Origin of the sequence: Kitasatospora sp. NPDC059327 (assembly GCF_042752535.1) — a bacterium.
Taxonomy (GTDB): domain Bacteria; phylum Actinomycetota; class Actinomycetes; order Streptomycetales; family Streptomycetaceae; genus Kitasatospora.
Genome location: NZ_JBHYYB010000001.1, coordinates 243,594 through 300,750, shown reverse-complemented (window position 1 = coordinate 300,750; position 57,157 = coordinate 243,594). Strand labels below are relative to the sequence as shown.

Genomic DNA, 57,157 nt, shown 5'->3' with positions numbered 1-57,157 from the left:
TTTTTCCTGGTTTGCTGGTTTTCCCCGTGGTCGGGTCTCCTCCCCCCCGTCGCCCCCCTCCGCGGCTACCCGCCCCCCCCCCGGGGGGGGGCCCCCTTCCGCGTTCCCGGGGCCGGCCCGCCGGTCGGCCCCGCGCGCGGCCGCCCGGTCCGGCCGGCCGCTCAGGAGTGGCAGCTGTTGAGCCAGCCGCCGGGCGGCAGGGTGGCGAGCTCCTCGATCCGGGCCCGGTCCCCGGGCCCCTCCGGGAGATAGACGACCACGTAGGTCTCCGGCACCCCCGGCAGCGTCAGGTACGAGGCGTTGAGCCGCAGTACCCCGACCTTCGGGTGCCGGAAGACCCGCAGCGAGGTCTGCGGCGGTGCCACCTCCTGCCGGGCCCAGAGGTCCCGGAAGAGCTCGCTGCGCGCCGACAGCCCCCGCACGTGGTCCTCCCAGACCGGCTCGCCGACGTGCTTGCCGTACGCGGCCCGCAGCACCGCCACCATCCGGGGCAGCGCCTCCGCGCGGTTCAGGAACGGGTTGCAGCACGGCGGCATGAGGAGCGTGCACCAGATGCTGTTGAACCGCCCGCTGGGCGTGACGGTCCGGTTCGTCCCGAACAGCGACTCGTACGACCGGTTGTACATCAGCACGTCGAACCGGGTGTTGGAGACCGCCGCCGGCAGCGGCGCGAGCGCGTCCAGGATGGCCTGGGTCGAGGGGTCGAGGACCGGCGGGTCGGCCTGCGCGCTCGGGCTCGCGGACAGCCCGGCGAGCCGGAACAGGTGCTCGCGCTCGGTGTCGTCCAGCCGCAGCGTCCGGGCCACCGCCGCCAGGACCTGCTCGCTGGCGTTGATCGGCCGCCCCTGCTCCAACCACGTGTACCAGGTGACGCCGACCCCGGAGAGCTGCGCCACCTCCTCCCGCCGCAGCCCCGGTGTGCGCCGGCGCAGCCCCGGCGGCAGGCCGACGTCCTCGGGGGAGACCCGGGCCCGGCAGGCCTTCAGGTAGCCGGCCAGCTCGGTGCGGCGCCGGTCCTGCCGGCGCGGCCCGACGGTGGTGGCGGTGCGGTCGTCCAGGACGGTCATACCCGCCATCGTGCCGCAGGGCGGGCCGTCGAGACAGGTACTGCCGGTACCAGGATCAGCGGGCTCTAACCACCAGTACCGGCCGCGCGGCACGCTCGGTCCATGACGGACCTTCAGATCCGGCCCGGTGCGGCCGGTGGCACCACCCCCGGCCCGGCCGCCCGGCCCGGGCCGCTCCTCGCCCTCCTGCTCTGCGGCCAGTTCATGGCCGTCCTGGACGTCTCCATCGTCAACGTCGCGGTGCCGACCGTCCGCACCGACCTGCACGCCTCCGGCGCGGCCCTCCAACTGGTCATCGCCGGCTACACCGTCGCCTACGCGGTGCTGCTCATCACCGGCGCCCGGCTGGGCGCCCGCCACGGCTACGGCCGGCTGTTCCAGCTCGGCCTGGCCGTCTTCACCGCCGCCTCGCTGGCCTGCGGCCTCGCGCCGACCACCGGCTGGCTGATCGGCTTCCGGCTGCTCCAGGGCGCCGGCTCGGCCCTGATGGTGCCGCAGGTGATGAGCCTGCTGCAGCAGACCTTCACCGGCGCCGCCCGGACCAGGGCGCTCGGCCTCTACTCGGCCGTGCTGGCCGGCGGCATGGCGGTCGGCCAGGTGCTGGGCGGTGTCCTGGTCAGCGCCGACCTGTTCGGGACGGGCTGGCGCCCGGTCTTCCTGGTCAACGTGCCGATCGGACTGGCGCTGCTGGTGGCCGGGGCCCGGCTGCTGCCCAAGCTGCCCGGCGACCCCGGGCGCGGCCTCGACCTCCCCGGCCTGGTGGTGCTCGGCGCGGCCCTCGGGCTGCTGGTGGTGCCGCTGGTGCTCGGCCACGAGCTGGGCTGGCCGGGTTGGGGCTGGGCGATGCTCGCCGGGAGCGCGGCGCTGTTCGGCCTGTTCGTGGTGGTCGAGCGCCGGATCGCCCGGCGCGGCGGGCAGCCGCTGATCACCGGCCGGGTGCTGCGGGCGCCCGGACTGCGCCCGGCGGCGGGCGCGATCTTCATGATCATGGCCGCCTTCGCGGGCTTCCTGTTCGCCTTCGCCCTGCACCAGCAGTCCGGCCTCGGGCACAGCGCGCTGCGCGCCGGGCTCTGCTCGGCACCGGTGGCGATCGGCTTCGGGCTCTCCAGCCTGCACTGGCACCGGCTGCCCGCCCGGCTGCACGGCTTCCTGCCGTTGCTCGCCGCCGCCGTGCTGGCCGCCGGCTACCTGCTGCTCGGGGCACTGCTCGGCGGTGGCGCGGAGATCGGCCCGGCGGCCCTGCTGCTGATGACCGGGCTCGGCCTCGTCGCCGGCTGCTCGTACGCGCCGCTGTTCGCCCGGGCGCTGGGCGGCGTCGCCCCGGCGGACGCCGCGGACGCCAGCGGCGTGCTGGTGACGGTCGTCCAGCTCGGCCAGGTGGTCGGGGTCGCGGTCCTCGGCTCGGTCTTCCTCGGCGGGGTCGATCTGCCGGCCTCGCCCCCGGACTCGGGGCACGCCCTGCTGGTGACCACCGCCGCGATCGCGGGCCTCGTCGGCCTCGGCGCGGCGTTCGCCGCCCGCACCCGTCCGACGGCCGGGTAGTACCTCCGGTAACCGATTCGTGGAGCACCCCTTCGACCGTGTAAAGTAGTCGATGTCGCCGAGGGAAACCGAAGGAAACCTCCGGTGACACCGCAGGTCAAGGGGCTGTAGCTCAGTTGGTAGAGCGCTTGCATGGCATGCAAGAGGTCCGGGGTTCAATTCCCCGTAGCTCCACAGAGATCGAAGGCCGCCTCCCGGATCGGGAGGCGGCCTTCGGCGTTTCCCGGAGCCGGTTCGGCCGGTGGCTCTCCGGGGGTCGGGTCCGGCCGCCGGCTTTCGCGGGGCCGGTTCCGCGGTTGGTCTTCGCGGGGCCGGTTCGGCCGGTGCCGGGGGCGCCCACCTCGGACGCGGCGGCCTCCCCGGTTCCCCGCCGGCCCGGTCGCCGGCCCCGCCGGACCGCTACCGTCGTGCCATGGCCGATCTGGAGCGCAGACGCAACGAGGAGCTGGCCCGGATACTCCACCAGCTCGGCTGGAACCCGGAACGGCTGGCCCGCGAGGTGAACCTCACCCTGCCGCCCGGCCTGGCGATCAGCTCCACCGCCCCCTACAAGTGGCGCGACCGCGGCATGGTCCCGCGCAGCCCGCACGACCAGACGGTCTGCGAGGTGCTCAGCCGCACGCTCGGCATCGCCGTCACCTACGAGCAGCTCTGGGGTCGGATGGGCGGCAACCGGGGAGCCAAGATCCTCTCGCCGCGGCTGCTCACCGACCCGTGGACGGCCGACACCGCCCAGACCGCGCTGCGCGAGGCGGCCACCGACGCCGGTCCGGTCCGGCTCACCGACCTGTTCCGCGGCGCCGACCTCGACCGGGCCGCCGCCCGGCTGGCCACCCCGCCGCCACCCGTCGGCGGCGGGGGCGCGCTGCGGATCGACCCCGCGCTGGTCGGGGAACTCCGGCTCTCCTACCGGAGCAAGCTGCGGCTGGAGCGGGCCTGCGGCGGCGGCCTGGTGCTCGGCCCGGCCCGGGCCGAGCTGGCCATGGTCGCCAAGCTGCTGGAACTCGGCGCGTACGACGAGGAACTCGGCCGCGCGCTGTACGGCACCGCCAGCCGGCTGGCCCGGCTGGCCGGCTGGGCCGCGTACGACCTCGGCCACGAGGCGGCCGCCCAGCGGGCGTTCGTGGCCGCGCTGCGCGCCGCCCACCTCAGCGGGGACCCCCGGCTCGGGGTGGGGGTGGTCGGCTGCCTGGCGGTGCTGGCCACCCAGGGCGGGGGAGCGCGGGGGCTGGACGCCGTCACCGTGCTCGCCGGGGTGTTGGAGGCGGCCTGGGAGTCGCTCGGCCCGGCCGACCGGGCCCTGCAGCTCGGCCGGATGGCGCGCGGGTACGGGCGGCGCGGTGAGCCGGAGCTGGTCGCGGCCGCGGCCGGGCGGGCGTTCGCGGAGCTGGACGGGCGGGTGTTCGCGGAGCGGGTCGGGTCGGGTTTCGCGGAGGGGGACGGGCGGGCGTTCGTGGAGCTGGACGGGCGGGCGTTCGTGGAGCGGGTCGGGTCGGGTTTCGTGGAGGGGGACGGGCGGGCGTTCGTGGAGCGGGTCGGGTCGGGTTTCGTGGAGCTGGACGGGCGGGCGGCGGTCGAGGGGGCTGCTGCCGGGGGCGGGGAGGTGGCGCAGGCCCGGGCGGACCTCGCGGGCATGGTGGGGGAGGGCTACCTCCTGCTCGGTGACCACCGCAACGCCCAGGCCCTGCTCACCGCGGCGGTGGCCGGGCTCGGCCCCGGCCGGGCCCGGGCCCGGGTGCTGCTGATGGTCCGGCTGGCGGACTCCCAGCGCCGTACCGGCCGTCTCCGGGAGGCCGCCGACACGGCCGACCGGGCGCGCGCCCTGGCGGCCGGGATGCAGTCCGAGCGGGTCGCCCGCGCGCTGCGCGACTTCGACGCGGCCGCCCGGTCGGTATCTCCGGGAGAGGCCTGAGCCCCTTGCGGTACCCTGAGCCCATGCGAACCGTGCGCCTGCTCCTTAGCCGGCCGCGCTGACCAGGACCGGCCGCGCCCCAGGGCGGGCGCCGGAGTCGGCGTGGCATCCCCTCCTGCGAGGGGCTTTTTTGTTTTCCGCCGCCTTTCGCGTCGCGTCCGGCCCTGTGCCCGGTTCGCCCACTGACATCGATGGAGCCTGAAGGACCATGAGCGAGACGACCCCTGCTTCCGGCGCGGCCGAGGCCGCGACCGAGCCGTTCCGGTACAGCGCCACCCTGGCGGCGGAGATCGAGTCCCGCTGGCAGGACATCTGGGAGAAGGAGGGCACGTTCAGCGCCCCCAACCCGGCCGGTGACCTGGCCGACCCGAGCGCCGGCGACGTCTCCGCGAAGCCGCACAGCTTCATCATGGACATGTTCCCGTACCCGTCCGGCGCGGGCCTGCACGTCGGTCACCCGCTGGGCTACATCGCGACCGACGTCTTCGCGCGCTACCAGCGGATGACCGGCCACAACGTGCTGCACACGCTGGGCTACGACGCCTTCGGCCTGCCCGCCGAGCAGTACGCGGTGCAGACCGGCACCCACCCGCGGGTCTCCACCGAGGCCAACATCGCCAACATGCGCCAGCAGCTGCGCCGGCTGGGCCTGGGCCACGACCCGCGCCGCTCGATCTCCACGATCGACCCGGAGTACTACCGCTGGACCCAGTGGATCTTCCTGCAGATCTTCAACTCCTGGTACGACCAGGAGGCCGGCCGGGCCCGCCCGATCAGCGAGCTGATCGCCGGCTTCGCGGACGGATCGCGCGAGGTGCCGGGCGGTCGGGCCTGGTCGGAGCTGTCCGCCGCCGAGCGCGACGAACTGCTGGGCGAGTACCGGCTGGCCTACGCCAAGGAGGTGCCGGTCAACTGGTGCCCCGGGCTGGGCACCGTGCTGGCCAACGAGGAGGTCACCGCGGACGGCCGCTCCGAGCGCGGCAACTTCCCGGTGTTCAAGTCGAACCTGCGCCAGTGGATGATGCGGATCACCGCCTACTCGGACCGGCTGATCTCCGACCTGGACCTGCTGGACTGGCCCGAGGCCATCAAGCTGCAGCAGCGCAACTGGATCGGCCGCTCCGAGGGCGCCCGCGTCGACTTCGCGGCCCCCGGCGACCAGAAGATCACCGTCTTCACCACCCGCCCCGACACGCTGTTCGGCGCCACCTACATGGTGCTGGCCCCCGAGCACGGCCTGGTCGACTCGATCGTGCCCGCCGCCTGGCCCGCCGGCACCCGTGAGGAGTGGACCGGCGGCGCCGCCACCCCGGCCGAGGCCGTGGCCGCGTACCGCGCGACCGCCGCCGCGAAGTCCGACGTGGAGCGCCAGGTCGAGGCCAAGGTCAAGACCGGCGTCTTCACCGGCGCCTACGCGGTCAACCCGGTCAGCGGCGAGCCCGTCCCGGTCTTCGTCGCCGACTACGTGCTGATGGGCTACGGCACCGGCGCCATCATGGCCGTCCCGGCCCACGACCACCGCGACTTCGCGTTCGCCCGCGCCTTCGCGCTGCCGATGCGCTGCGTCGTCAAGCCGACCGACGGCCGCGACGAGGACCCGCACACCTGGGACGACGCCTTCGACACCTACGACTCGGTGATCGTCAACTCGGCGCACGCCGCCGACGACGTGGCCGCCGAGAACGGGATCTCCCTGGACGGCCTGAGCGTCGTCGACGCCAAGGCCGCCGTCACCGCCTGGCTGGCCGCGCGCGGCATCGGTGAGGGAACCGTCAACTACCGCCTGCGCGACTGGCTGTTCAGCCGCCAGCGGTACTGGGGCGAGCCCTTCCCGATCGTCTACGACGAGGACGGCGTGATGCACGCGCTGCCCGAGTCGATGCTGCCGGTCGAGGTCCCCCAGGTGGACGACTACTCGCCGCACACCTACGACCCGTTCGACTCGGCCTCCTCGCCGAAGACCCCGCTGTCGCGCAACGAGGCCTGGGTCAACGTCGAGCTGGACCTGGGCGACGGTCCCAAGTCGTACCGCCGCGAGACCAACACCATGCCCAACTGGGCCGGTTCGTGCTGGTACGAGCTGCGCTACATCGACCCGTCGAACGGCGAGCGGGTCGTCGACCCGGCCAACGAGCAGTACTGGCTGGGCCCGACGGCCGAGAAGCCGGGCGGCGGCGCCGACCTGTACGTCGGTGGGGCCGAGCACGCCGTACTGCACCTGCTGTACGCGCGCTTCTGGCACAAGGTGCTGCACGACCTGGGCCACGTCTCCTCGGTCGAGCCGTTCCACAAGCTGTTCAACCAGGGCATGATCACCGCGGACGTCTACCGCGACGAGCGCGGCTTCCCGGTGCCCGCCACCGAGGTCGAGGAGCGCGACGGGGCGTACTTCTGGGCGGGCGAGCCGGTCAAGCGCGAGGCCGGCAAGATGGGCAAGTCCCTGAAGAACGCCGTCTCCCCGGACGAGATCGCCGACGAGTACGGCGCCGACACGCTGCGCCTGTACGAGATGTCGATGGGCCCGCTGGACGTCTCCCGCCCGTGGGACACCCGCGCGGTGGTCGGCTCGTACCGCTTCCTGCAGCGACTGTGGCGCAACGTCGTCTCGGAGGCGAACGGTGAGCCGGTCGTCACGGACGAGGCGCCGGACGAGGCGACGCTGCGGGCGCTGCACAAGGCCATCGACGGCATCCGCGGTGACATGGCCGCGCTGCGCTTCAACACGGCCGTGGCCAAGGCGATCGAGCTGAACAACTTCCTGGTGAAGCGCGGCTCCACGCCGCGACCGGTCGCCGAGCAGCTGGTCCTGCTGGTCGCCCCGCTGGCCCCGCACATCGCCGAGGAGCTGTGGCGCCGGCTGGGCAACGGCGAGTCGCTGGCCCACACCGACTACCCCGTGGCCGACCCGGCGTACGTGGTGGACGAGGCGGTCACCTGCGTCGTGCAGATCAAGGGCAAGGTCAAGGCCCGGCTGGAGGTCGCGCCGTCGATCTCCGACGCCGAGCTGGAGGCGCTGGCGCTGGCCGATCCGGCCGTCGTCGCGGCGATCGGGGACGCGCCGGTGCGCAAGGTGATCGCGCGGGCGCCGAAGCTGGTGAACATCGTCACTGGCTGACGGCTGACGGCTGACGGCTGACCGGCGGTCGGGTCCGGCGGTCGGGGCGGGTGTCCTTCGGGGCACCCGCCCTTCGGCGTTTCCTGGGTGCCGGGCGTGCTGGGTGTTCCGGGCCGGCCGGGTAGGGGCAGGACGTGGTGGGGGCGTCGAAGGTGTTCCCGGGGCCGGGCCCTCGTCGGGGACATCCCCCATCTGTCCCTGATCTCCGCGGCCCGGGCCGCTTCGGCCCGCCCCCGACTCCGGTCGGGGGGATACCGTGGAACCCTCGGTGGGCCGGCCCGCGTTGGGCTCGGTGGGGGCCGGTTCGGCTGACGGAAGGTGGCTCGTGATGGAAGCGCTCGGCGTGTTGGTCGGCCTCGCCCTGCTCCTCGGGCTCGTGGTGGCGGTACTGGCGGTGGTCGGGACAGTCAAGGCGGCGAAGGCGATCGCCACGAAGGTGGAGCGGCACGAGGCCAACGCCCGGCGGGCGGTCGAGAACGTGACCCTCAAGGCGAAGACCTACACCAAGCCCGGTCCACAGGGCCGGATCTCGGCCGTCCGGCTGGAGCTGCGGACCTCCCTGGACGGTACGCGCCAGGTCCTGGAGAGCGGACTGGCCCAGGACGGCCAGCTCGGCGAGGCGCTCGCCCTGCTGCGGCGGCTGGACACCCACGCGGCGGAGCTGGACGGTGAGCTGCGGCTCCTGGAGCGCGAGCCAGACCCGGGCCGGATCGCGGCCAAGCTGCCCGAGCTGCGGGAGCGGGCCGACCGGATCACCCACTCCGCCGGGACCATGCGCTGGGCCGCCCAGGACCGGATGCACCGCTTCGCCGCCGACGAGCTGAGCCGGCTCAGCCAGGAGTGCGAGAGCGAGGCGGGCGCGCTGCGGCACTGGGACACCTCGGGTGGCGGGGCGGGTTCCGCTGCCGCCGCCTCCGGGGCGGGCGGGTCCTCCGGTGCGTCCTCCGGCGGGGGCTCGGCCGGTGGGGAGGCGCCGCGGCGGGCGGGACTGACGGACGGGAAGGGCGCGCGGCCGAGTGCCGAGGAACTGCTGGGGCTGACCGATCCGCTGACGCGACTGGCCGACCGGCTGCGGAAGCCGTCGGCCGGGCCGACCACCGGCTGACCGTCGTCCTTCCTGCGGTCCGTTCCGTGCGTCGGCCGTTCTGTGCGTCGGTCGTTCTGTGCGTCGGTCGTTCCGTGCGTCGGCTGTCCCACTCCGTTCGGTGGTCGTCGTGCGCCGGTCGTCGTCGGTGCTCCCGCCGCCGCTACCGCTGCCGCGCGCGACTCCGCGGGGCTGCCCCGCACGTGGCGTTCGGCCCGGCTGCGGAGGCCGTGGGGGCGGTGGCGCGGGCCGGGGCCGACCCGGTCGGGGCGCTGTCATCCGGGCCGGGTGCGGAGTAACCTCCGCCTCATGCCCGCCGACCTCGCACTTGTCACCGATTCCACGGCCTACCTGCCCCAGCAGGCCGTCGACCGCCACGAGATCGCGGTGGTCCCGCTGAGCGTCGCGGTCGGTGACACGGTCCTCGCCGAGGGCGTGGAGATCTCGCCCAAGGACGTCGCCGAGGCGTTGCGCGGCAAGCAGCGGGTCACCACCTCCCGGCCGAGTCCCGAGGCCTTCGCCGCCGCCTACCGGGCCGCTGCCGAGGCGGGTGCCAAGGGGATCGTCTCGGTGCACATCTCCGGCGAGCTGTCCGGGACGGCGGAGGCGGCCCGGCTGGCGGCCGCCGAGGCGCCCGTCCCGGTGCGGGTGGTGGACAGCCGGCTGGTCGGGATGGCCCTCGGGTACGGCGTCCTGGCGGCCGCCGAGGCGATCGCGGCCGGGCGGGAGCTGGACGAGGTGACCGCGGCCGTCGTCCGGCGCACTTCGGTGACCAGCGGGTTCTTCTACGTGGACACCCTTGAGCACCTGCGCCGGGGCGGCCGGATCGGGGCCGCCCGGGCGCTGCTCGGGTCGGCGCTGGCGGTGAAGCCGCTGCTGCACCTGGACGGCGGGCGCATCGAACCGCTGGAGAAGGTCCGGACGGCGTCCCGGGCGATCGCGCGGCTGGAGGAGGTCGCGGTCGAGCAGGCGGGGGAGCGCGAGGTCGACATCGCCGTCCACCACCTGGCGGCGGAGGAGCGGGCCGAGCCGCTCGCGGAGCGCCTGCGGGGGCGGATCCCCGGGCTGCGGGACCTGTACGTGGGCGAGGTGGGGGCGGTGATCGGCGCGCATGTGGGGCCGGGGCTGCTGGCGGTGGTGGTCTCGCCGCGCTGAGACGGGTGGGCGGGGAGGACTTCCGGCCCGGCGCGGGGGTGAGTTCGGAGCGCCGCGACGTCCCTGGTCGGACGGATGGTCAACTCAGGCCGTCGCTACTCACTCGTTCGGGTGACTCTAGTTATCCACAACCCCGGGTTTTCCACAGGGATTCGCTCATTTCCCCGCAGCCGCTGGCCGGCTTCTAGCGTGCTCCGCATGACGAACATGAGCATCGGCGCGGTGAAGCGCCAGAGGGTCGGTGAGGTCGCGCGGCGACGGCTGGCGACACTGCTGCCGGCGGCCGAGGAGACAGCTGAGGAGGTGACTGACGTCAGGGCCGGGGCGGCCGAGCCGTCGGCCACCGGGCCGCCGCCGGGGGCCGTGTCCGTCGGTGACCTGCCGGGTGGCCTGACGCCAGGCGTGCCGCGCGGCGTGGCAGGTGCTGTGGGAGCTGCCCGGCCGGGCGGTGCGGTCGGCACGGTGGAGCCCGAGGGTGTGCCGCCCGACGGGGCCGGGTCTGCCGGACCGGTCCGGGCGCGATGGCGCCTCGGTACGTCGACGCTGCTCGACCGGCGGGCCGTGCTGGGGCTGGTCGTCCTGCTCCTGCTCACCGTCGGCTACGGCGTCCAGCACTTCTGGCTGGCGCGGCCCCGGCCGGTCGCGGTGCCGACGGTCGCGGTCGGTCCGATGGAGCCGGGGCAGCCGGGGCCGGGGCAGGAGGTTCCGGGGCCACCGGAGGCCGGCCCTGCCGGTACCCCGCCCGCCCCCGATGACGCCGGCCCGCACACCGTCGTGGTGGTCGACATCGGGGGCCGGGTGCACACCCCGGGTGTCCACGCGCTGCCCAGCGGATCCCGGGTGGCGGACGCGCTGCGCGTCGCCGGCGGCCCGCTGCCCGAGACGGAGACCAAGAGTCTCAACCTGGCCCGGGTACTGACGGACGGTGAGCAGATCCTCGTCGGCGAGCCGGGCCCGGTGCCCGCCACCGGTGCCGTCGGCGGGCCGGTCGGCGCGGGGGCCACCGGGCCGAGGCAACCGGTCAGCCTGAACCACGCCACCCTCGAACAGCTCGACACGCTCCCGGGCGTCGGTCCCACGCTCGCGCAGCGCATCATCGCCTTCCGCGCATCGCACGGATCGTTCCGCTCGCTCGACCAGCTCCGGCAGGTCAGCGGCATCGGCGAACGCACCTACGCGGAGATCAGGCCGATGCTCGCCCTCTGATCCGCCCACCACGCCCGTGTGGCCCTGCCGGTCCACCCGTCGGCCCCGGCCGCCCGCGGCCTTCTCGGCCTTCCGCTGTCCCGTGCCGGTCCGACGCACGCGGCCGTCCGACCCGTCCACCACTCCCCGGAAGGGAGGTACCGTCATCGCCGCCACTGCCCGTGCCAGCACCACTGCCAACACCGCCGACAACACCGCCGCCGACATCGGCGACAACACCGCCGCCGACATCGGCGCGAGGCCCGCCTCCACGGCGTCGGCGCCGCACCGGCCGGCCGGCGACCTGCGCCTGCTGCTCCCCACCGTCGCGGCGTGGGCGGTCACGGCGGCTGTCCTCGGACTGGGCCCCGGCCACGGCCTCCTGCTGTCGTCGGTCGCCGTCGCGGCGTTCCTGTCCGCGGTCCTCCTGCTCGTCCGCCCGGGAGCGCGGAGCCGTCGTGGCGCCGCCGTGACCCTCGCCGCCGTGCTGCTCACCGGTGCGGCGGCCACCGCCACGACCCTGCTGCACACCGCCGACCTCCACCGGGGCCCCCTGCCCGGGTTGGCCCGTGGCGCGGCCCCGGTGCCGGAGGTGGGCGTCGAACTGACCGTCACCGGCGACCCGAAGGCCCACACCTCCCACACCCGGGGGACGGCTGCCGGGCAGAGCATCCTCACCGTCGACGCGGTGGCTGACCAGGTCACCGTCCCGGCCGGCTCTGTCGCGGGAGAGGCCACCCCGGCCGGCGGCGGCGCGGAGCGGTCGGGCGCCGTGACGACCCGGACGCGGACACCGGTGACGGTGCTGGCGCGAGGGCCGGACATCGCCGGGTGGCAGAAGCTGCTCCCGTCGGCCCGCGTCGCCGTCACCGCCGATGTCCGTCCGGCGGGGGAGGGGCACGGCGACGAGTCGGCCGCGCTGCTGATCGCGCACGGGCCGCCGCGGGAGCTCGCACCGCCCAGCCTGCCGCAGCGGGTCGCCGGCCGGTTGCGGGCGGGACTGCGGGCGGCTGCCGACGATCTGCCTCCGGACGCGCGTGGACTGCTCCCGGCCCTGGTGGTGGGGGACACCTCCCGACTCCCCGGGGACCTCCTGGACGCCTTCAGGGCCACCGACATGGCGCACCTGGTCGCGGTCAGCGGGGCCAACCTCGCGATCGTCCTGGGCGTCCTGCTCGGAGCCCCGGGCCGGGCCGGCACCCCCGAACGGGGAGGCCTGGCAGCGTTCCTCGGTATTCCGCTGCGCACCACCGCGCTGATCGGCACGGTCGTCACGCTCGCCTTCGTCACCGTCTGCCGACCCGAGCCCAGCGTGTTGCGGGCCGCCGGTACGGGGCTGATCGGGCTGCTCGCGCTCGCCACCGGCAGGCCCCGGCAGGCGGTGCCCGCGCTGGCCGGCGCCTCGTTGGTCCTGGTGCTCCTCGATCCCTACCTCGCACGGTCGTTCGGCTTCCTCCTCTCGGTGCTCGCCACCGCCGGTCTGCTGGTGCTCGGCCCGCACTGGGCGGTGCGGCTGCGGGCGCGGCGCTGGCCGCGCCACCTGGCGGGCGCCGTCGCGGCGACGGCTGCGGCCCAGGCGCTCTGCGCGCCCGTGACGGTGGTGCTGTCGGGACACCTCAGCCTGGTCGCCGTCCCCTGCAATCTGCTGGCCGAACTGGCGGTGGCCCCGGCGACCTTGCTCGGTTTCACGGTGCTCGCCCTGGAGCCGCTCTCGCCGGGTCTGGCCCGGCTGCTCGCGGAGCCGGCCGGGATCCCGGTGGGCTGGCTGGCGGCGGTGGCCCGGTACGGAGCGCAGGTGCCGGGCGCTCAGATCTCCTGGCCCGGAGGGCTGCTCGGCACGGTGACGCTCGCCCTGGCCACCGTGGCGATGTGCTGGACGGTGCCCCTTCTGCTGCCCCGGCCCGCAGTGGCCGACGGCCGCCGTGCTCCGGTCGGCTGGATCCGCCCGGTGGTCGCGGTCCTTCTCCTGCTCGCCCTGCTGGCCGTACTGGTGCGGCCGCCCCCGCTCACCCGGCTCGCGACCGGCTGGCCACCGCCCGGGTGGCGGCTGGTGATGTGTGACGTGGGGCAGGGCGACATGGTGGTGCTGCCGGTGGCTTCGGGCGGTGACGAGGTCGCGGACAGCGCGCTGGTGGTCGACGCGGGGCCGGATCCGCAGGCGGCTGACCGTTGTCTGCGCGATCTCGGGATCACCCGGGTCCCGCTCCTGCTGCTGACGCACTTCCACGCCGATCACGTGGAGGGTGTACCGGGGGTGTTGCGAGGTCGTGCCGTCGGGGCGATCGAGGGGACGCGTGTGAACGACCCTCCGGGCGAGGCGGCCCGGGTGTCCGGGTGGGCGGCTGCTGCCGGGGTTCCGCTGTTGCGGGCCCGGCGGGGTGAACAGCGTTCGGCCGGGCCGGAGTTGTCCTGGCAGGTGGTCTGGCCGGAGGCGGAACTACCGGTGGAGGCGTCCGGCGCCAACAACGCCAGTGTCGCGCTGCTGGTGACCCTGGCGGGCGGGGTGCGGGTGGCTTTGTTGGGTGATCTCGAACCGCCGGCACAGTCGGCGTTGCTGGGGAGATGGGGAGGTGGCGTGACGGTGGACATCCTGAAGGTGGCTCATCACGGTTCGGCGCACCAGGACTGGGGCTTGACCGCGGCGCTGCGCCCTCGGTTGGCCCTGGTCTCCTGTGGCGAGGGCAATCCGTACGGTCATCCGTCGGCGAGGACGCTCGATCATCTGCGTGCGCTCGGTGCCACGGTTTTGCGTACGGACCGTGCGGGGGACATCGCCGTGCTGGGTGACAGCCCGGCGCGCCTCGCCGCGGCGGTCCGTCCGCGCGGGTCCCACCTCGGGTACGGGTCGGGGGCTTCCCACGCCCTCCACCCGGCCGGCGGGCCGCGTGGCCCGCCGGCGTGACGCTCCTCCGCCCGCTCGTCCCTCCCTCCCCACCAGGAGGAGGAGGGTGGTGGGGAGGGGAGGGGAGGGCGAGGGGGGTGGGGGGCGGGGGCGGGGGCCCGAAGGAAGGCGCCGGCCCGGGCAGTGCCCGGGCCGGCGCCAGAGGAGGTCGGGGGCACCCTCCGACCCCGTGCCGTGCTTCCGGAGCGGAGCGGAGCGGGGCGAGGCGGTGTACAGCACCCCGGAGTGGGAAGTCGGCCCGTCCGACTTCCCGCGCAAGGGGCCGTGTCGCGGGGCCCTCGGGGAGAGGTCGGTGAGGCGTCGGAGGATCAGCCCTCCTCGCGCCAGCCCTCGTGCTCGGCGGCGACGGCGTCGAGTGCGCGCAGCAGGCCGGAGGTCCAGCCGTCCTCCGGAGGTTCCACGACGACCAGCCATTGGGCGTCCTCGGCGTCGTCCTCGCCGGCGAGGGCGTCCCGGACGATTTCGAGTTCGCCGAGGTCGGGGTGGTTGGCGCTGAGCTCCTCCGTGGCCTCCTCGGCGGCGTCACGGTCGGGCAGGACGAGGAACTGCCGGGCGTTCGGGTCGAAGGCGTCCGGCTGGTCGATGGCGAGGTCTTCGGTCACCGGTCCATTGTCCCGGGAGCGGCCGCGTGTCCGCGCACGCCCCCCCTCCTGCCCGGTCGCCACCGCGGCGGCACTCGCCCCCGTCTCCGTCCCGTCCCCTCACCCCGGTGCGCTCCCGGCCCGGGCGGGAGTGTCCGCGCCCCGTGGGATGCTGGTAGGCGATGGCCAGGAAGAGTGCACCCGACGACCTGCTCGCCCCGCTGACCCTCGCGGTCGGCCAGGAGGAGCTGCTGCTCGACCGCGCGGTCGCCCAGGTGGTGGCGGCGGCGAGGGCGGCGGACCCGGACACCGATGTGCGGGATCTCCCTCCCGGCACCCTGCAGCCCGGCAGCCTCGCCGAGCTGACGACGCCCTCGCTGTTCTCCGAGCGCAAGGTCATCGTGGTCAGGGCGGCTCAGGACCTCTCCGCCGAGTCCGTCAAGGAGCTGAAGGCGTACATCGAGGCCCCGGCCGAGGAAGTGATCGTGGTGCTGGCGCACGCGGGCGGCGCCAAGGGCAAGGGCCTGCTGGACGCCGGGCGGAAGGCCGGCGGCCGGGAGGTCGCGTGCGCGAAGCTGGCGAAGGCGTCGGACCGGCTGGCCTTCGTCCGGGGCGAGTTCCGGACGCTCGGGCGGTCGGCCACCCCGGAGGCGTGCCAGACGCTGCTGGACGCGCTCGGCAGCGACCTGCGCGAGCTGGCCGCCGCGTGCAGCCAGCTCACCTCGGACGTCGAGGGCACCATCGACGAGACGGTGGTGGCCCGCTACTACAGCGGCCGGGCCGAGGCGACCGGCTTCGAGGTGGCGGACCTCGCGGTCACCGGCCGGGCGGCCGAGGCCCTGGAACGGCTGCGCTGGGCGCTCGCCGTGGGGCAGCCCCCGACCGGCATCACGTACGCGCTGGCCGCCGGGGTCCGCAGTATCGGCCGGTTGGCGACCACCGGGCGGAACATGCGCCCGGCCGACCTGGCGCGCGAGCTGGGGATGCCGCCGTGGAAGGTCGAGCGGGTCCGTCAGCAGATGCGCGGGTGGACGGGCGACGGCGTGGCCGTGGCCCTGACGGCGATCGCGCAGGCGGACGCCGCCGTCAAGGGCGGCTCCGACGATCCGGCGTTCGCGCTGGAACGGGCCGTGGTGGCCGTCGCCAGGGCCGCCCGCGCCGGCTCCGGGGCCCGCTCCTACTGAGCCGGGCCCGGACCCGCGACCCGGCCCCCTGCCGACCCGGACCCGCGACGCGAACCCACCGGCCCGGTACCGCCGTGCCCCCGGTTGTTACGGGCCACCGATCGCCTTGAGGATGTCCCGGGTGTCGTCGAGCATCGCCCGGCGGACGGTCTCGCGGTCCAGCGTGGTGTTCTTCCCGACCTGGTAGTTGTCCGTCCAGAACAGGGAGTACGTCATCCCGCCGTCCCGGACCTGCAGGTAGTAGTTGATGTCGTGGAAGGTCTTGTCGGAGCTGGTCGGCTCGTCGCCGTAGGCGAGGTAGGCCTCCTCGCCGAGGTCCGGCACCTCGGTGATCTCGTACTTCTGCTGCGCGAAGTAGCCCCGGGTGGCGGTGAACTCGGGCCTGGAGTCGACGCTCCTGTGCAGTTCGGCGCGGATGTCGAGGGTGGCGTAGTCCGCGACGTCGCTCCCGTCGACGGCCCGCTTGACCAGGGCGTAGCACCGCATGATGTCCATGGAGTCGGACCGGCCGGTGTGCTGCAGCGGGTAGTTGTCGACCATGCGGTACTTCTGGTGGAACGCGCTGAGCTTGCCCGCCTCGCAGAGCTTGTCGACGGCGTGATAGCCGTGGAGGCTCTGCGCGGGGGAGCCGCCGGCCTGGACGAGCCGCGGCACGAGGGCCACGGCGCCGGCCCAGGCCGCCGACGCGAGGACGGCGCCGACGAACGCCCAGAGGGCGTTGCGGCGCAGGTGGCCGCCCTTCCCCGCCGCTCCGCTGTGCCCCGCCGTCCCACCGTGTCCGGCTGCTCCGTCCGCTCCGGCTGCCCCACGCTGCCGCCCCGGATCCCCGGACCGGGGAGGGGGCGTGTCGGGTGCGGGAGGCATGCCGGGTGAGGCGGGCAGTCCGGGCGGAGGCCCGAAGCCCGGGGTCGAGCCGGGCGGTGGCGGTTGCTGCGGCGGAAGGCCGCCGAATCCCGGTCGGCCGGTCGGTGGTGGCGGTGGTGGCGTCGCCATAGGTGCCCCCCTGAGCGTCGACGAAGGTGCCGGCCGCGACCGGGCCGCCCCGGAGCGGTGGTCCCGAAGGGGGACGTGCCACCGCGAGGCCGGGCGCCGTGCGCGTGCTCCCCGAACTGCCGTGACCGACCATAGCGGCCGGGGCGCGGTACGCGACAGGAGTCGCGGCCGCCCGCCGCGGCACGGGCCGGCCGGGGCGCCGGACCGGGTGGCCGGGGAGGGCGGCGTTGCTCCGGAGACCGGACGCGCCCCACCGTCGGGCGCGCCACACGGTCGGACGCGGCTCGGACGCGGCACAAACGCCGACTGCCCGCCCGGTGGGGACCGGGCGGGCAGTCGGGGAAGCGCCTACGATCGGGCACTTCCGGCAATGCTCTGTGCACCGCACCCGCGTGGCGAACGCAGGCCGCGTGCGGTGCGAGTCTCGAACTCGCGCCTCAGGAGTCCGGGTAGAGGGCCGGTTCGCCCTGGGGCGCTCGGGGCCGTGGGCCCCGGCGGAGTCAGGCCTGGACGGCGTTGACGCGCTTGGTGATGGCCGACTTCTTGTTGGCGGCCTGGTTGGCGTGGATGACGCCCTTGCTCACGGCCTTGTCCAGCGCCTTGGAGGCGGCGCGGGCCAGCACGATGGCCTTCTCGGTCTCACCGGCGGCGGCGGCCTCACGGGCCTTGCGCACGGCGGTCTTCAGCGAGGACTTGACGGCTTTGTTGCGCAGGCGCGCCTTCTCGTTGGTCTTGTTGCGCTTGATCTGGGACTTGATGTTCGCCACGAAGGAGCCTCAGTCTTGTCAGTTAACGATTCTTGGGCCCCCCGGCCAGAGGCTGGGGGAGTTCTGCACCGCGCGGCCGCCGGGCAAGCTGAGAGGGCATGCCGAGGCCAGGTGCAGCGCCCCAGGCTACCAGGGGGCATCCGCCCTCCCAAACCGGCCGGGTGCGGCTCAGGCGTGGAGCAGCGGCTCTCCGTAGTGCTCCACCTCGGGGAACGGCTGGTAGAAGCGGTGCAGCAGCTCGCGCCACCGCTGGTACTCGGCGGAGCGGCGGAACCCCTCCGTGTGGTCCTCCAGCGTCTCCCACTCCACCTGGAGCAGGAACCTGGCGCCGCGCCCCTCGTCGAGGCAGCGGCGCAGGGTGAGGGAGCGGAAGCCGGACTGGACCGCGATCAGTGGCCTGGCCTCCGTGAAGGCGGCGAGGAACGCGTCCTCCTGGCCGGGGACGACATCGAGGAGGGCGCTTTCCAGGATCATGGGAGCCCATCCTGCCCGGCGGGACCGACCGCGGGAAGACGCGACGGAGGACGCGACGGAGGGGCGAGGGAGGGGCGAGGGAAGAAGCGCCGGAGGAGGTGACGGAAGAAGCGGCCGGCAAGGCGGCGGAGCCCCCGGAGCGGCCCCGGCGGAACCGAACGGCGGCGGACGTCGCGCTCGTGGGAGGATGGGAAGAACTATTTCGATCGGACGACTGTCCGGTCCCCGGGAAACCGGTCAGCGATGACCCGGACACCCCCGGCCCCCGGACCAACGGAGAATCGGACCAAGGTGCCCGCGACCCCCAGCAATGTGCCAGAGCCCAGCCGTACCGACCCGGCGCTGATCCGCAACTTCTGCATCATCGCCCACATCGACCACGGCAAGTCGACGCTCGCCGACCGGATGCTGCAGATCACCGGGGTCGTCGACCCCCGGCAGATGCGCGCCCAGTACCTCGACCGGATGGACATCGAGCGCGAGCGCGGCATCACGATCAAGTCGCAGGCGGTCCGCCTCCCGTGGGCGCCGAAGACCGGACCGGACGTCGGCACGACGCACATCCTCAACATGATCGACACCCCGGGCCACGTGGACTTCACCTACGAGGTGTCCCGTTCGCTCGCCGCCTGCGAGGGCACCATCCTCGTGGTGGACGCGGCCCAGGGCATCGAGGCGCAGACCCTCGCCAACCTGTACCTGGCGCTGGAGAACGACCTCACGATCATCCCGGTGCTCAACAAGATCGACCTGCCGGCCGCCCAGCCGGAGAAGTACGCCGCCGAGCTCGCCCACATCATCGGGTGCGACCCGGAGGACGTCCTCAAGGTCAGCGCCAAGAGCGGTCTCGGTGTGCCGGAGCTGCTCGACCACGTGGTGGACAAGATCCCGGCTCCGGTCGGCGTCAAGAACGCTCCGGCCCGCGCGATGATCTTCGACTCGGTGTACGACTCCTACCGCGGCGTGGTCACCTACGTCCGTGTCGTCGACGGTCAGCTCACCAAGCGTGAGCGGATCGCGATGATGTCGACCGGTGCGACGCACGAGCTGCTGGAGATCGGTGTCATCTCCCCGGAGCCGAAGGTCGCCGACGGCCTGGGCGTCGGCGAGGTCGGCTACATCATCACCGGCGTGAAGGACGTTCGGCAGTCCAAGGTCGGTGACACCATCACCTCGATGCACAAGGGTGCGACCGAGCCGCTGGGCGGCTACAAGGACCCGCGTCCGATGGTGTTCTCCGGCCTCTACCCGCTGGACGGCTCGGACTACCCGCTGCTGCGCGACGCGCTCGACAAGCTGCGGCTGAACGACGCCGCGCTGGTCTACGAGCCGGAGACGTCCGTCGCGCTCGGCTTCGGCTACCGCTGTGGCTTCCTGGGCCTGCTGCACCTGGAGATCATCCGGGAGCGCCTGGAGCGCGAGTTCAACCTCGACCTGATCTCCACCGCCCCGAACGTGGTCTACCGCGTGGTGATGGAGGACGGCACCGAGCACACCGTCACTAACCCGAGCGAGTTCCCGACCGGCAAGATCGCCGAGGTGCACGAGCCGGTCGTGCGCGGCACCATCCTCGCGCCGAACGAGTTCGTCGGCGCGATCATGGAGCTGTGCCAGGCCCGCCGCGGCAACCTCCAGGGCATGGACTACCTGTCCGAGGACCGGGTGGAGCTGCGCTACACCCTGCCGCTCGCGGAGATCGTCTTCGACTTCTTCGACCACCTGAAGTCCAAGACCCGCGGCTACGGCTCCTTCGACTACGAGCCGATCGGCGAGCAGACGGCCGACCTGGTGAAGGTCGACATCCTGCTGCACGGTGACGCGGTGGACGCGTTCTCCGCGATCGTGCACAAGGACAAGGCGTACAACTACGGCGTCATGATGGCCGGCAAGCTGCAGAAGCTGATCCCGCGCCAGCAGTTCGAGGTGCCGATCCAGGCGGCCATCGGCTCCCGGGTGATCGCCCGTGAGACGGTCCGCGCGATCCGCAAGGACGTTCTCGCCAAGTGCTACGGCGGTGACATCTCGCGTAAGCGCAAGCTGCTGGAGAAGCAGAAGGAAGGCAAGAAGCGGATGAAGATGGTCGGCCGCGTGGAGGTCCCGCAGGAGGCCTTCATCGCCGCGCTGTCCACCGACGCCGATACGCCGAAGGAGAAGAAGTAGCCACCGGCGCGAGCCGAGCACGGCCGACGGGCCCGGGGCGAGTGGTCGCCCCGGGCCCGTCGGCGTCTCAGCGCAGTGCCAGGACCACGCCGTTGACGATGGCGGCCTTGATCAGCCGTGCGGTCCGGCCGGTCAGGATCGAGGGCCGCATCGAATCGTCGCCGTGGATCAGCTGGACCAGGGCCTCCCGGCGGCCGAGGCTCAGGCACTGCAGGGTGTAGCGGAACGCGAAGGGCTTGTCGGTGCGCCCGGCGAGCACCTTGCCGAGGTAGCCGCCCATCGGCAGGGCGGTGGCGCACCCCATCCGCAGGGTGCCGGTGCCGGGGACGGTCACCGCGGCGGCGTCGCCGATGACGTGCACCTCCGGGTGCGAGACCGAGCGCAGGTGGTCGTCGACCAGCGCCCGGCCGCCCGGATCGACGGTCAGGCCGGCCTCGGCCGCCAGCGGGTGCGGCTCCATGGCGGCGGCCCAGACCACCACGTCGGCGGGGATCCGGCCGGCGCTGGTGCGCAGGCCCTCGGTGTCGACCTCGGTCACGGTGCTCCGCTCGTGCACCTCGATCCCGAGCCGGGTCATGACCGTACGGACGTGGCCCCTGCCCCGGGCCGAGAACCAGCCGCCGACCTGGCCGGCGGCGACGATCCGCACCCGCCACCCGGGGTGGGCCTCGGCGAGCTCGGTGGCCAGCTCGATGCCGGTGGCGCCGCCGCCGACCACGGCGACCGTGCCGGGGCGGCCGGCGGTGCGCAGCCGCTCGCCCAGTTCGGCGGCCCGCTCGGCGGGGTAGGCGTGCCGCTCGGCGCCGGGGACGGCGTGCCAGGCGGTGCGGCTGCCGAGGGCGTAGACCAGGGTGTCGTACGCGACGGCCTCGCCGGTGTCCAGGAACACCTTGCGGGCGGCGAGGTCCAGGCCGGTGGCGCGGGCCCGGACGTGCCGCACGCCGCGGCGGCGGGTCACCTCGGCCAGGGTGGGCCGGTGCTCGGGGTGGCCGGCGGCGGTCTCGTGCTGGCGGACGCGGTGCAGGAAGCGGGCCTCCGGCGCGATCAGGGTCACCCGGTGGCGCCGGCCCGCCCGGGTCGCCGCGCTCAGCCCCGCGTAGCCGGCGCCCAGTACGACGATCTGCTTCTCGGTCATGTCGTCCGCCTCCTTCGGAGCGCCCGCTCGGAGCGCCCGGTCGACCACGCGCTCGGTGCGTGTTCGGAAAGGGGACGACGCGGCGGGTCAGGCTGTGACAGTGAGGGGTGTCACAGACCCGGCCGCCCGGTCACAGGCCCGGCCGCGCCGGTCCGGTCCTGGTCACCCGGGTCAGCTTCTCGGGATTGACCACGACATAGGCCTCGGTGATCCGGCCGTCGGCGACGGTGAACGCCAGCACGCCGCCGACCGCCCCCTCGGTGTCGAGCCAGAGCAGGCCGGGTTCGCCGTTGACCGTCGCCGGCTCGATCTCCATGCCCGGGGTGAACCACTTCGCGACCAGGCCGGCCACCAGGCGGGAGACCTTGTCGGCGCCGTGCACCGGGCGGGCGCCGGCGGAGACGACCCCACCGCCGTCGGAGTGCCAGACCACGTCCGGGTCGAGCACGGCCAGCAGGCCCTCGATGTCGCCGCGCGCGGTGGCGGCGGCGAACGCGGCCACCGCCTGCCGGTGCTCGGCGGGTTCGGCGGTGGCCCGCCGTCCGCCCTCCTTCACCCGGCGCCGGGCCCGGGAGGCGAGCTGGCGGGCGGCGTCGGGGGAGCGGTCGAGCGAGGCGGCGATCTCGTCGAAGCCGACCGCGAACACGTCGTGCAGCACGAAGGCGGCGCGTTCGGCGGGGGTGAGCTGTTCCAGGACGGCGAGCAGCGCCAGTGAGACGGATTCGCCGAGTTCGGCGAGTTCGGCCGGGGAGGCGGGGGTGTCCTGGTAGGAGACGGCCGGCTCGGGCAGCCATTCGCCGAAGTAGGCCTCCCGGCGGGCCCGGGCGGAGCCCAGCTGGTCGTAGCAGAGGCGGGTGACGACGGTGGTCAGGAAGGCGCGCGGGTCGGCCACGCCGGACCGGTCGGCGGAGCGCCAGCGCAGCCAGGCCTCCTGCAGCACGTCCTCGGCGTCGCTGAACGAGCCGAGCAGCCGGTAGGCGACCGAGCCCAGGTAGCGCCGGTTCGCCTCGAAGGCGTCGGGGTGTGCCGCGCCGGCGGCCGACAGGTCGTCACTCACGGGCCCACCGTAGCGCCCGGGGCCGCCGGGCGGAGCGCCGGAGGGGGAGGCCGGTGCACCCGACCTCCCCCTCCGGGCGGTGCCCGCCGGCGGTCGCCGGTCAGTCGACCTCGGCCACGGCCTCGGCGAACTGCGCCTGGTACAGCCGGGCGTACGCGCCGGCGGCGGCGATCAGTTCGTCGTGGGTGCCCTGCTCGACGATGGAGCCGCTCTCCATCACCAGGATCACGTCGGCGTCCCGGATGGTGGAGAGCCGGTGGGCGATCACGAAGCTGGTGCGGCCGGTGCGCAGCCGGGCCATGGCGCGCTGGATCAGCACCTCGGTGCGGGTGTCCACCGAGCTGGTCGCCTCGTCCAGGACGAGGATCGACGGCTGGGCCAGGAAGGCCCGGGCGATGGTGATCAGCTGCTTCTCGCCCGCGCTGACGCCGGTGCCCTCGTCGTCGATGACGGTGTCGTAGCCGTTCGGCAGGGTCCGTACGAAGCGGTCCACGTGGGCGGCCTTGGCCGCCTCGACGACCTGCTCGTGGGTGGCCTCCTGGGCGCCGTACGCGATGTTCTCGGCGATGGTGCCGCCGAACAGCCAGGTGTCCTGGAGGACCATGCCGATGCCGGAGCGGAGGTCCTCGCGGGACATCGCCGCGATGTCGACCCCGTCCAGGGTGATCCGCCCGGCGCTGACCTCGTAGAAGCGCATCAGCAGGTTGACCATGGTGGTCTTGCCGGCGCCGGTCGGGCCGACGATGGCGACGGTCTGGCCCGGCTCGACCTTCAGCGAGAGGTCGTCGATGAGCGGCTTGTCGGGGTCGTAGCGGAACGAGACGTCCTGGAAGGCGACCCGGCCGCGCAGCGCGTCGGGGCGCTCCGGCATGGCCGGCTCCGGGGTCTGCTCGGGCGCGTCCAGCAGCTCGAAGACGCGCTCGGCGGAGGCGACGCCGGACTGCACCAGGTTGGCCATGCTGGCGACCTGGGTGAGCGGCTGGCTGAACTGCCGCGAGTACTGGATGAAGGCCTGCACGTCGCCGATCGAGAGCGCGCCACTGGCGACCCGCAGACCGCCGACGACGGCGACCAGCACGTACTGCAGGTTGCCGATCAGCATCATCGCGGGCTGGATGATCCCGGAGATGAACTGGGCCCGGAAGCTGGCCGCGTAGAGCGCCTCGTTGTGCTCCCGGAAGGTCTCGGCGGACTCCTTCTGCCGGCCGAAGACCTTCACCAGGGCGTGGCCGGTGTACATCTCCTCGATGTGCGCGTTCAGTTGGCCGGTGGACTTCCACTGCTGGACGAACTGCGGCTGTGCCCGCTTGCCGACCTTGGTCGCGACCACGACCGAGAGCGGGACGGAGACCAGCGCGATCAGGGCGAGCAGCGGGGAGATCCAGAACATCATCGCCAGCACACCGACCACGGTGAGCAGCGAGTTCACCACCTGGCCCATGGTCTGCTGCATGGACTGGCCGATGTTGTCGATGTCGTTGGTGACCCGGCTGAGCACCTCGCCGCGCGGCTGCTTGTCGAAGTAGCTGAGCGGCAGCCGGGAGAGCTTGGCCTCGACGTCCTGGCGCAGCCGGTAGCTGGTCCGCTGGATCGCCTTGGTGGCGATCCGGCCCTGGAGGATGCCGAAGGCGGCGGAGGCGAGGTAGATCACCAGCACCCAGAGCAGCACGGTGCCGATCGCGCCGAAGTCCATGCCCTGGCCGGGGGTGAAGTCGACCGCGGCGAGCAGGTCGGCGACGCCGCCGTCGCCGTGGGCCCGCACGCCCGCCACGGCGTCCGCCTTGGAGGTGCCGGCCGGGAACTGCCGGCCGACCACGCCGGCGAAGATCAGGTCGGTGGCCTCGCCGAGCACCTTGGGGCCGGTCACGGCGCAGCCGATGCTGAGCACGCCGAGTGCCAGGACGCCGCTGAGCAGGGCGCGTTCGGGGCGCAGCAGGGCGAGCAGCCGTTTGCCGGAGCCCTTGAAGTCCATCGACTTCTCGGAGCCCTGGCCGCCCATGAACCGGCCGGGTCCGGCCGGGCCGCGGCGGGCGGCGGCCGCCTGGGAGTCGCTGGGCGGTTCGCCGCCGCCGGGGCCCTTCTTGGTGGGCGCCTTGTCCTGCGGGGTGGTCACGCCGCCTCCTGCTCGGTGAGCTGGGAGAGCACGATCTCCCGGTATGTCGGGTTGCCGGCCATCAGTTCGCCGTGGGTGCCGCTGCCGACCACGGCGCCTTCGTCCAGGACGACGATCCGGTCGGCGTCGCGGATGGTGGAGACGCGCTGGGCGACGATCAGCACGGTGGCGTCGGCGGTCTCCCGGCCGAGTGCCTTGCGCAGCCTGGCGTCGGTGGCGTAGTCGAGTGCGGAGAAGGAGTCGTCGAACAGGTAGACGCCGGGCTTGCGGACGAGCGCGCGGGCGATCGCGAGGCGTTGCCGCTGGCCGCCGGAGACGTTGCTGCCGCCCTGGGCGATGGGGGCGTCGAGGCCTTCCGGCAGGCGTTCGACGAACTCCTTGGCCTGGGCGACCTCCAGGGCGTGCCAGAGTTCCTCGTCGGTGGCGTCGGGCCGGCCGTAGCGCAGGTTGCTGGCGACGGTGCCGGTGAACAGGTAGGGCTTCTGCGGGACGAGGCCGACGGTCTCGGCGATCGTCTCGGGGGCGAGTGCGCGGACGTCCACGCCGTCCAGCAGGACCTGTCCGGAGGTGGCGTCGAAGAGCCGGGGGACGAGGCCGAGCAGGGTGGACTTGCCGCTGCCGGTGGAGCCGATGACCGCGGTGGTCTCGCCGGGGCGGGCGGTGATGTCGATGCCGCGCAGTACGGAGGCCTCGGCGCCGGGGTAGCGGAACTCGACGGAGCGCAGTTCCAGGTGGCCCCGGGTCAGGAGTTCGGTGACGGGCGAGGACGGCGGGACGACGCTGGAGCCGGTGTCCAGGACCTCCTGGATGCGCTCGGCGCAGACCTCGGCGCGCGGCACCATCATGAACATGAAGGTGGCCATCATGACGCTCATCAGGATCTGCATCAGGTAGGAGAGGAAGGCGGTCAGCCCGCCGATCTCCATGCCGCCGCTGTCGATCCGGTGCGCGCCGAACCAGAGCACGGCGACGCTGGAGACGTTCACCACCAGCATCACGGCGGGGAACATGAACGACATCAGCCGGCCGACCTGGAGGGCGACGCCGGTGAGGTCCTGGTTGGCGTCGGCGAACCGGGCCTGCTCGTGGTCGTCCTTGACGAAGGCGCGGATGACCCGGATGCCGGTGATCTGCTCGCGCAGGACCCGGTTCACCGTGTCGATCCTCTTCTGCATGCTGCGGAACTTCGGGCGCAGCGCGCGGACGAGCAGGACGACCACGACGCCCAGCAGGGGGACGACGGCCAGCAGCAGGGCGGAGAGCGGCACGTCCTGGTTGAGCGCCATGATGACGCCGCCGACGCACATGATCGGCGCGGCGACCATCAGGGTGAAGCTCATCAGGGCCAGCATCTGGACCTGCTGGACGTCGTTGGTGGTCCGGGTGATCAGGGACGGCGCGCCGAAGGTGCCGACCTCGCGGGCGGAGAAGGTCTGCACCTGGTCGAAGACGGCGGCCCGGACGTCCCGGCCGAACGCCATGGCGGTGCGCGCGCCGTAGTAGACGGCGCCGATCGAGCAGAGCGCCTGGACGACGGTGACGGCGATCATCACACCGCCGATGCGCAGGATGTAACCGGTGTCGCCCTTGACCACGCCCTGGTCGATGATGTCGGCGTTCAGCGTCGGCAGGTAGAGCAGGGCGAGGGTGGACACCAGCTGGAGCAGCACCAGCAGGGAGATCGGTCGGGAGTACGGGCGCAGGTACGCCCTGAGCAGTCTGATCAGCACTGGCACACTCTTGTCGTCGGCGGTGGGATTCGCATCCCAATTCTCATGCTTCGGTGCACTCGTACAGCTGATTCCGGCCTCGCCGCCCCGAGGTTTGTCCAGTCCTTTGCCGAATCCACCGGCGGGCCCGGTTGCGCGGTGCACTGGTGGCCCGCCGCCGTGCCGACTGTCCGCACCCTCTTACGGAATGACCGGTTTCCCCCTAGGCTGCTGATTGCCCCCCTTGTTACTCGCCGGTACCCGATCGGTCGACCCGGGGGCCCGGCGACCGCCCTCACGGACGCCGCGACATCCCTCAGACGGCCACCCGCCCCCGGAGGTCCTCGTTGAGTTCCGCGCAGTCCCTGACCGACTCCGGCCGTGCCGACATCGTCGCCGGGCGTCCCGCCTCCGTCGCCCACCTGTTCCTGGAGCGGGTCGCCGCCACCCCGGCGGACGAGGCCTACCGGTTCCCCGTCCCGGTGGACGAGCACGCGGCGGACGGTGCCCCGGGCGCCGAGCAGTGGCGCTCGCTGACCTGGGCGCAGACCGCCACCCGGGTGTACGCGGTGGCCGCCGGCCTGCTGTCGCTGGGCGTCCGCCCCGAGGACCGGGTCGGGCTGATGTCCTCCACCCGGCTGGAGTGGATCATCGCCGACCTCGGCAACATGTGCGCGGGCGCGGCCACCACGGCCGTCTACCCCAGCACCAACGCCGACGAGACGGCCTACATCCTCTCCGACTCGGGTTCCAGAGCGCTCTTCGTCGAGAACGAGAAGCAGCTGGCCAAGGTGGTCGGCGAGCTCGGGCAGCTGCCCGAGCTGCGCACCGCCGTCCTCTTCGACGGCACCGGGCCGGCCACCATGCCGGCCGGCCTGAACGTGCTCACCCTGGCCGAGCTGGAGCAGCTCGGCGCGGAGTACCTGGAGCACCACCCGGACGCCGTGGAGAAGGCCGTCGCCGCGCTCGACAAGGAGCAGCTGGCCACCCTCATCTACACCTCCGGCACCACCGGCCGCCCCAAGGGCGTGCGCCTGGTGCACGACTGCTGGGCCTACCAGGGCCGGGCCCAGGAGCAGAGCGGGCTGCTGCGCGCGGATGACGTGCAGTTCATGTGGCTGCCGCTGTCGCACGTGTTCGGCAAGAGCCTGATCTGCGGCCAGATCGCCACCGGTCACGTGATGGCGCTGGACGGCCGGGTCGACCGGATCATCCACAACCTGCCGGTGATCCGCCCGACCATGATGGCCTCGGCGCCGCGCATCTTCGAGAAGGTCTACAACGGCATCGCCGGCAAGGCCCGGGCCGAGGGCGGCGCCAAGTACAAGATCTTCATGTGGGCGGCGCGGACCGCCCGGGACTACGCCCGGGTCACCCAGGCCAACCGGATCGCCACCGGGCGCGACAGCGCGCCGCTGGGGCTGCGGCTGCGGCACGCGCTGGCCGACAAGCTGGTGTACGCCAAGATCCGGGCCGCGTTCGGCGGGCGGATGCGCGGCTCGGTCTCCGGCAGCGCCGCGCTGGCCCCCGAGATCGGCTACTTCTTCGCCGGTGTCGGCGTGCCCGTCCTGGAGGGCTACGGCCTGACCGAGAGCTCGGCCGGGATCTGCGTCAACCCCGCCGAGGACCTCCGGGTCGGCACCATCGGCACCGTGCTGCCCGGCAGCGAGATCCGGATCGCCGAGGACGGCGAGATCCTGCTCCGGGGCCCCGGCGTGATGCGCGGCTACCACAACCTGCCGGAGAAGACCGCCGAGGTGCTGGAGCCGGACGGCTGGTTCCACACCGAGGACATCGGCGAGCTCGGCCGGGACGGCTTCCTGCGGATCACCGACCGCAAGAAGGACATGTTCAAGACCTCCGGCGGCAAGTACGTCGCGCCGAGCGAGGTGGAGGGCAAGTTCAAGGCGGTCTGCCCGTTCGTCAGCAACATCCTGGTGATCGGCAACGGCCGCAACTACTGCACCGCGCTGATCGGCCTGGACGAGGCGGTGATCATGCCGTGGGCCGCCGAGCACGGCCTGGCCGGCAAGTCGTACGCCGAGGTGGTCGGCGACCCGAAGGTGCACCGGCTGATCGACGGCTTCGTGCAGCGCCTCAACACCGACCTCCAGCGCTGGCAGACGGTCAAGAAGTTCACCCTGCTCCCGCGCGACCTGGACATCGAGCACGGCGAGCTCACGCCGAGCCTGAAGATCAAGCGCCCGGTGGTCGAGCGGACCTACGCGGACGCCGTCACCGAGATGTACGCGGGCGCCAACGAGGCCTGATCCGCTCGCGGTGCCGTACGGCCCGGGACCACCCGGGCCGTACGGGACAATGGGGTCATGCCCTCCGCTCTCCCCGACGGCGAACCCGTGCCGTCCGACGGTTCCCTGCCCGCGCACGCCCTCGCCGGGCTCGGGTCGCGGCCCTTCGGCTTCTACCTGCACGTGCCGTACTGCGCGAGCCGCTGCGGCTACTGCGACTTCAACACCTACACCGCCACCGAGCTGCGCTCCTCGGGCGCCGTCGCCTCCCAGGAGACGTACGCCGACAACGTGGTCGCCGAGATCCGGCTCGCCCGCCGGGTGCTCGGCTCCGCCGACCTGCCGGTGCGGACCGTCTTCCTCGGCGGCGGCACGCCCACCCTGCTGCCCGCCCGGGACCTGGTGCGGATGCTGGCGGCGATCCGCGACGAGTTCGGGCTCGCCGACGACGCCGAGGTCACCACCGAGGCCAACCCCGAGTCGGTCGACCCGGCCTACCTCGCCGAGCTGCGCGAGGGCGGCTACAACCGGGTCTCCTTCGGCATGCAGAGCGCCCGCCCGCACGTGCTGCGGCTGCTCGACCGCCACCACACCCCGGGCCGCCCGGAGGCCTGCGTGGCCGAGGCCCGCGCGGCCGGCTTCGACCACGTCAACCTCGACCTGATCTACGGCACCCCCGGCGAGTCCGACGACGACTGGCGGGCCTCCCTGGACGCCGCGATCGGCGCCGGCCCGGACCACGTCTCGGCCTACTCGCTGATCGTCGAGGACGGCACCAAGCTGGCCGCCCGGGTGAAGCGCGGCGAGCTGCCGATGATCGACGACGATGTGCACGCCGACCGCTACCTGATCGCCGAGGAGGCGCTCGCCGCCGCCGGCTACTCCTGGTACGAGGTCTCGAACTGGTCCACCACCCCCGAGGGCCGGTGCCGCCACAACGAGCTCTACTGGACCGGCGGCGACTGGTGGGGGGCCGGGCCCGGCGCGCACAGCCACGTCGGGGGCGTCCGCTGGTGGAACGCCAAGCACCCGGCCGGCTACGCCTGCGCCCTCGCCGAGGACCGCACCCCGGCCCAGGGCCGGGAACTGCTCACCGACGAGGACCGCCGGGTCGAGCGGATCCTGCTCGAACTGCGCCTCGCCGAGGGCATCCCGCTCACCCTGCTGACCGGGACCGGCCTGCGGGCCGCCGACCGGCACCTCGCCGACGGCCTGCTGGACCGCGCCGACCACGAGGGCGGCCGGGCCACCCTGACCCTCCAGGGCCGCCTGCTGGCCGACGCCGTGGTGCGTGACCTGGTGGACTGAGCTCCGTTCCGGCGGGCCCCGCGCCCGCGGGCTCCGTTCCGGCGCGTTCCGTTCCTACGGCCCCGCGCCCGCGGGCTCCGTTCCCGCCGTGCCCGCCGCCGGCGGGAGCGCGCGACGGCCGCCGGTCCCGCGTGCGGTCGGTCCCGCGTGGGGTCGGTCCCGCGTCACTCCTCCGTCGTCACGAAGTCGATCAGCTCCTCCACCTTCGCCAGCAGCGCGGGCTCCAGGTCCTTGTAGGAGTCGACCGAGGCGAGGATCCGCTTCCACGCGGCGGGGGTGTCCACCGGCCAGCCGAGGCGGCGGCAGACGCCCTCCTTCCAGTCCTCGCCGTACGGGACGTCCGGCCAGCCGGGAACGCCCACCGAGCCGGGCTTCACGGCCTGCCAGATGTCGATGTACGGGTGGCCGACGACCAGCGCCGCGGTCCCGGTGACCCGGGCGGCGATCCGGTGCTCCTTGGTGCCGGGCAGCAGGTGGTCGACCAGGACGCCGAGCCGGCGGCCGGGGCCGGGGGCGAAGTCGGCGACGATCGCGGGCAGGTCGTCGATGCCCTCCAGGTACTCGACGACCACGCCCTCGATCCGCAGGTCGTCCCCCCAGACCCGCTCGACCAGCTCGGCGTCGTGCCGCCCCTCGACGTAGATCCGCGACTCGCGGGCCACCCGGGCCCGGGCGCCGGGGACGGCGACCGAGCCGGAGGCCGTCCGGCCCGGGGCGCGGGAGGGCGCCGGCGCGGCGGCGGCGGGCCGCACCAGGGTGACCGCCTTCCCGTCGAGCAGGAAGCCGCGCGGGGCCAGCGGGAAGACCCGGTGCTTGCCGAAACGGTCCTCCAGGGTGACGGTGAACCCCTCGGCGGTCCGCTCGCAGCGCACCACCGCGCCGCAGAAGCCGGTCGCGGCCTCCTCGACCACGAGGTCCCGGTCGGCGGGCACCTCGGGCGCCGGCTGCTGCCGCTTCCACGGCGGGGTGAGGTCGGGTCCGTACTCGCGGCTGCGCATGCAGGTGACTATAGGCAGGCCCGACGGGGCGTCACAGACCCGGCGCGCCCCAGACCGGGAACCACCGGGTGAGGTCCTTCTCCAGCCGCAGGTCGTTCCCCAACATGGCGTTGACCTGCAGTTCCAGCGGGCTGTCGCGCTTCTCCCCGCCGCCCGGCACCGGCGCGAACGGGTAGAAAGTGCCGCGCTTGTAGAGGTAGACCAGCGCCAGCGGCTGCTCCTCGGGACCGCGGAAGGCCACCAGCGAGCAGAGCAGCTGGGGCCCGAACCCGTTGCCCTCCAGCTCGCTGTTGACCGCGTGCAGGTCGTTGACCAGCTCCGGCAGCTCCTCGGGCGTGTGCCGGGCGAGCAGCCACGAGTAGCCGTACGCGTCCTTGGAGGCCTCCACCGGGACGCCGCCGCGCTCGGTGTCGGCGTCCAGCAGCGCCCGGACCTGCCGCTCGACCTCGACGAACGCCCCGCCCTCCACGGAGGCGAAGCAGACCGACCCGACGCCGGTCGGCCGGAAGCCGGCCGCCGCCTCCAGGGTCAGCGCGGCCGACGGCACGCCGAACAACTGGTCGAGATCGGGTTTGACCGGCTTGGTGCGGCCGAACAGCGTGTCCAGGATTCCCACGGCGGTCCCCTCCGGGGCTCGTGCAGCGGCTCAGTGGCCGAGCTGGGTGGAGATCCTCGCCAGCTGCTCCAGCCGCTTCTCCAGCGACGGGTGGGTGGAGAACAGCTGCGAGGCGGCGTCCCGGGCGCTCAGCGCCGGGGCGAAGTAGAAGGCGTTGTAGGCCTGCGCCTGGCGCAGGTCCTTGGTCGGGATCGCCGCGATCTGGCCGGTCACCTTGGTCAGCGCCGAGGCCAGCGCGCTGGGCCGGCCGGTGAGCTGGGCGGCGGCCCGGTCGGCGGCCAGTTCCCGGTAGCGGGAGAGCAGCCGGGTCAGCAGGAAGCTGAGCGCGTACACCACGACCGACACCAGCGGGATGACCAGGGCGGCGAGCGCGGCGTTGGAGTCGTTGCTGTTCCGGGCGCCGCCCATGAAGCCGCCGTACATCGCGATCCGGGTCATCGCCCCCGCCAGCACCCCGAGGAACCCGGCGATGGTCATCACCGCGACGTCCCGGTGGGCCACGTGCGACAGCTCGTGCGCCAGCACGCCCTCCAGTTCCTCCGGCTCCAGCCGCCGCAGCAGGCCGGTGGTGACGCAGACCACCGCGTTCTGCGGGTTGCGGCCGGTCGCGAAGGCGTTCGGCATGTCGTTGTCGGCGACCGCCACCCGCGGTTTGGGCATGTCGGCGAGCGCGCAGAGCCGGTCCACGGTGCCGTGCAGCTGGGGGTACTGCTCCGGGGTGACCCGGTGGGCGCCCATCGCCCGTTCGGTGATCTTGTCGCTGAACCAGAACTGGGCCACGAACAGCCCGCCGGAGATCAGCACGATCAGTGGCCAGGCGCCGCGCAGCAGCGCGATCAGCAGGCCGGTGAAACCGACGTACAGCAGTCCGATCACGAACATCGTCCCGACCATGCGGCCGGTCAGGCCCCGGTCCGGGGCGAAGCGGGTGTGCTGGCCCGAGGTCGACATCGCTGGTCCTCCGTTCGCCGTTCGCTATCGATGCTGCCACCCGGCCGGTCCGGCGGCATCACCCGCGTGCCGCGGAGTGCGGGCAGGATCACCCCGGCGGGGCCGTTCCTGCCGTCGGACCCGGGCCTTACACTGGCAGGTACGGTTCTGGCACTCGTCTGCTCGGAGTGCCAAAGCCGCGGGTCCGCCCAGAGCGGCCCGGAACATGCCGGAACGGACATGTCACAACGGACAACGTGCGAAGAGGGAGGTGCGTGCCCCATGGCCGGTGAGGTCCGCCAGCTCGACGAACGCAAGCTCGCCGTGCTCCGCGCCATCGTCCAGGACTACGTGGGCACCGAGGAGCCGGTCGGCTCCAAGGCCCTCGTCGAACGACACAACCTCGGGGTCTCCCCGGCCACCGTCCGCAACGACATGGCCGCGCTGGAGGAGGACGGCTTCATCCACCAGCCGCACACCAGCGCCGGGCGGATCCCCACCGACAAGGGGTACCGCCTCTTCGTCGACCGGCTCGCCGAGGTCAAGCCGATGAGCGCGCCCGAGCGGCGGGCGATCCGGCACTTCCTGGACGGCGCGGTGGACCTGGACGACGTGGTCGCCCGCACGGTCCGGCTGCTCGCCCAGCTCACCCGGCAGGTCGCGGTGGTCCAGTACCCCTCGCTCTCCCGGTCCACCGTGCGCCACATCGAGCTGGTCGCGCTGGCCCCGGCCAAGGTGATGCTGGTCCTGATCACCAACACCGGCCGGGTCGAGCAGCGGATGGTCGACTGTCCGGGCGCGGTCGGCGAGGTGGTCCTCGCGGACCTCCGCGCCAAGATCAACACGCGGGCCGTCGGGGTGCGGCTGCCCGAGGTGCCGGGGCTGCTGGACGAGCTCCCGGCGATGTTCGAGGCGGCGGACCGGCCGGCCGTCACCGTCGTCCTGGCGACGCTCTTCGAGGCGCTCGCCGAGCAGAACGAGGAGCGGATCATGCTGGCCGGCACGGCCAACCTGACCCGCTTCGGCCACGACTTCCCGCTCACCATCCAGCCGGTGCTGGAAGCACTGGAGGAGCAGGTCGTCCTGCTCCGCCTCCTGGGTGAGACCGCCGACGCCGGGATGACGGTCCGGATCGGCCGGGAGAACGCGTACGAAGGGCTCAATTCCACCTCCGTCGTCTCCGTCGGTTACGGTTCGGGCGACGAGAGCGTGGCCAAACTGGGTGTGATCGGTCCGACCCGGATGGACTATCCGGGCACAATGGGGGCGGTGCGAGCGGTGGCACGGTACGTGGGTCAGATCCTGGCCGAGTCGTAGGGAACGACCGGCGTCACACCTGTGACACCGGTACCAGTCGCAAGCACTTCTACAGGCGGAACAAGCGGAGCATTTGGTGGCCACGGACTACTACGCGGTACTCGGCGTCCGACGGGATGCGGGGCAGGACGAGATCAAGAAGGCGTTCCGGCGCCTGGCACGCGAACTGCACCCGGACGTCAACCCGGACCCGAAGACGCAGGAGCGGTTCAAGGAGATCAACGCCGCCTACGAGGTCCTCTCCGACCCGCAGAAGCGGCAGGTCTACGACCTCGGCGGCGATCCCCTCTCGCCCAACGGCGGCGGCGCGGGCGGCTTCGGCGCGGGCGCGGCCGGGTTCGGCTTCTCCGACATCATGGACGCGTTCTTCGGCGCGGCCGCCGGCCAGCGCGGCCCGCGCTCGCGCACCCGGCGCGGCCAGGACGCCATGATCCGGCTGGAGATCACCCTGGAGGAGGCCGCGTTCGGCACCACCAAGGAACTCCAGGTCGACACCGCCGTCACCTGCACCACGTGCAGCGGCGAGGGGGCGGCCCCCGGCACCTCCGCGCAGACCTGTGACATGTGTCGCGGCAAGGGCGAGGTCTCCCAGGTCACCCGGTCCTTCCTGGGCCAGGTCATGACCTCCCGGCCCTGCCCGCAGTGCCAGGGCTTCGGCACCGTCGTGCCGACCCCGTGCCCGGAGTGCGCCGGCGACGGCCGTGTGCGGGCCCGCCGCACCCTGACCGTCAAGATCCCGGCCGGTGTCGACAACGGCACCCGGATCCAGCTGGCCGGCGAGGGCGAGGTCGGCCCCGGCGGCGGCCCCGCCGGTGACCTCTACGTCGAGATCGGCGAGAGCACCCACCCGACCTTCCAGCGCCGCGGCGACGACCTGCACTGCACGGTCACCATCCCGATGACGGCCGCCTCGCTCGGCACCCAGGTGCCGCTGCAGACCCTGGACGGACTGGAGGAGGTCGACATCCGGCCCGGCACCCAGTCCGGCCAGTCGATCCCGCTGCACGGCCGCGGCATCACCCATCTGCGCGGCGGCGGCCGTGGCGACCTGATAGTGCATGTCGAGGTGCAGACGCCCACCAAGCTCGAACCCGAGCAGGAGGAGCTGCTGCGCCGTCTCGCGGTGCTGCGCGGCGAGGAGCGGCCCTCCGGCCAGTTCGCGCCCGGCCAGCAGGGGCTGTTCTCCCGGCTGAAGGACGCCTTCAACGGCCGCTGACCGCACCGGCGCCCGGTGATCCCGCCCCCGGCGGGTCACCGGGCGCCGTCGTTCCCCCGCCCGTACCCCCCGACTCCCAGGAACCGCCATGACCGCGCCCGTGTTCGTCGTCGAGACCGCGCAGCTCGCCTCCGCCGCCCCCGGCGCGGTGGTCCGGCTGGACGGCCCGGAGGGGCGGCACGCCGCCGCCGTGAAGCGGCTGGAGCCGGGCGAGGCGGTGACCCTGGCCGACGGGCTCGGCCTCGGGGTCGACGGCACGGTCACGGCCGTCCACGGCAAGGACGCCGTCGAGGTGACGGTGACCGCGGTCCGCCGGGAGGCCGGGCCGGCGCCGCGGATCGTCGTCGTGCAGGCGCTGCCCAAGGGCGACCGCGGCGAGCTGGCGGTGGAGACCATGACCGAGGTCGGCGTGGACGTGGTGATCCCGTGGGCCGCCTCCCGCTGCATCACCCAGTGGAAGGGCGAGCGCGGCGCCAAGGCGCTCGCCAAGTGGCGGGCCACCGCCCGCGAGGCGGGCAAGCAGTCCCGCCGGCTGCGCTTCCCCGAGGTCCGCGAACTCGCGACCACCCGGCAGCTGGCGCCCGTCCTGGCCGGTGCCGCGCTCGCCGCGGTGCTGCACGAGGAGGGCGCCGAGCCGCTGGCCGGCGCCGCGCTGCCCGGCGGCGGGGACATCGTGCTGGTGGTCGGCCCCGAGGGCGGGGTCTCCCCGGAGGAGCTGGCCGCCTTCGCCGAGGCCGGCGCCCGGCCGTACCGGCTCGGGTCCTCGGTGCTGCGCACCTCGACCGCCGGGGTGGCCGCCGGGGCCCTGCTGCTGGGCCGTACCGGCCGCTGGGGCTGAGGGCCCGTTCGTCCCCGACGGGACGTCGCCCGGCCGGTGGGCGGGGCCGGGCGCCGGCCGCACCGACGGGGCCGGGTGCCCGTTCGTCCCTCGTAGGGGGCGCGCTGCGGGAAACCGGGGCGCGCCGCCCCGGCCGGTGCGTAGGGTGCCGCTGTGAGCGAATCCCCGAGCACCCCTGCCGGCGCGTACCTGCGCCACCCGCACCTGCGCGGTGACCTGATCACCTTCGTCGCGGAGAACGATGTCTGGCTCGCCCCGCTGGACGGCGGCCGGTCCTGGCGGCTGACGGCCGATCACGTCCCGGTCCGCCGGCCGCGCTTCTCGCCGGACGGGCGGTACATCGCCTTCGTCTCGACCCGGGACGGCGCACCCGAGGTGCACGTCGCGCCGGTGGACGGCGGACCGTCCCGCCGGCTGACGTACTGGGGCAGTGAGCAGACGCAGTTGCAGGGCTGGACGGCCGACGGCCGTCCGGTCGCCACCACCTCCGCCGGGCAGGCCACCCTGCGCCGCACCTGGGCGCACGCGGTGCCGCTGGACGGCGGCGAGCCGGCGCTGCTGCCGTACGGGCCGATCGGCGGGCTGGCCCGGGAGCCGGGCGGCGACCGGGTGCTGCTGCTCTCGGCGGCCGGTGCCGAGCCCGCCCGGTGGAAGCGCTACCGGGGCGGCCGGGTCGGCAAGCTCTGGATCGGCGAGGAGGAGTTCACCCGCGTCCACGCGGACCTGGACGGGCACATCGAGTCGCCGCTCTGGGTCGGCGCGCCCGGCGGTTCCCGGATCGCCTTCCTCGCCGACCACGAGGGCGTCGGCGAACTCTACTCCAGCCTCCCCGACGGCAGCGGCCTGCGCCGTCACACCACGTCGGAGGAGGGCTTCTACGCCCGCGGCGCCACCACCGACGGCACCCGGGTGATCTGGCACCGCGCGGGCGAGCTCTGGCTGCTGGACGACCTCGACGGCGCCGAGCCGCGCCGGCTGGACGTCCGGCCCTCCGGCCCCCGTTCCGGCCGCCGGCCCCGCCCGGTGCCGGCCGCGCACTGGCTGGAGACCGCCGTCCCCGACCGCACCGGCCGGGCCGGCGCCGTCGTGGTGCGCGGCAGCGTGCACTGGCTGCCGCACCGGGAGGGACCGGCCCGGGTGCTGGACGAGACACCGGGCGTGCGTGCCCGGCGGGCCCGGGTGGTACCCGGCGAGGACGGCGCGCAGGGCGTGCTCTGGGTGACCGACGCCGAGGGCGACGATGCGATCGAGTACGCCCCCGCCGTGCCGGGCGACGAGCGGCGCCGGCTGGCCGCCGGGCAGCTGGGCCGGGTCCGCGCGCTGGCGGTCTCCCCGGACGGCAAGCAGGCGGCGGTCGGCGCGCACGACGGCCGGGTGCTCCTGGTCACGCTCGCCGACGGCACGGTGCACGAGCTGGCCCGCAGCACCGACGGCGAGGTCAGCGGGCTGGCGTTCAGCCCCGACTCCGCCTGGCTGGCCTGGTCGCGGCCGTGCCCCGGCTTCGGGGCCTGGTCGCTGCGCCAGATCGTGCTGGCCAACCTGGCCACCCGCACGGTCGGCGAGGTCACCCCGGCGCGCTTCATCGACACCTCGCCGGCCTTCACCTCCGACGGCCGCCACCTGGCCTTCCTGTCGGTGCGCAACTTCGACCCGGTCTACGACTCGCACGTCTTCGACCTGTCGTTCCCCAACGGCTGCCGCCCCTACCTGGTCACCCTGGCCGCCGACACGCCCTCCCCGTTCGGGCCGCGGCGCTCCGGCCGGCCGGTCGGCGGCGAGGAGGACGAGCCCAAGGGCAAGAAGGCGGACGGCGAGGAGGGGGCGGCCGACGCCCTGCCCGCCACCCGGGTCGACCTGGACGGGATCGCCGACCGCATCGTCCCGTTCCCGGTCGAGGGCGGCCGGTTCGGCGAACTGGCGGCCGCCAAGGACGGCGTGCTGTGGACCAGGATCCCGCTGACGGGCGAACTGGGCGACGACGCGGCCTCGTTGGAGGCCGACCAGGCCCGCCCCACGCTGGAGCGGTTCGACCTGCGCAAGCGCCGGGCCGAGCAACTGGTCGACGGTCTGGACGCGTTCGAGGTCAGCGGCGACGGCACCCGGGTCGCCGTGCTGGACGAGGGCGAGCTGCGGATCGTCCCGGCCGACCACAAGGCGGCCGGTGAGGACGACGAGACCGGCGTCGACCTCGACCGGCTCCGGGTGACCGTCGACCCGGCGGCCGAGTGGCGCCAGATGTACGACGAGAACGGCCGCCTGATGCGCGACAACTTCTGGCGGGCCGACCTCGGTGGCCTGCCCTGGGCCGCCGTCCTGGACCGCTACCGGCCGCTGGTGGAGCGGCTCGGCTCGCACGACGACCTGGTCGACCTGCTCTGGGAGGTGCACGGAGAGCTGGGCACCTCGCACGCCTACGTGGCGCCCTACGGCACGCACGTCGAGGCCGCCCGCCGACAGGGCAAGCTCGGCGCCGACCTGGTGAAGGACGGCGAGGTCTGGCGGATCGCCCGGATCCTGCCCGGCGAGTCCTCCGACCCGCGGGCCCGCTCGCCGCTGGCCGCGCCGGGCGCCGCCGTCCGGCCGGGCGACGCGGTCCTGGCCGTCAACGGCCGCCCGGTGGACCCGGTGGCCGGCCCGGCCCCGCTGCTGGCCGGCACCGCCGGGCAGCCGGTCGAGCTGACGGTGGCCGGCAAGGACGGCACCGACCGGCGCCACCCGGTGGTCGTCCCGCTCGCGGACGACGAGCCGCTGCGCTACCACGACTGGGTGGCCGGCCGGCGGGCCGCCGTCCGCGAGCTGTCCGGCGGGCGGCTCGGCTACCTGCACATCCCCGACATGCAGAGCTCCGGCTGGGCCCAGATCCACCGCGACCTGCGGTCGGAGATGGCCCGGGAGGGCGTGATCGTCGACATCCGGGAGAACCGCGGCGGGCACACCTCGCAGCTGGTGATCGAGAAGCTGGCCCGGCGGATCATCGGCTGGAACGTCGGCCGCGACCTCGCCAACCCGGTGCCCTACCCCGGCGACGCGCCGCGCGGCCCGATCGTGGCGCTGGCCGACGAGTTCTCCGGCTCGGACGGCGACATCGTCAACGCCGCCATCCAGGCGCTGAAGCTCGGCCCGGTGGTCGGCACCCGGACGTGGGGCGGGGTGATCGGCATCGACAGCAGGTACAGCCTGGTGGACGGCACCCTGGTGACCCAGCCCAAGTACGCGTTCTGGCTGGAGGGGTACGGCTGGGGCGTGGAGAACCACGGTGTCGACCCGGACGTCGAGGTGCCGATCGCGCCCCACCAGTGGGCCGCCGGGGAGGACCCGCAGCTCGCCGAGGGTGTCCGGATCGCCCTGGCCACGCTGGCCGAGACCCCGGCCAAGACCCCGCCGGAGCTGCCGCCGGTGTAGCCGCGACGGCCGTGCCGGCCCCGGGACCAGCGTCTTCCCGGGGCCGGCCCGGCCGCGGCGGCGGAGGAACGGAGTTGACAGCCCTTCATGATCGCTGGAAGGTATGGTCCGCCGATTTCGGCCATCTCAGCAGTCATCCAGGGGGAACCACCGTGCGCAGAGCACGCATACCCGTCGCCGCCCTTGTCGGTCTCTCGGTCCTCGGGGCCGGCGCGGCGGTCGGCACCGCCCGCGCCGACGTCACCGACCTGTACGTCGACAAGAGCGCCGCCACCTGCTCGAACACCGCCGCCGGCGCGGGGAGCAAGGCCACGCCCTACTGCACCATCGCGGCCGCGACCGCCGTCGTACTGCCGGGGCAGACCGTCCACATCGCCGGAGGCAGCTACCAGGAGGGCATCCAGCTGACCCGCTCGGGCACCCCCTCCGCGCCGATCACGATCCTCGGCAAGCCCTACGTGCCGGGCGACGAGGACGTGACGACCCTCAGCCCGTACGGCACCCTGCCGCACCTGGTGTCCCTGACCGGGGTCCACGACGTGGTGCTCGGCAACCTGTTCGGGCAGTCCTGGCAGGAGGGGGCCCTGGTGACCGACTCCCAGCGGGTCACCCTCGACCGGCTGGTCATCTTCAGTTCGGGCGGCGAGGGCGCCGGCTACCCGGGCGTCCGGATCACCGGCACGAGCAGCGATGTCACCCTGAGCCGCAGCGAGGTGTCCAGCTCGCACGCCGGCGGCGTCCGGGTCGACGCCGGTGCGGTCCGCACCGTCCTGACGGGCAATGACATCGACGGCAACGCCGGCCCGGCCGTCTCGCTCACCGACGCGCCCGGCTCCGTCGTCACCGGCAACACCGCGGTGGGCGTGTGCGGGCCGATGATCGAGCTGGCCGGGGCCTCGACCGGCAGTGCCCTGCGCAACAACGTGCTGGACCAGGACGAGCACGGCTCCCCGGCATGGGGCCACTGCGCCTCCACCGCCCCGGGCGACCTGGTGGTGTCCGCGGCGTCGACCGCCGGGACGACGGCGGACTACAACCTGGTCACCACCGGGACGTCCGCGCCGTACAACTGGGCGGGCCAGGCCTACGCCACGGTCGCGCAGTTCCGGCAGGGCACCGGGCAGGGCGCGCACGACCTCTCGGCCTCCCGGGAGGACCTGCGCAAGCCGAACTCGCCGGCCGTCGACTCGGCCGACGCCAACGCCCCCGGCGCGCTCGCCACCGACTTCCTCGACCAGCCGCGGGTCGACAACCCGCTGGTGGCCAACACCGGTACGGGTGTCGGCTACCACGACCGCGGCGCCCACGAGGAGCGGGACCCGCTCGCCGCGTCGCTGTGGCAGACCCAGCAGCCGGCCGGGCAGCCGCTGACCTTCGTGTTCGACGGGCGGGTCGACTCGACCTGGGCCGCCGCGACCACCAGCCTGGACTTCGGCGACGGCAGCGCCCCGATCGGCCCGGTCACCTTCCCGGTGCGGCACGACTACGCCGAGGGCAGCTACCGGGCCACCCTGACGGCGACCGACGCCCTGGGCGCGACCAGGACCGCGATCTCCTACGTCGAGGCCAAGGTCGGGCCGATCCAGCCCAAGCTCCAGCTCTGGCCGCGCTCCGGCGGCTCCGGCCTGGAGGTGACGGCCTCCGCTCCCGGGGCCACCAGCCCCTGGCCGGTGGCCTCGTACCGCTACGACTTCGGCGACGGCACCGCGCCGTCCGTCGTGGCTCCCTCCGTCCCCTCCGTCCGGCACTTCTTCGCCAAGCCCGGGACGTACACCGTCACGGTGACGGTGACCGACGACCACGGCCGCTCGGCGTCGACGGCGCAGGCGTTCTCGGTGGCCACCCCGATCGCCGGCCGCTGGGGCGCGGGGCAGCAGGGCGCGGCGGTGGGGTACTTCAACGAAGGCCTGTGGAACCTCCTCAACACCAACACCGTGGGCGCCCAGACGAACAGCTTCCGCTTCGGCCAGGCCGGTGACATCCCGGTCGCGGGCGACTGGGAGCGAGTCGGGTACGACCAGCCCGGCATCTACCGCCCCGCTTCGAGCACCTTCGCGCTGCGGCACGTGGACGGGACCGCGACGGCGGTCGCGATGGGCCAGCCGGGTGACGTCCCCGTCCCCGGCAACTGGGACCACAACGGGCACGCCCAGCTGGCGGTCTACCGCCCGAGCACCGGGCAGTTCGTGGTGCGGCACGACGACGGCAGCTACACCGCCGCGTACTTCGGCGCCCCCGGCGACCTGCCCGTGGTGGGGGACTGGGACGGCGTCGGGCACACCCAGATGGGCGTCTTCCGGGCCTCGGCCGGTGCCGGCGGTGCCAACCTCTTCGCCCTGCGCCACGACGACGGCTCGGTCTCCACGGCCTCCTACGGCGCGGCGGGCGATCTGCCGATCGTCGGCGACTGGAGCGGCGTGGGCCGCACCGCGTTCGGCGTCTACCGGCCGTCCGAGGCCAAGTTCCTGCTGAGCCGGGCGTACGTGGGGCAGTCGGACATCGTCTTCCCCTGAGGCGCCCCGGGGTGCTCCTGAGCGGGTACCCCTGAACCGGTACCCCTGAGGTACTCCACGACGCGGTGTCCCCGGACCACGGGGGCACCGCGTCGTCGTCGTCGCCGGAGTGGTGTGGCGCGGCGTGTCCTAGGATGCGTGGCCTGTTCTCGATCAAGATCCACGGGGGAATCGACATGGCGCAGGGCCACCAGCCCGCCGGGCAGCCGTATCCGCGGCAGGACCACCCGCCGCAGCCGTACGCCGGGCAGCAGCCGTACGGGCGGCGGCCCTACGGCCCGTACGTGCCGCCGCAGCCCTCCCCGCAGGCCCCCGGCCCGTACCCGCCACAGGGTCATCCCCCGCAGCCGTACGCCCCGCAGGCCTACGCCCCCCAGCAGGCCTACGCCCAGCAGCTCTACGCCCCGCAGCAGCCCTACGCCCCCCGGGTGCCGCGCCCGGCGGAGGCCGGCAGCGTCCGGCGGTTCCTCGCCGCCACCCTCGACGGCGTGGCGGCCCTCGCCGCCGGCTTCGCCGCCGCCAAGGCGGCGAGCGGCCCGGCCGGCCCGGCGGGCGTGTACGTCGCCACCCTGGTCGGCGTCCTCTTCGGCGTCTCCTTCGCCAACCAGGTGCTGCTCGCCCGCCTCACCGGCTTCAGCCTGGGCAAGGGCGTCCTGGCCGCCCGGGTGATCCGCCGCGAGGACGGCGGCCGCCCGCACACCTGGCGGCTCACCAAGCGCTGGCTGCTCGGCTACGTCATCGTGGTGGTCGGCCTGCTGACGGAGGATCCGGAGTCGGAGGGGACGGCCGTCGGGGTCCGCGTGGTCCGGTGGAAGCACCTGCGCGAGTACCAGCAGGCGACCGGGCGGCTCGGCTAGCATGCGGCGGTACGCCCCGACCGACACCGTGCGACACCGCGAGGAGACCCCGATGGCCGGCGAGCCGCAGTCCGACTGCCTGTTCTGCAAGATCGTGGCGGGCGAGATCCCGGCCACCGTGGTGCGCAAGACCGAGCACGTGCTCGCCTTCCGGGACATCGCCCCGAAGGCGCCGACCCACGTCCTGGTGATCCCGCACGCGCACTACCCGAACGCGGCCGCGCTGGCCGCCGCCGAGCCGCGGATCGCCGGCGAGCTGCTCGCCGAGGCCGGCGAGGTCGCCAGGGACGAGGGTCTCGACGACTACCGGCTGATCTTCAACACCGGCGCGGGCGCGGGCCAGACCGTCTTCCACGCCCACGTCCACGTGCTCGGCGGCATGCCGATGAACGAGCGCATGGTCTGAGCGACGTGTCACAGCGCGAACTCGTCGTCCTCGGCACGGCCAGCCAGGTACCGACCCGGCACCGCAACCACAACGGCTACCTGCTGCGCTGGGACGGCGAGGGCCTGCTGTTCGACCCTGGCGAGGGCACCCAGCGCCAGATGCTGCACGCCGGGGTCTCGGCCACCCAGATCACCCGGATCGCGGTCACCCACTTCCACGGCGACCACAGCCTCGGCCTCGCGGGGGTGATCCAGCGGATCAACCTGGACCGCGTCCCGCACCCGGTGGACGTCTACTTCCCGGCCTCCGGGGAGGTCTACTTCGAACGGCTGCGGCACGCCACCGCGTACCACGAGACGGCCGTGCTGCGCCCCCGTCCGATCGAGGAGTCCGGCCCGCTGCCCGCGCCCGGGGCCCGCTTCGCGCTGGACGCCGTCCGGCTCTCGCACCCCGTCGAGTCCTTCGGCTACCGGCTCACCGAGCCGGACGGCCGCCGGCTGGTGCCCGAGCGGCTGGCCGCGCTGGGCGTCTGCGGACCGGACGTCGGCCGGCTCCAGCACCGGGGCGCGATCGAGTCGGACGGCGGGCTGGTCACCCTCGACCAGGTCAGCGAGTACCGGCGTGGCCAGCGGTTCGCCTTCGTGATGGACACCCGGCTCTGCGAGGGCGTCCACGAACTCGCCGAGGGCGCCGATCTGCTGGTCATCGAGTCCACCTTCGCGGACGCCGACTCCCGGCTCGCCGAGGAGCACGGCCACCTCACCGCCGGCCAGGCCGGCAAGGTCGCCGCCGAGGCCGGCGCGGGCACCCTCGTGCTGACCCACTTCTCGCAGCGCTACCCGGACCTCGGCCAGCACCTCGCCGACGCCCGCAAGCACTTCGACGGCACCGTCGTGCTGGCCGAGGACCTCGCCCGGGTGCCCGTGCCGCCCCGACGGCGTCCGTGAGCGCCGCGCGGCCCGCCCGGGGCCGCGCGGAAAACCGTTCGCGCCGCCCCGCGATCTGCCGCAGCATCGTCGGGTGCGGCCCGGCCGCCCGCCGCGGCGATCACGCTCGCGGCGTACCCTGGTGCCCCGGAAGGACCGAGCGGCACCACGAGACCACGGATGGGATGAGGCAGGCCCCAGCGCCGACCTATGAGTGACACATCGCAGACCCGTACGAACGGCCAGTCGCGTCCCGAACCGGCCGACGAGGGCCGCACCAGCGCCCGGATCGTGATCCCCGAGAAGCACCCGATGGTCACCCTGCTCGGCACCGCGGACTCGCTGCTGCGGGTGATCGAGCGGGGCTTCCCCGCCGCCGACATCCACGTCCGCGGCAACGAGGTGACCGCCACCGGGGAGCGTGCCGAGGTCGCCCTCGTCCAGGAGCTCTTCAACGAGATGATGCTGGTGCTGCGCGCCGGCCAACCCCTGACGGAGGACGCCGTGGAGCGTTCCATCGCCATGCTCCGGAGCGGCGTCGACGACCCGGACAGCCCGGCCCCGTCCCAGGTGTTCACCGCGAACATCCTGTCCAACCGGGGCCGCACCATCCGCCCCAAGACCCTCAACCAGCAGCGCTACGTCGACGCGATCGACAAGCACACCATCGTCTTCGGCCTCGGCCCGGCCGGTACCGGCAAGACCTACCTCGCGATGGCCAAGGCCGTCCAGGCCCTCCAGGCCAAGGAGGTCAACCGGATCATCCTGACCCGTCCGGCCGTCGAGGCGGGGGAGCGGCTGGGCTTCCTGCCCGGCACCCTCTTCGAGAAGATCGACCCGTACCTGCGCCCGCTCTACGACGCGCTGCACGACATGATGGACCCGGACACCATCCCGCGTCTGATGGCGGCCGGCACCATCGAGGTCGCCCCGCTCGCCTACATGCGCGGCCGGACCCTCAACGACGCCTTCATCATCCTGGACGAGGCCCAGAACACCTCGCCCGAGCAGATGAAGATGTTCCTCACCCGCCTCGGGTTCAACTCCCGGGTGGTCGTCACCGGCGACACCAGCCAGATCGACCTCCCGGGCGGCACCCGCAGCGGCCTCAAGGTCGTCCAGGAGATCCTGGCCGACGTGCCCGACATCCACTTCTCCAACCTCACCAGCACCGACGTGGTCCGCCACAAGCTGGTCGGCCGGATCGTGGAGGCCTACGAGCGCTGGGACGCCCGGCAGGAGGGCGAGGACACCACCGCGCCGGCCCGCAAGCCCGGCCAGCGGCGCCCCGGCAAGACGACCGAACCACGCGCACCCCGACAGTCCCATCGCACCGAAAGCTGAGTAACCAGCCCGTCATGTCGATCGACATCGCCAATGAGTCCGGTTGGGACGCCGACGAGGAGTCCATCCTCGACGTCGCCCGCTACGCGCTGGACAAGATGCGGATCCACCCGCAGTCAGAACTGTCCGTGATCCTGGTGGACGGTGCGGCGATGGAGGAGCTGCACATCCAGTGGATGGACCTCCCCGGCCCGACCGACGTGATGTCCTTCCCGATGGACGAGCTGCGTCCCGGCAAGGAGGGCGAGGAGCTGCCGCAGGGGCTGCTCGGCGACATCGTGCTCTGCCCCGAGGTGGCCCAGCAGCAGGGCAAGGACGCCCCGTCCAAGCACTCGATGGACGAGGAGCTGCAGCTGCTGACCGTCCACGGGGTGCTCCACGTGCTCGGCTACGACCACGAGGAGCCGGACGAGGAGGAGGAGATGTTCGGCCTCCAGAAGGCCATTCTGGACGGCTGGCGGGCCGGCCGCGGCCTGGGCGGGATCTCCCCGGCCCCCACCACCCACTGAGCGCGGAGCCCGAACCCCTGTGAGTGGTGAGAGTACGAGCTTCATCCTCGGTGCCGTGCTGCTGGTCGTCCTCGGCTGGCTGGCGGCATGCGCCGAGGCGGGCATCTCCCGGGTCTCCCGGTTCCGCGCGGAGGAGGCCGTCCGGGCCGGCCGGCGGGGCTCGGCCCGGCTGCTGACCCTGGCCTCCGACCCGATCCGCTACCTCAACCTGGCCACCCTGATCCGGGTGGCCAGCGAGATGGCGGCGGCCGTCCTGGTCACCGTGGTCTGCGTGCGCAGCCTGGACTCCACCTGGCAGGCCGTGCTGCTGGCGTTCGGCGTGATGGTGCTGGTGTCCTTCGTGGCGGTCGGCGTCTCGCCGCGCACGATCGGGCGCCAGCACCCGCTGACCACCGCCACCGCGGCCTCCTTCGTGCTGCTGCCGCTGGCCGGCGTGCTCGGCCCGCTGCCGCGGCTGCTGATCCTGCTCGGCAACGCGCTGACCCCGGGCAAGGGCTACCGCGAGGGGCCGTTCGCCTCCGAGGCGGAGCTGCGGGCCCTGGTGGACCTCGCGGAGAAGGACGACCTGATCGAGGACGAGGAGCGCCGGATGGTGCACTCGGTCTTCGAGCTGGGCGACACCATCGTCCGCGAGGTGATGGTGCCGCGCACCGACCTGGTGATGATCGAGCGGCACAAGACCGTCCGTCAGGCGCTCACCCTGGCCCTGCGGTCCGGTTTCTCGCGCATCCCGGTGGTCGGCGACAACGAGGACGACGTGGTGGGCATCGTCTACCTCAAGGACCTGGTGCGGCGCACCCACATCAACCGGGAGGCCGAGTCGGAGGAGGTCGGCGCGGTGATGCGGCCGGCCGTCTTCGTCCCGGACTCCAAGCCGGCCGGTGATCTGCTGCGCGAGATGCAGCAGCGCCGTTCGCACGTGGCGATCGTGATCGACGAGTACGGCGGCACCGCCGGTCTGGTCACCATCGAGGACATCCTGGAGGAGATCGTCGGCGAGATCACCGACGAGTACGACCGGGAGATCGCGCCGGTCGAGGACCTCGGCGACGGCTCGTACCGGATCACCGCCCGGCTGCTTGTCGAGGACCTCGGTGAGCTGTTCGGCATCGAGCTGGAGGACGAGGACGTCGAGACCGTCGGCGGCCTGCTCGCCAAGCACCTCGGCCGGGTACCGATCCCGGGCTCGTCCTGCGAGATCCCGCTGCCCGAGGACGCGGCCACCGACCTCACCGCGATCCGGCTGACCGCCGAGAGCTCGGCCGGGCGCCGCAACCGGATCGGCTCGATGGTCGCCATCCCGGTCCGGGTCTCGGCCGGGGCCGCCCGGGAGCCCGGCGAGTAGCGGTCGGACGCCCGCGGGGCGACGATGGCGTCATGACTCATCTACTGCGTGCGGAGTACGGCCCGCAGGGTCGGTCGGCCGGGGCGAAGTCCTGGCACGTCGTCCGAACCGCGGATCCGGCGACGGCCCTGTGCGGCCGGACGATGGACACCGATGCCGAGACCCGGCCGGACGAGGAGTGGGGCACCGGGCTGCGCTGCTGCCAGCAGTGCGGCTCGCTGTACATGCACGAGGTGCCGCACATGGAGGGGAGCCACCCCTACAGCTAGGCACACGCGGGGGTACCGCCCCCTCAGCAGGCCGTGCGCCGCTCCGGCACCGGAGTAGCGTGAAGGAAGGCCGTTCGACGTCCCATGGTGGAGGTCACCATGAAGCTGCAAGACGAACTGCCCGTCGACCACAGGTTGATCCTGGTCTGGCGGATCGGGGCGGGCCTCGGCGGGGTGTTCCTGATCGTGTTCGGGATCCTCGGCCTGGCGGACCATCCGGGCTTCCTGTCCACCAGCGGCAGTGACATCGCCGGGCTGTCGACCAACGGGGCGCTGAGCATCCTCTCCATCGTGATGGGGGCGGTCCTCGTGGCCGGCGCGGTGGTCGGCGGGAACTTCGCCGCCAACCTCAACATGGTGGTGGGCGTCCTCTTCGTGCTCTCCGGCTTCTACGGCCTGACGGTGCTCGGCCGGCCGGACGCCAACATCCTCAACTTCCGGATGTCCAACGTGCTGTTCGCGTTCGTCTTCGGGGTGGTCGTGACGACCTTCGGGATGTACGGCAGGGTCAGCAGTCACCTGCCGCACGACAACCCGTACTGGCGCCAGCGGGCGGCGGACGAGGAGCCGCTGCCGAACGGTCCGAAGACCTTCGTCAAGGTCATGCGGCCGGGGCCGCCCAACCCGATCGGCCACTGAGGACGGCCGCGGCGGCCGGGCCGGGCGCGGTGCGGCGGAGGGCGCGGGCGTCCGGTGAGCGGGGCGTCCTATGCTCGGCGCCATGAGTGACATCGTCGAGCTCGACCTCGAAGACAAGAAGATCATCACCCTGGCCCGCTCCGCGCGTGCCCGCAACGGCGTCGCGGAGGGGGCCGCGGTGCGCGACGAGACCGGGCGCACCTACGTGGCCGGCACGGTCGCGCTGGAGTCGCTGCGGCTCAGCGCGCTGCGGACGGCGGTGGCGATGGCGGTGGCCAGCGGCGCGAAGTCGCTGGAGGCGGCGGCCGTGGTGAGCGAGGCGGGGGAGCCCGCCGAGGCCGATCTGGCCGCGGTGCGCGACCTCGGCGGGGCCGGGACGCCGGTGCTGCTCGCCGGGCCGGACGGGACGCTGAAGGTCGTGGCCGAGGCCCGCTGAGGCCGGTCGGGGCCGCTCGGGGCGCCCGGGGGAACCCGGGCGCCCGGCCCCTCAGGATCCGCAGATAATCTCACCGGTACAGATGGCGGTGAGGGGGCTGGGGACATGGGGCCGTTCGCGTTCTTCGCGGGCCTGCTGCTGGGCGTCATGGGGATGGGCAAGTGGCAGGAGACCGGATCGCCGTTCTGGCTCTGGGGCTCGGTCGCCTTCCTCCTGATCGTTCTGATCAGCGGGATCTCCGCCGTCCTGGGCGGCAAAAAGGGCTGACGGGGGCGGCCTGTCCGCCGGGCTCCCGGTGATCAGGGAGAATGGGGCGCATGAGTGCCCCTTCCTCCTCGTACCGCTCCGGCTTCGCGTGCTTCGTCGGCCGGCCCAACGCGGGCAAGTCGACCCTGACCAACGCCCTGGTGGGGACGAAGGTCGCGATCACCTCCGACCGTCCGCAGACCACCCGGCACACCGTGCGCGGCATCGTGCACCGTCCGGACGCCCAGCTCGTGCTGGTCGACACCCCGGGGCTGCACAAGCCGCGCACCCTGCTCGGCGAGCGTCTGAACGACCTGGTCCGCTCCACCTGGGCCGAGGTCGACGTGATCGGCTTCTGCCTGCCCGCCGACCAGAAGCTCGGCCCCGGCGACAAGTTCATCGCCAAGGAACTCGCCGACATCAAGAAGACCCCCAAGGTGGCCATCGTCACCAAGACCGACCTGGTCGACTCCAAGCGGCTGGCCGAGCAGCTGATCGCCGTCCACCAGCTCGGCGCCGAGCTGGGCATCGAGTGGGCCGAGATCATCCCGGTCTCGGCGGTCGGTGACAAGCAGGTCGAGCTGGTCGCCGAGCTGATCACCAAGCTGCTCCCGGAGGGCATGCCGCTCTACCCGGACGGCGACCTCACCGACGAGCCCGAGCAGATCATGGTCGCCGAGCTGATCCGGGAGGCGGCCCTGGAGGGCGTCCGGGACGAGCTGCCGCACTCGCTGGCGGTCGTGGTCGAGGAGATGATCCCGCGCGAGGACCGCCCGGCGGACCGCCCGCTGCTGGACATCCACGCCAACGTCTACATCGAGCGGCAGAGCCAGAAGGCCATCGTGATCGGGGCCAAGGGCGCCCGGCTGAAGCACGTCGGCACCACCGCCCGCAAGCACATCGAGGCGCTCCTCGGCACGCCGGTCTACCTGGACCTGCACGTCAAGGTGGCCAAGGACTGGCAGCGCGACCCGAAGCAGCTGCGCAAGCTGGGCTTCTGAGCCCGCACCGCCCGCACCGCCCAGGGCCCGTCCGGACGACCGCGTCCGGGCGGGCCCTGGGCCTGTCCCGGGCGCGTCCCGCCGGTGCGCCGGGCCGCCGCCGCGGCCGGTGCTCTGGCCCTCCGCCCCGTCCGGGGTGTTCGCTGGGGCGGGCACGACCGGACCGGCGCGCGGACGCGCCGGTGCCGGCCGATGGCCCGGACGGTCGAGCAGAGAGGTTTCCGAGGGATGCAGCTGAATACCCACGAGTGGGGCTCCGGTGACAGGACCGCCCTGTTGGTGCACGGGATCATGTCCGACCACCGCACCTGGCGCCGGGTCGGTCCGGCCCTGGCCGAGCGCGGCTACCGGGTGATCGCCGTCGATCTGCGCGGCCACGGCGCGAGCCCGCGCGGCGAGGGAGCCACCCCGCTGGAGCGCTACGGCCCGGGGCAGTACGCCCAGGACCTGGTCGACACCCTGCCGATCGGCGCCGAGCTCGCCATCGGCCACTCGCTCGGCGGGCTGGCCCTGCTGGGCGCGGTGGAGCGGCTGGAGCCCGCCCGGGTCGTCTACTCCGACCCGGCGTGGAGGTTCGCCCAGCCGAACACCTTCGACCCGGGCTGTCTTCACCCGGTTCAAGCGGGCCACCCGGGAGCAGATCACCGCGATCAGCCCGCGCTGGGAGGAGGCCGACGTGGAGGTCGAGCTGGCCACCCTCGCGCTCTGGGACGGCGACAGCGCGATCGCACTCTCCGGCTACCGCGAGGCGGCCGGTCTGCCCGGCGCGCCGACCGTCCCCTCGCTCGTCCAACTCGCCGACCGGAGCGCCCTGGTCGGTCCGGAGGACGCGGAGCGGCTGCGTGCCGCCGGCTACGAGGTGCGCACGGTGGCCGGCGCCGGGCACACCATCCACCGCGACGACCTCGCGGGCTTCCTGGCCTCGCTGGACGGCTGGATCTGAGCCGGGCGGCCCGCCCGCCAGGCGGCGCGCTGCGCAGCGCGGGCGGGCTACGCGCCCTCGCGCAGCACCAGCGAGACCAGCTCCCGCTGTGACTCGGTGAGCTTCGGGTCGGCGCAGTGGACCGTCCGGCCGTCGACGGTGATCTCGTAGTGGAAGCCGTCCGGGACCCCGTAGGAGGGTGCCCGCAGCCCGCCCGCGACGGCCTCGCGGGCGAGCGCGTGCACGTGCGGGGCGTCCGTCCGCGCGGTGGTGTCGAGCTCCGCGCGGCGGACGTTGCCCGCGAGGCCGCCGGTCCGGGTCACCTGGATACGCATGGTGTCCATGGTGCTACGCAGGGATGGCGTTTGCCGGGCTTTTCCAGGACCTCGACCTTATGGGCTCTTAAACCTTATGACCGCTCAAGTCGGGCCGGTCCGGCGGCGGGGCCGTTCAGGCCGTGCTGACGCCCACCTTCGCCCAGGCCGCCGTCACGCTGTCGGCCACCGCCCGCTCCGGGTAGCGGGCCCCGGCGGCGGCGACGGTGGCCCGGGCGAAGGCGGTGAAGTCGGCGTCGGCGGGCAGCCGGCGGCCGGTCAGCGCGTCGTACCAGATCCGCCCGGCCCGTTCCCAGGCCGGGCCGCCGAGCGCGGTGGCGAGCAGGTAGAAGGCGTGGTTCGGGATGCCGGAGTTGATGTGCACGCCGCCGTTGTCCTGGGCGGTGTGGACGTAGTCGCGCAGGTGCGCCGGCTGCGGGTCCTTGCCGAGCCGGGGGTCGTCGTACGCGGTGCCGGGCGCCTTCATCGAGCGCAGCGCCACCCCCTGCACGCCCGGGGCGAGCAGCCCGGCGCCGATCAGCCAGTCCGCGTCGGCGGCGTCCTGGCGCAGCGCGTACTGCTTGACGAGCGAGCCGAAGACGTCGGAGACGGACTCGTTGAGCGCGCCGGGTTGGCCCTGGTACTCCAGGCCGGCGGTGAACTGGGTGACACCGTGGGTGAGTTCGTGACCGATCACGTCGACGCAGGCGGTGAAGTCGCCGAACACCTCGCCGTCGCCGTCCCCGAAGACCATGCGGTGGCCGTCCCAGAAGGCGTTGTCGTAGCTCCGGCCGTAGTGCACGGTGGCGTCCAGGCGCAGGCCCCGGTCGTCGATCGAGCGGCGGCCGTAGGCGTCCGCGAACAGCGCGAAGGTGGCGCCGAGGCCGTCGTAGGCCTGGTTGACGGACTGGTCGGGGACGGGCCCCTGGTCCTCCCGGCGGACGGTGCGGCCGGGGAGCCGCTGGGTGTGTCCGGCGTCGCAGACCACCCGCTCCAGACGGGTGGAGCCGGGTTGCGCCGGGACGGCGGTGAGGCGGGCCGTGCGGTGCACGGCGTCCAGGGCGAGGGAGCGGGCGGCGGGCTCGTGACCGTCCTCGGCGAGGCGGTCCAGGACGTACGGCGGAACGATCGCGCAGAGCGGCGGTTCGGCGGTCATGTGGCCAAGAGTGACGCATGCATGACCTGTTGTCACCGGCGCGGACCGAATCGTCCGCCGTCTCAAGGGGTGGAATGTCCGCCCGGCTCACTTCGGGGGCGCGCGGTCCTCGGTTACGCTGGACGACATCATGCGCAACTGGCTGCTTCTTCTTAGCTGCCGCGTCGAGGGCCTGTAGTCCACCAGGGCCGGCTCCCTCGCCGCGGGGACTGTGCTGTGCGCGTTGCAATTCCGCGGCCCACCGAGGGGTCGTGCGCGGCAGTAGGCCGGCCGGTCGGGTGTCCATCTCACCCCGACAAGCCCCGCATCACAGGAAGCCGAGAGTCATCTCCATGACCGAGCAGAACTCCGCCGCGTCCATCCCCGCCGGTCGCGCGTTCGTCGACCGCCCCACGCCGATCACCGCCGCGACCGTGCGCCAGCGGGGCGCGGGCATGCGGCACGGCCGCTACCTGCCGTTCGGCACCGTCGACCTGCCGGACCGCGGCTGGCCGTCGAAGGTGATCACCAAGGCGCCGCGCTGGCTCTCCACCGACCTGCGGGACGGCAACCAGGCGCTGATCGACCCGATGTCCCCGGCCCGCAAGCGCAAGATGTTCGACCTGCTGGTCGGCATGGGCTACAAGGAGATCGAGGTCGGCTTCCCCTCCTCGGGCGCCACCGACCACGCCTTCGTACGGTCGCTGATCGAGGAGGGGGCGATTCCGGAGGACGTCACCATCTCGGTGCTGACCCAGGCGCGCGAGGAGCTGATCGAGAAGACCGTCGAGTCGCTGGTCGGCGCGCCGCGGGCGACCGTCCACCTGTACAACGCGACCGCGCCGCTGTTCCGCCGGGTGGTGTTCCGCAACGACCGGGCGGCCACCAGGGCGATCGCCACCGACGGCACCCGGCTGGTGATGGAGTACGCGGAGAAGCTGCTGGGCGACGACACCGTCTTCGGCTACCAGTACTCGCCGGAGATCTTCGTCGACACCGAGCTGGACTTCGCGCTGGAGGTCTGCGAGGCGGTGATGGACGTCTGGCAGCCGGGCGAGGGCCGCGAGATCATCCTGAACCTGCCGGCCACCATCGAGCGGGCCACCCCGAACGTCCAGGCCGACCAGTTCGAGTGGATGTCGCGCAACCTGTCCCGCCGCGAGTACGTCTGTCTGTCGGTGCACCCGCACAACGACCGCGGCACCGCCGTCGCCTCCGCCGAGCTGGCCTACATGGCCGGCGCCGACCGCATCGAGGGCTGCCTGTTCGGCCAGGGCGAGCGGACCGGCAACGTCGACCTGGTGACCCTGGGCATGAACCTGTTCTCGCAGGGGATCGACCCGCAGATCGACTTCTCCGACATCGACGAGGTGCGTCGCACCGCCGAGTACTGCAACCAGATGGAGGTCCACCCGCGCCACCCGTACGCCGGTGACCTGGTGTACACCTCCTTCTCCGGTTCGCACCAGGACGCGATCAAGAAGGGCTTCGACACCCTGGAGGCCGACGCCGCGGCGGCCGGTGTGCCGGTCGAGGAGCACACCTGGGGCGTCCCGTACCTGCCGATCGACCCGAAGGACGTCGGCCGCACGTACGAGGCGGTCATCCGGGTCAACAGCCAGTCCGGCAAGGGCGGCGTCGCGTACGTCCTGAAGAACGACCACAAGCTGGACCTGCCGCGCCGGATGCAGATCGAGTTCTCCCGGATCATCCAGGCGAAGACCGACGCCGAGGGCGGCGAGGTCACCCCGGCGGCGATCTGGGCGGTCTTCCAGGACGAGTACCTGCCGACCGCCGACAACCCGTGGGGCCGGATCTCGCTGAGCGGCTCGCGCAGCCTGACCACCGAGGACGGCCGGGACGCGCTGACCGCGCAGGCCCTGGTCGCGGGCGAGCCCGTCACGCTGGCCGGCACCGGCAACGGCCCGGTATCCGCCTTCGCCGACGCGCTGGCCCGGATCGGGGTGGACGTCCGGGTGCTGGACTACGCCGAGCACGCGCTGAGCGAGGGCGGCGACGCCCAGGCCGCCGCGTACGTGGAGTGCGCCGTGGACGGCAAGGTGCTGTGGGGCGTGGGCATCGACGGCAACACCGTGCTGGCCTCGCTGAAGGCGATGATCAGCGCCGTCAACCGGGCGCAGCGCGGGTAGTTCGTACGAGTGGTAGTCGGCGGGCCGTCCCACGGGGCGGCCCGCCGTCGTCACGGGCGGCCCCGGCCGGGCCGTTGTGGCCTGCGCCACATTTTTTCGGGTCGGAAGCCGTTCGAGGTACTGACACGTGCCGGTAACCATGGCAACATCGACCCACCGGAAATCCGGGTCGGTGGGACGGCCTCGGGGTCCGGTCGCGTGACCTGCCCATTGTTGAGCAGGCCGCCTGCCATGTCTGGGGAGTGGCGCCGTGACAGGGTTGTGGGGTGTTCGCCCGCGATGGCGGACTGACGTTCTCGGTGACTTCTTCTGTCCAGGCTGCGGCGGGGACCGCAACTACCGCCGGCAGCACGGCCGGCGGTGGCTGCGGCTGGTGGGAGCGGCGGTACTGCCGCTCGGCCCGGTCGTCCGCAGTGTGCAGTGCACCACCTGCCACGGTCGCTACGGGGTGGAGAGTCTCGACCAGCCCACCTGCGTCCGCCTGGGCGGGATGCTGCGCGACGCGCAGTACACGGTGGCCCTGGCGTTGCTGGCGGCCGGCGGAACGGCGCACCGGGCGGCCCGTGAGGCGGCCTGCGCGGCCGTCCGGGAGGCCGGCTTCGACGACTGCGGCGAGGCCCAGGTGCTGGCCGCGCTGGCCGCGCTCTCCGGGCTCGGCGGCGAACTCCACGACGCCCACGACCTGGAGTCGCCCTCCGGTCACGGGCTGGGGGAGGCCGGCGCCCTGGCGGTGGAACTGCACGCGGTGCTCGAACCGCTCGCCCCGCACCTGGCCCACCACGGCCGGGAGCGGCTGCTGCTCCAGGGCGCGGCGATCGCCCTGGCCGACGGGCGCTACCTGCCCCAGGAGCGGGAGGCGCTGGCCGCCGTGGGGCGTTGCCTGGACCTGCCGCAGGCGAGGGTCGGGGCGCTGCTGGAGGCGGCCACCCGCGCTTCGTACTAGCGCTCGGCTCCGGGGCCCCGGCACCGGACGCGCGCCGGATCCCCGTCACCGTCCTCCTGTCGCCGGGCCTTCACCGCCGGGCCCGACACCGGGGCCCGACAGACACCGGGGCCCGACGCCCGCCGGGGCCCGACGGACACCGGGGCCCGACGCCCGCCGGGGCCCGACGCCCGCCGGGGCCCGACAGCAGCGGGGCCCGGCGCCGCCCGGACCGGCTGCCTCCGGGACCGGGAACCACCTCGACGGCACGACCCGGGGCGGCACCGCACGCCTTCGGCACCGCCCCCCGGAACCCCCACGAACGGGCCCGACCCGTCTCCCGGCCCCCCGACCGGGAGACGCCCCCACCCGGGGCCCGCCGTGACCCGCACCGATCGGGCCTCCCCCACGGCCCCGGTGCGGGCCACACGGCTGCCCGCCCCGGGCCGCCGATAGGGGACAATGGTGGGATGTCCACACTGTTCGACGCCGGCCGCGAGGCCGCCGCATGAGCCTGTTCCGGGACGACGGCGTGGTGCTCCGGGCGCAGAAGCTCGGCGAGGCCGACCGGATCATCACCCTGCTCACCCGCCAGCACGGCAAGGTGCGCGCGGTGGCCCGCGGGGTGCGCAAGACCAAGTCCAAGTTCGGTGCCCGGCTGGAGCCGTTCTCGCACGTGGACGTGCAGTTCTTCAGCCGGGGGAGTGACCTGGTGGGGCGCGGGTTGCCGCTCTGCACCCAGGTGGAGACGATCGCCCCGTACGGCGGCTCGATCGTCACCGACTACGGCCGCTACACGGCGGGGACGGCCATGCTGGAGACGGCGGAGCGGTTCGCCGAGAACGAGGGCGAACCGGCCGTCCAGCAGTACCTGCTGCTGGTCGGCGGCCTGCGGACGCTGGCGGCCGGGTCGCACGAGTCGCACCTGGTGATGGACGCCTTCCTGCTCCGCTCGCTGGCCGTCAACGGCTACGGCGCGAGCTTCACCGACTGCGCCAAGTGCGGCCTGGACGGCCCGAACCGGTTCTTCTCGCTCCAGGCGGGCGGTGTGCTCTGCGGAGACTGCCGAGTCCCCGGTTGTGCCGTACCCTCCCCTGAGACACTGGTACTGCTCGGGGCGCTGCTGTCAGGGGACTGGCAGACGGCCGACACCTGCGAGCCGAGGTACTGGCGGGAGGGCAGCGGCCTGGTCGCGGCCTATCTGCAGTGGCACCTGGAGCGGGGCATCCGCTCGATGAGATACGTGGAGAAGTGAGCACATGGCAGCGCGACGGCTCTTCGGCGGTGGCAAGCAAAGGGAGTACCTCCCCCCGACCCCGCACCCCAGTGGCGCACAGCCCCCGAAGATCCCCGGCGAGCTGGTCCCCAACCACGTCGCGATCGTGATGGACGGGAACGGGCGCTGGGCCAAGGAGCGCGGACTGCCGCGCACCGAGGGCCACAAGGTCGGCGAGACCGTGGTGCTGGACGTGCTCAAGGGCGCGATCGAGCTCGGTGTGAAGAACATCTCGCTGTACGCGTTCTCCACCGAGAACTGGAAGCGCTCGCCCGACGAGGTGAAGTTCCTGATGAACTTCAACCGGGACGTCATCCACCGCCGCCGCGACGAGATGGACGCGATGGGCGTGCGGGTCCGCTGGGCCGGCCGGATGCCCAAGCTGTGGAAGAGCGTCGTCCAGGAGCTGAAGGTCGCCGAGGAGCAGACCAGGGAGAACGACGCCGTCACGCTCTACATGTGCGTCAACTACGGCGGCCGGGCGGAGATCGCGGACGCCGCGGCGGCCCTCGCGGCCGATGTCGCGGCGGGCCGGCTCGACCCGAAGAAGGTCAACGAGAAGACCATCGCCAAGTATCTCTACCACCCGGACATGCCGGACGTGGACCTCTTCCTGCGCCCGAGCGGCGAGCAGCGGACGTCCAACTTCCTGCTCTGGCAGTCGGCGTACGCCGAGTTCGTGTTCCAGGACGTGCTCTGGCCGGACTTCGACCGCCGGGACCTGTGGCGGGCCTGCGAGCAGTACGCCCGGCGCGACCGCCGCTTCGGCGGGGCGATCCCCAACGAGGTCGCCCCCGGCGAGGTCGCCGCGGAGGTGCCCGCGCAGCGCTGACCGGCGCCGCTCGGCCGGCTCGCGTGGGCGGCCGAGCGGCGGGTCGCGCCCGGCCGTCCTGGCCGTGCCGGATCGTGGGCGCTTATACACATCTCCCAGCCCCCGGGACCAACGCCGGTCGGGG

The 57,157-nt window shown here is 73.4% G+C and carries 46 protein-coding genes and 1 tRNA gene; 33 read left to right on the top strand and 14 right to left on the bottom strand.

The window, feature by feature from the left end; translation table 11 throughout:
* Positions 1 to 161: 161 nt before the first annotated feature.
* On the bottom strand, positions 162 to 1,067 hold the full coding sequence (locus tag ACFXHB_RS01130; RefSeq protein WP_380571174.1) for a helix-turn-helix transcriptional regulator: 906 nt from the start codon (positions 1,065 to 1,067) through the stop codon (positions 162 to 164).
* A gap of 102 nt (positions 1,068 to 1,169) precedes the next feature.
* Here ACFXHB_RS01130 and ACFXHB_RS01125 point away from each other — a divergent pair, with 102 nt between their 5' ends.
* The 8 genes from ACFXHB_RS01125 (at position 1,170) to ACFXHB_RS01090 (ending at position 13,962) form a co-directional block, all read left to right on the top strand.
* Positions 1,170 to 2,609: an MFS transporter gene (locus ACFXHB_RS01125; protein ID WP_380571173.1), complete on the top strand. Its 1,440-nt coding sequence runs from the start codon at positions 1,170 to 1,172 to the stop codon at positions 2,607 to 2,609.
* Between the two features lie 101 nt (positions 2,610 to 2,710).
* Positions 2,711 to 2,783 (top strand) — tRNA-Ala (locus tag ACFXHB_RS01120).
* Between the two features lie 238 nt (positions 2,784 to 3,021).
* Entirely contained in the window at positions 3,022 to 4,521 is a 1,500-nt protein-coding gene (locus ACFXHB_RS01115) for a hypothetical protein (RefSeq protein ID WP_380571172.1), read from the top strand.
* Between the two features lie 208 nt (positions 4,522 to 4,729).
* Positions 4,730 to 7,636 carry a leucine--tRNA ligase gene (leuS, locus tag ACFXHB_RS01110; protein WP_380571171.1) on the top strand — a complete coding sequence of 969 codons (2,907 nt, stop codon included), beginning with the start codon at positions 4,730 to 4,732 and terminating at the stop codon, positions 7,634 to 7,636.
* Positions 7,637 to 7,964: 328 nt separating this feature from the next.
* Positions 7,965 to 8,741 carry a hypothetical protein gene (locus tag ACFXHB_RS01105; protein ID WP_380571170.1) on the top strand — a complete coding sequence of 259 codons (777 nt, stop codon included), beginning with the start codon at positions 7,965 to 7,967 and terminating at the stop codon, positions 8,739 to 8,741.
* 288 nt (positions 8,742 to 9,029) lie between these two features.
* Positions 9,030 to 9,875, top strand: a complete 846-nt coding sequence (locus ACFXHB_RS01100) for a DegV family protein (RefSeq protein WP_380571169.1) — start codon at positions 9,030 to 9,032, stop codon at positions 9,873 to 9,875.
* 198 nt (positions 9,876 to 10,073) lie between these two features.
* Complete coding sequence (locus tag ACFXHB_RS01095) at positions 10,074 to 11,081, top strand: helix-hairpin-helix domain-containing protein (RefSeq protein WP_380571168.1); 1,008 nt, start codon at positions 10,074 to 10,076, stop codon at positions 11,079 to 11,081.
* A gap of 82 nt (positions 11,082 to 11,163) precedes the next feature.
* Entirely contained in the window at positions 11,164 to 13,962 is a 2,799-nt protein-coding gene (locus ACFXHB_RS01090) for a ComEC/Rec2 family competence protein (RefSeq protein WP_380571167.1), read from the top strand.
* A gap of 308 nt (positions 13,963 to 14,270) precedes the next feature.
* Here ACFXHB_RS01090 and ACFXHB_RS01085 read toward each other — a convergent pair whose 3' ends face one another.
* Positions 14,271 to 14,564 (bottom strand): hypothetical protein, encoded by a 294-nt coding sequence (locus ACFXHB_RS01085; protein ID WP_380571166.1) that lies wholly within the window; start codon positions 14,562 to 14,564, stop codon positions 14,271 to 14,273.
* A gap of 161 nt (positions 14,565 to 14,725) precedes the next feature.
* Here ACFXHB_RS01085 and holA point away from each other — a divergent pair, with 161 nt between their 5' ends.
* The gene (holA, locus tag ACFXHB_RS01080; protein WP_380571165.1) at positions 14,726 to 15,727 is read left to right on the top strand and encodes a DNA polymerase III subunit delta; all 1,002 of its coding nucleotides are present in this window, start codon (positions 14,726 to 14,728) and stop codon (positions 15,725 to 15,727) included.
* An 87-nt stretch (positions 15,728 to 15,814) separates the two neighbouring features.
* Here the strand turns inward: holA and ACFXHB_RS01075 are convergent, their stop codons facing one another.
* From ACFXHB_RS01075 to ACFXHB_RS01065, 3 genes are all read right to left on the bottom strand, one after another.
* Entirely contained in the window at positions 15,815 to 16,591 is a 777-nt protein-coding gene (locus ACFXHB_RS01075) for a hypothetical protein (protein WP_380571164.1), read from the bottom strand.
* 629 nt (positions 16,592 to 17,220) lie between these two features.
* The gene (rpsT, locus tag ACFXHB_RS01070; RefSeq protein WP_380571163.1) at positions 17,221 to 17,487 is read right to left on the bottom strand and encodes a 30S ribosomal protein S20; all 267 of its coding nucleotides are present in this window, start codon (positions 17,485 to 17,487) and stop codon (positions 17,221 to 17,223) included.
* Positions 17,488 to 17,655: 168 nt separating this feature from the next.
* Positions 17,656 to 17,961, bottom strand: a complete 306-nt coding sequence (locus ACFXHB_RS01065) for an antibiotic biosynthesis monooxygenase family protein (protein WP_380571162.1) — start codon at positions 17,959 to 17,961, stop codon at positions 17,656 to 17,658.
* A 291-nt stretch (positions 17,962 to 18,252) separates the two neighbouring features.
* On the opposite strand from ACFXHB_RS01065, the gene lepA reads away from it, so the two are divergent.
* Complete coding sequence (lepA, locus tag ACFXHB_RS01060) at positions 18,253 to 20,121, top strand: translation elongation factor 4 (RefSeq protein ID WP_380571161.1); 1,869 nt, start codon at positions 18,253 to 18,255, stop codon at positions 20,119 to 20,121.
* A 67-nt stretch (positions 20,122 to 20,188) separates the two neighbouring features.
* Here lepA and ACFXHB_RS01055 read toward each other — a convergent pair whose 3' ends face one another.
* From ACFXHB_RS01055 to ACFXHB_RS01040, 4 genes are all read right to left on the bottom strand, one after another.
* Positions 20,189 to 21,256, bottom strand: a complete 1,068-nt coding sequence (locus ACFXHB_RS01055; RefSeq protein WP_380571158.1) for an NAD(P)/FAD-dependent oxidoreductase — start codon at positions 21,254 to 21,256, stop codon at positions 20,189 to 20,191.
* Positions 21,257 to 21,386: 130 nt separating this feature from the next.
* Positions 21,387 to 22,313: an RNA polymerase sigma factor SigJ gene (gene sigJ / locus ACFXHB_RS01050; RefSeq protein ID WP_380571157.1), complete on the bottom strand. Its 927-nt coding sequence runs from the start codon at positions 22,311 to 22,313 to the stop codon at positions 21,387 to 21,389.
* A gap of 100 nt (positions 22,314 to 22,413) precedes the next feature.
* Entirely contained in the window at positions 22,414 to 24,312 is a 1,899-nt protein-coding gene (locus tag ACFXHB_RS01045) for an ABC transporter ATP-binding protein (RefSeq protein WP_380571192.1), read from the bottom strand.
* A gap of 110 nt (positions 24,313 to 24,422) precedes the next feature.
* Entirely contained in the window at positions 24,423 to 26,156 is a 1,734-nt protein-coding gene (locus ACFXHB_RS01040) for an ABC transporter ATP-binding protein (RefSeq protein ID WP_380571156.1), read from the bottom strand.
* A 326-nt stretch (positions 26,157 to 26,482) separates the two neighbouring features.
* On the opposite strand from ACFXHB_RS01040, the gene ACFXHB_RS01035 reads away from it, so the two are divergent.
* Positions 26,483 to 28,405, top strand: a complete 1,923-nt coding sequence (locus ACFXHB_RS01035; RefSeq protein ID WP_380571155.1) for an AMP-dependent synthetase/ligase — start codon at positions 26,483 to 26,485, stop codon at positions 28,403 to 28,405.
* A gap of 57 nt (positions 28,406 to 28,462) precedes the next feature.
* Complete coding sequence (gene hemW / locus ACFXHB_RS01030; protein WP_380571154.1) at positions 28,463 to 29,692, top strand: radical SAM family heme chaperone HemW; 1,230 nt, start codon at positions 28,463 to 28,465, stop codon at positions 29,690 to 29,692.
* A gap of 164 nt (positions 29,693 to 29,856) precedes the next feature.
* Here the strand turns inward: hemW and ACFXHB_RS01025 are convergent, their stop codons facing one another.
* Genes ACFXHB_RS01025 through htpX form a run of 3 tightly spaced genes read right to left on the bottom strand, consistent with a single transcriptional unit; the run spans position 29,857 to position 32,257 of the window.
* Positions 29,857 to 30,690: a DUF3097 domain-containing protein gene (locus ACFXHB_RS01025; RefSeq protein WP_380571153.1), complete on the bottom strand. Its 834-nt coding sequence runs from the start codon at positions 30,688 to 30,690 to the stop codon at positions 29,857 to 29,859.
* 31 nt (positions 30,691 to 30,721) lie between these two features.
* Positions 30,722 to 31,306, bottom strand: a complete 585-nt coding sequence (locus tag ACFXHB_RS01020) for a hypothetical protein (protein WP_380571152.1) — start codon at positions 31,304 to 31,306, stop codon at positions 30,722 to 30,724.
* Positions 31,307 to 31,336: 30 nt separating this feature from the next.
* On the bottom strand, positions 31,337 to 32,257 hold the full coding sequence (gene htpX / locus ACFXHB_RS01015) for a zinc metalloprotease HtpX (protein ID WP_380571151.1): 921 nt from the start codon (positions 32,255 to 32,257) through the stop codon (positions 31,337 to 31,339).
* A 261-nt stretch (positions 32,258 to 32,518) separates the two neighbouring features.
* Here htpX and hrcA point away from each other — a divergent pair, with 261 nt between their 5' ends.
* The 17 genes from hrcA to ACFXHB_RS00930 all read left to right on the top strand — a co-directional run bounded on the left by hrcA (position 32,519) and on the right by ACFXHB_RS00930 (position 50,517).
* The gene (gene hrcA / locus ACFXHB_RS01010; RefSeq protein ID WP_380571150.1) at positions 32,519 to 33,553 is read left to right on the top strand and encodes a heat-inducible transcriptional repressor HrcA; all 1,035 of its coding nucleotides are present in this window, start codon (positions 32,519 to 32,521) and stop codon (positions 33,551 to 33,553) included.
* A gap of 76 nt (positions 33,554 to 33,629) precedes the next feature.
* Entirely contained in the window at positions 33,630 to 34,769 is a 1,140-nt protein-coding gene (dnaJ, locus tag ACFXHB_RS01005) for a molecular chaperone DnaJ (protein WP_380571148.1), read from the top strand.
* Between the two features lie 88 nt (positions 34,770 to 34,857).
* Positions 34,858 to 35,607 carry a 16S rRNA (uracil(1498)-N(3))-methyltransferase gene (locus ACFXHB_RS01000; RefSeq protein WP_380571147.1) on the top strand — a complete coding sequence of 250 codons (750 nt, stop codon included), beginning with the start codon at positions 34,858 to 34,860 and terminating at the stop codon, positions 35,605 to 35,607.
* Positions 35,608 to 35,760: 153 nt separating this feature from the next.
* Positions 35,761 to 39,009 (top strand): PDZ domain-containing protein, encoded by a 3,249-nt coding sequence (locus ACFXHB_RS00995; RefSeq protein ID WP_380571146.1) that lies wholly within the window; start codon positions 35,761 to 35,763, stop codon positions 39,007 to 39,009.
* Positions 39,010 to 39,161: 152 nt separating this feature from the next.
* Positions 39,162 to 41,522, top strand: coding sequence for a PKD domain-containing protein (locus ACFXHB_RS00990; protein ID WP_380571145.1), 2,361 nt, complete (start codon positions 39,162 to 39,164; stop codon positions 41,520 to 41,522).
* Between the two features lie 134 nt (positions 41,523 to 41,656).
* Positions 41,657 to 42,379: an RDD family protein gene (locus tag ACFXHB_RS00985; RefSeq protein WP_380571144.1), complete on the top strand. Its 723-nt coding sequence runs from the start codon at positions 41,657 to 41,659 to the stop codon at positions 42,377 to 42,379.
* Positions 42,380 to 42,431: 52 nt separating this feature from the next.
* Positions 42,432 to 42,785 (top strand): histidine triad nucleotide-binding protein, encoded by a 354-nt coding sequence (locus ACFXHB_RS00980; protein WP_380571143.1) that lies wholly within the window; start codon positions 42,432 to 42,434, stop codon positions 42,783 to 42,785.
* Positions 42,786 to 42,790: 5 nt separating this feature from the next.
* Complete coding sequence (locus ACFXHB_RS00975) at positions 42,791 to 43,714, top strand: ribonuclease Z (RefSeq protein ID WP_380571142.1); 924 nt, start codon at positions 42,791 to 42,793, stop codon at positions 43,712 to 43,714.
* A 291-nt stretch (positions 43,715 to 44,005) separates the two neighbouring features.
* A complete protein-coding gene (locus ACFXHB_RS00970; protein ID WP_380571191.1) occupies positions 44,006 to 45,037 on the top strand; it encodes a PhoH family protein in 1,032 nt (343 codons plus the stop codon).
* Positions 45,038 to 45,051: 14 nt separating this feature from the next.
* Complete coding sequence (gene ybeY, locus ACFXHB_RS00965) at positions 45,052 to 45,546, top strand: rRNA maturation RNase YbeY (RefSeq protein WP_380571141.1); 495 nt, start codon at positions 45,052 to 45,054, stop codon at positions 45,544 to 45,546.
* A gap of 19 nt (positions 45,547 to 45,565) precedes the next feature.
* The gene (locus ACFXHB_RS00960; protein WP_380571140.1) at positions 45,566 to 46,891 is read left to right on the top strand and encodes a hemolysin family protein; all 1,326 of its coding nucleotides are present in this window, start codon (positions 45,566 to 45,568) and stop codon (positions 46,889 to 46,891) included.
* A 32-nt stretch (positions 46,892 to 46,923) separates the two neighbouring features.
* The gene (locus ACFXHB_RS00955; RefSeq protein ID WP_380571138.1) at positions 46,924 to 47,160 is read left to right on the top strand and encodes a hypothetical protein; all 237 of its coding nucleotides are present in this window, start codon (positions 46,924 to 46,926) and stop codon (positions 47,158 to 47,160) included.
* A gap of 99 nt (positions 47,161 to 47,259) precedes the next feature.
* Positions 47,260 to 47,799: a DUF4383 domain-containing protein gene (locus ACFXHB_RS00950; protein WP_380571136.1), complete on the top strand. Its 540-nt coding sequence runs from the start codon at positions 47,260 to 47,262 to the stop codon at positions 47,797 to 47,799.
* Between the two features lie 82 nt (positions 47,800 to 47,881).
* Positions 47,882 to 48,235: a cytidine deaminase gene (locus tag ACFXHB_RS00945; protein WP_380571134.1), complete on the top strand. Its 354-nt coding sequence runs from the start codon at positions 47,882 to 47,884 to the stop codon at positions 48,233 to 48,235.
* A gap of 105 nt (positions 48,236 to 48,340) precedes the next feature.
* Positions 48,341 to 48,502, top strand: a complete 162-nt coding sequence (locus ACFXHB_RS00940) for a hypothetical protein (RefSeq protein WP_329487576.1) — start codon at positions 48,341 to 48,343, stop codon at positions 48,500 to 48,502.
* A gap of 50 nt (positions 48,503 to 48,552) precedes the next feature.
* The gene (gene era, locus ACFXHB_RS00935) at positions 48,553 to 49,482 is read left to right on the top strand and encodes a GTPase Era (RefSeq protein WP_380571133.1); all 930 of its coding nucleotides are present in this window, start codon (positions 48,553 to 48,555) and stop codon (positions 49,480 to 49,482) included.
* A gap of 192 nt (positions 49,483 to 49,674) precedes the next feature.
* Complete coding sequence (locus ACFXHB_RS00930) at positions 49,675 to 50,517, top strand: alpha/beta fold hydrolase (protein ID WP_380571132.1); 843 nt, start codon at positions 49,675 to 49,677, stop codon at positions 50,515 to 50,517.
* Here ACFXHB_RS00930 and ACFXHB_RS00925 read toward each other — a convergent pair.
* Together ACFXHB_RS00925 and ACFXHB_RS00920 are read right to left on the bottom strand one after the other, a co-directional pair.
* Positions 50,473 to 50,739: a protealysin inhibitor emfourin gene (locus ACFXHB_RS00925; protein WP_329487572.1), complete on the bottom strand. Its 267-nt coding sequence runs from the start codon at positions 50,737 to 50,739 to the stop codon at positions 50,473 to 50,475. The two genes, ACFXHB_RS00930 and ACFXHB_RS00925, sit on opposite strands and share 45 nt — an antisense overlap.
* Positions 50,740 to 50,854: 115 nt before the next feature.
* Entirely contained in the window at positions 50,855 to 51,874 is a 1,020-nt protein-coding gene (locus tag ACFXHB_RS00920) for a M4 family metallopeptidase (RefSeq protein ID WP_380571131.1), read from the bottom strand.
* 332 nt (positions 51,875 to 52,206) lie between these two features.
* Between ACFXHB_RS00920 and leuA the strand changes: the two genes are divergently transcribed.
* From leuA to ACFXHB_RS00900, 4 genes are all read left to right on the top strand, one after another.
* Positions 52,207 to 54,003, top strand: coding sequence for a 2-isopropylmalate synthase (gene leuA, locus ACFXHB_RS00915; RefSeq protein ID WP_380571130.1), 1,797 nt, complete (start codon positions 52,207 to 52,209; stop codon positions 54,001 to 54,003).
* 373 nt (positions 54,004 to 54,376) lie between these two features.
* Positions 54,377 to 54,946, top strand: a complete 570-nt coding sequence (locus tag ACFXHB_RS00910; protein ID WP_380571129.1) for a TerB family tellurite resistance protein — start codon at positions 54,377 to 54,379, stop codon at positions 54,944 to 54,946.
* Between the two features lie 487 nt (positions 54,947 to 55,433).
* Positions 55,434 to 56,180: a DNA repair protein RecO gene (gene recO, locus ACFXHB_RS00905; RefSeq protein ID WP_380571128.1), complete on the top strand. Its 747-nt coding sequence runs from the start codon at positions 55,434 to 55,436 to the stop codon at positions 56,178 to 56,180.
* Positions 56,181 to 56,184: 4 nt separating this feature from the next.
* A complete protein-coding gene (locus ACFXHB_RS00900) occupies positions 56,185 to 57,033 on the top strand; it encodes an isoprenyl transferase (protein WP_380571127.1) in 849 nt (282 codons plus the stop codon).
* Positions 57,034 to 57,157: the final 124 nt, after the last annotated feature.

Excerpts from the sequence above, each read along its gene's own strand:
- ACFXHB_RS01105 (WP_380571170.1), top strand. The coding sequence starts at position 7,965 with ATGGAAGCGCTCGGCGTGTTGGTCGGCCTCGCCCTGCTCCTCGGGCTC.
- htpX (WP_380571151.1), bottom strand. The coding sequence starts at position 32,257 with ATGTCGACCTCGGGCCAGCACACCCGCTTCGCCCCGGACCGGGGCCTG.
- ACFXHB_RS01075 (WP_380571164.1), bottom strand. The coding sequence starts at position 16,591 with ATGCCTCCCGCACCCGACACGCCCCCTCCCCGGTCCGGGGATCCGGGG.
- ACFXHB_RS00920 (WP_380571131.1), bottom strand. The coding sequence starts at position 51,874 with ATGACCGCCGAACCGCCGCTCTGCGCGATCGTTCCGCCGTACGTCCTG.
- ACFXHB_RS01025 (WP_380571153.1), bottom strand. The coding sequence starts at position 30,690 with ATGCGCAGCCGCGAGTACGGACCCGACCTCACCCCGCCGTGGAAGCGG.
- leuA (WP_380571130.1), top strand. The coding sequence starts at position 52,207 with ATGACCGAGCAGAACTCCGCCGCGTCCATCCCCGCCGGTCGCGCGTTC.
- holA (WP_380571165.1), top strand. The coding sequence starts at position 14,726 with ATGGCCAGGAAGAGTGCACCCGACGACCTGCTCGCCCCGCTGACCCTC.
- ACFXHB_RS00955 (WP_380571138.1), top strand. The coding sequence starts at position 46,924 with ATGACTCATCTACTGCGTGCGGAGTACGGCCCGCAGGGTCGGTCGGCC.
- ACFXHB_RS00945 (WP_380571134.1), top strand. The coding sequence starts at position 47,882 with ATGAGTGACATCGTCGAGCTCGACCTCGAAGACAAGAAGATCATCACC.
- ACFXHB_RS01065 (WP_380571162.1), bottom strand. The coding sequence starts at position 17,961 with ATGATCCTGGAAAGCGCCCTCCTCGATGTCGTCCCCGGCCAGGAGGAC.
- ACFXHB_RS00900 (WP_380571127.1), top strand. The coding sequence starts at position 56,185 with ATGGCAGCGCGACGGCTCTTCGGCGGTGGCAAGCAAAGGGAGTACCTC.
- ACFXHB_RS00930 (WP_380571132.1), top strand. The coding sequence starts at position 49,675 with ATGGCCCGGACGGTCGAGCAGAGAGGTTTCCGAGGGATGCAGCTGAAT.
- hrcA (WP_380571150.1), top strand. The coding sequence starts at position 32,519 with ATGGCCGGTGAGGTCCGCCAGCTCGACGAACGCAAGCTCGCCGTGCTC.
- hemW (WP_380571154.1), top strand. The coding sequence starts at position 28,463 with ATGCCCTCCGCTCTCCCCGACGGCGAACCCGTGCCGTCCGACGGTTCC.
- ACFXHB_RS01045 (WP_380571192.1), bottom strand. The coding sequence starts at position 24,312 with ATGGGCGGCCAGGGCTCCGAGAAGTCGATGGACTTCAAGGGCTCCGGC.
- ACFXHB_RS01125 (WP_380571173.1), top strand. The coding sequence starts at position 1,170 with ATGACGGACCTTCAGATCCGGCCCGGTGCGGCCGGTGGCACCACCCCC.
- ACFXHB_RS01055 (WP_380571158.1), bottom strand. The coding sequence starts at position 21,256 with ATGACCGAGAAGCAGATCGTCGTACTGGGCGCCGGCTACGCGGGGCTG.
- ACFXHB_RS01000 (WP_380571147.1), top strand. The coding sequence starts at position 34,858 with ATGACCGCGCCCGTGTTCGTCGTCGAGACCGCGCAGCTCGCCTCCGCC.
- ACFXHB_RS00940 (WP_329487576.1), top strand. The coding sequence starts at position 48,341 with ATGGGGCCGTTCGCGTTCTTCGCGGGCCTGCTGCTGGGCGTCATGGGG.
- recO (WP_380571128.1), top strand. The coding sequence starts at position 55,434 with ATGAGCCTGTTCCGGGACGACGGCGTGGTGCTCCGGGCGCAGAAGCTC.
- ACFXHB_RS01115 (WP_380571172.1), top strand. The coding sequence starts at position 3,022 with ATGGCCGATCTGGAGCGCAGACGCAACGAGGAGCTGGCCCGGATACTC.
- ACFXHB_RS01095 (WP_380571168.1), top strand. The coding sequence starts at position 10,074 with ATGACGAACATGAGCATCGGCGCGGTGAAGCGCCAGAGGGTCGGTGAG.
- era (WP_380571133.1), top strand. The coding sequence starts at position 48,553 with ATGAGTGCCCCTTCCTCCTCGTACCGCTCCGGCTTCGCGTGCTTCGTC.
- ybeY (WP_380571141.1), top strand. The coding sequence starts at position 45,052 with ATGTCGATCGACATCGCCAATGAGTCCGGTTGGGACGCCGACGAGGAG.
- ACFXHB_RS00980 (WP_380571143.1), top strand. The coding sequence starts at position 42,432 with ATGGCCGGCGAGCCGCAGTCCGACTGCCTGTTCTGCAAGATCGTGGCG.
- leuS (WP_380571171.1), top strand. The coding sequence starts at position 4,730 with ATGAGCGAGACGACCCCTGCTTCCGGCGCGGCCGAGGCCGCGACCGAG.
- ACFXHB_RS00925 (WP_329487572.1), bottom strand. The coding sequence starts at position 50,739 with ATGCGTATCCAGGTGACCCGGACCGGCGGCCTCGCGGGCAACGTCCGC.
- ACFXHB_RS00950 (WP_380571136.1), top strand. The coding sequence starts at position 47,260 with ATGAAGCTGCAAGACGAACTGCCCGTCGACCACAGGTTGATCCTGGTC.
- ACFXHB_RS00985 (WP_380571144.1), top strand. The coding sequence starts at position 41,657 with ATGCGTGGCCTGTTCTCGATCAAGATCCACGGGGGAATCGACATGGCG.
- ACFXHB_RS00970 (WP_380571191.1), top strand. The coding sequence starts at position 44,006 with ATGGTCACCCTGCTCGGCACCGCGGACTCGCTGCTGCGGGTGATCGAG.
- ACFXHB_RS01130 (WP_380571174.1), bottom strand. The coding sequence starts at position 1,067 with ATGACCGTCCTGGACGACCGCACCGCCACCACCGTCGGGCCGCGCCGG.
- ACFXHB_RS01100 (WP_380571169.1), top strand. The coding sequence starts at position 9,030 with ATGCCCGCCGACCTCGCACTTGTCACCGATTCCACGGCCTACCTGCCC.